Below are 55782 nucleotides of genomic sequence, written 5' to 3'. Positions count from 1 at the left end.
GCCGATCACCCAGGTCAGCACGCCGAAGGGGTCGGAGTCGTAGACCAGGTAGTCCTGCCGGTCGACCGACACCTCGAAGTCGGATCCCAGGGCGCCGGCCACGTCGCGCTCCACCGCCGCGGCGAGGGGCTCGGCCAGGTCGAGCGGCACCCACATCTCGTAGTTCGGCACGCCCTGCCCGCCGTACTGCGGGTCGGCGTCGCGGGCGACCGCCGGGTAGGCGTCCGCGAGCATCATCATCGACGGATCCGTCTCGAACTGCGAGGAGGGAGTCACGCCGACCACCACGCCCGTGACGTCGCGCTCGGAGCCGAGCAGGGTGACCACCGGGTGGGTGCGCAGATCCGGGCTCCCGATCCGCTCCCAGAAGCGCTCGTTGACGACGAGGGCGGGAGCGAGGCGCTGGGAGTCGCGGGCGGTGAACCAGGAGCCGTCCACGATCTTCAGCCGGTGCATCTCGGCGAAGGGCTGGTCCACCGCCTGCACCGCGACGTCGACGGCGCCGTCGGCGAACTGGACGCGCGCGCTGCCGTAGGTCGAGCGGCTCGCGTAGGTGATGGAGTACCGCTCGAGCGCACCGGTCCACGCGGCCTGGAGTGCGTCGGCATCCACCTCGGAGGTGCCGGTACCGGAGGGGTAGGCGGAGAGGAAGAGGCTCGCCGGGCGCCCGCTGGAGCGCTCGGCCTGCTCGATGCTGGCCTGGCGGGCGATGCCGCCGGCCGCGACGACCGCGGTCAGGGCGGCGACGGCCACCGCGACTCCGATCAGCGAGAGGAGCACGCGTCCGCGGTGGATCCGCAGCTCGGTCCACGCCTCGACGATCGCGCCGGCGATCCCGACGAGCGCGCGCATCAGAGGACCGCCGCCTCGGCGACGGGGCCCGCATCCGCGGTCGAGCCCAGGCGGCCGTGGTCGAGCCGGTAGTGGCGCTCGGCCCGCGCCGCGATGGCCGGGTCGTGGGTGATGGTGACCAGCGCGGAGCCGGACTCGCGGGCGATCTCGTCGAGCAGGCCCATCACGCTCTCGCCGGTGTCGGTGTCGAGGGCGCCCGTCGGCTCGTCGGCGAGGATCAGCCGCGGTCGGCGCACCAGGGCGCGGGCGATCGCGATCCGCTGCTGCTCGCCGCCGGACATGCGCCCGGGCATCGAGTCCACGCGGTGCCCGAGGCCGACCCGCTCCAGCATCTCGGCCGCGAGGTCGCGGCGGCGCCAGAACTCCGATCCGGTCGCGTAGAGCAGCGGCGTCATCACGTTCTCGCGGGCGGTCCGCCCCTCCAGCAGGTTGAACTGCTGGAAGATGAAGCCGATGCTGCCGCCGCGGATGCGCGCGCGGGCCCGCGAGGACAGGGTCTCGGTGGGAGCGCCCTCGAGCAGCATCCGCCCCTCGGTGGGCTCGTCGATGAGTCCGAGGATGTTGAGCAGCGTCGACTTGCCGGAGCCGCTGCGCCCCACGACCGAGACGTGGTCGCCCTCGCCCACCTCGAGATCGACGCCGTCGAGGATCGTCAGCGGCGGTGCGTCGGGCAGCGGGACGACCTTGCGGATCCCCTCGAGCCGGAGGATCGTCACGAGCAGAAGACCGAGCCGTCGGGCTGCGCGATGCAGTCGCCGCCCAGCTGGACGTCGGGAGCAGCCTCCTCCGCGCCCGGCACGAACTGCAGGAGCTCGGCGCCCTCCTCCACTCCGCCGGTGATCTCGACGGAGCTGCCGTCGGTGAGTCCCAGCGTCACCGGGACCTCCTCGGTGCTGCCGTCGTCCGCCCGGCGGAACACGACGCCGGACTGGGCGGTGCCCTCGACCGCGGTGGTCGGCACGACGAGGACGTCCTCCGCCTTGCCTCCCGCGAGCGTCACCGAGGCGGCGAGCCCGGGGAACACGGTGACCTCCGTCGGCACCTGGCAGGTGAAGCTCGTGCCGGAGCCGCCGGTGGAGGTCCCGCCGCCGCCGTCCGTCGCGCCGCCGGTCGTGCCGCCCTCGCCGGCTCCGGCGAGAGGGGTGCTGATGGTGAGGTCGGTGCAGGTGAAGCCCGCGGGCCCGCCGGTGATCGCGACCTGCGCCTCCGTCGGCCGGTTCTGGATGCGGTAGAGCTGCTGCGCGTCGATCGTGCCGGTGACGGCGTAGCTCGGCGGCGCGACCTGTCCGGTCACCTCGCCGACCGTGACGGCCTGGTCGTGGATGACGCCGAGGGCGCTGAGGGTGCCGCCGGTCGCGGCGTAGACCCGCTCGAAGCGCACGGAGGGCTCCTGCTGGGTGAGGGTGACGGCGCCGTCCGGGCCGGTCGTCTCGACCGGGTCGCGCGGAGTCTCGACGCGGATGTCGTAGATGAGATCGCCCGACGCGACGGCCGCGCCCTGCTGCACGTAGACGTCGTCGACCGTTCCGGCCGCCGTCGCCTTCAGCGGCACGGCGGGGTCGGCGGCGACGGTGCCCTGGAGGGTGAGGTCGTTGGTGACCGTGCCGCGGGCGACCGTGACGGTCGGCTCGGTGATCTCACCGGTCGGCTGCGTCGGATCGGCCTCGGCCGCGCCGTCCGGGAAGAACGCGATCTTCACCAGGGCGATGCTCGCCGCTCCGATGATGACCATCCATACGATCGGGAACACCCAACGCCGAACCGCACCCATCAAGTCCCCCGACTCCGCTTCCAGGGCGCTCCGCCGTGGGGCGCCGGAGGCAGCCTATCCGGCGGGGAGGTCGCGTCACGGACCGTGGCGCGCCCGTCAGCCGGCGAGCGCCGCGACGATCGAGGCGACGCGGCGCGCCCTCGTCTCGGCGGCCTTCGCGCCCTCGACAGACGTGACGTGGGCCTTCCGCGCGCTGGGCGAGAGCGCGGCGAAGCGCTCCGCAGCGCCCGCCGAGGCCAGCGCGGACGCCAGGTCCTCCGGCACGACGACCTCGCGCGGCGCGGTGTCGAGCTCGATCACGACGTCGATCGCGTCACCGCCGGCGAGCTGCGTCTCGCGGCGCTTCTCGGCCGAGAACGGGATGAGCGCGCGTCCGCCCATCGCTCCGACCGTGCTGGTGAAGCGGTAGCCGTTCACCGTCACCGCGACGGCGGGACGCTTGCCGCCGCCGAGTGCCTCGAGGACCTCGGGCGGCACCTCGATGCCGGTGTTGTTGCCGATCTGGAAGAGCGTCGCGGTGAACTGCACGAGGCGATGATGGCACGGACTCCCGCGTGTCGCGCGGCCGATCGCCGTACGGACGCGGAGGGCCGTCGACTCGATCCTCGTCGACCTTCCGTTCACGGATCCGGAGCGCTCGAGGGCGTTCTCCCCGGCGCTCGGCCGGACCCTGGATCTCCTTTTCAGCCCTGAATCCTCTGTTCAGCGGCGACGCCGCCTGCTCCGTCGCCTCCGAGCACGTGTCCGCGATGCTCCTCCCGCACCCCTCCTTCTCGACCTCCAGGTCGAAGGAGATCGTCGACGCGCGCTCCCAGGTGCAGGGCCTCTTCGCGGTGAGCGTCGGCAGTCGGGAGGAGGTCGGGAACGGGCCGGCCTCCGGCGGCGCCGAGCCGGTCGCGGTGCAGGACCTCGGCTCCATGCGGGCGCGCGGCCTCGAGGACCCTGACGGCCACGTCCGGGAGTCCCTGTACACGGATCCGGCCGCGGCCGAGGCCGGTCCGCCCCGGGAGTGAGGGGTCGGCGCGCTCAGCAGGAGCGGGTGTCGGGGTCTCCGAGCGAGGAGCGCACGGCGTCGACCGTCATCCTGCCCTCGGGGTCGAGCCGGGCGAGCATGCGCGACATGATGTCGGCCAGCTGCGGGATCTGGTCGGCGTCGAGCGGATCGATGACGTCGGCCAGCACGGTCGCGACGTGACCGGGCGCCGTGTCGACGATCTTCTGGAGGCCGGCGTCGGTGAGCACCGCGTTCGTGGCGCGGCCGTCGGAGGCGCAGGGGCGGCGCTCGAGGTAGCCGCGGGCGACGAGGCGGGTCACCACGTGCGAGAGCCGGGGCAGGGTCGCGTTGGTGCGGGCGGCGAGCGTGGTCATCCGGAGGGCGCGGTCGGGCGCCTCGGACAGCATCGCCAGCGTCAGGTACTCGAAGTGCGTGAGTCCCGCGTCGCGCTGCAGCTGCGTGTCGAGGGCGCCAGGCAGCAGTTCCACGACCGCGATGAAGCGCAGCCAGGCGTCGAGCTGATCGGGCGTCAGCCAGCGTGTCTCGGGCGCACTCATCCCCCCACCCTACCCACTACTTGCCGCGACAAGTAAGTCCCTCCGTCGGCCCTCGCGACCCGCGTTCCGAACCAGTCGCGAGCACCACCCCCGAGGCGAACCAGCGATCCGCATACCAGCGGATCGCTGCAGCCGTACGCACCCCGCTCCTCAGAACGCACCCCGTCGCGAAGCCGACCGCGCCACACTCGATCCACACCATCCCCGCGAGCACCGCCCACGAGGCGAACCAGCGATCCGCGTACCAGCGGATCGCTGCAGCCGAACGCACCCCGCCCTGCAGAACGCGCCCCGTCACGAAGCCGACCGCGCCACACACGATCCACACCATCCCCGCGAGCACCGCCACCGAGGCGAACCAGCGATCCGCGTACCAGCGGATCGCTGTAGCCGAACGCCCCCCGCTCCTCAGAACGCACCCCGTCGAGAAGCCGACCGCGCCACGCCCGTCAGGGACGGGCGTGGAATCGACTACAGCACGTCGTCGCTCAGATCGATCGGGTTGCCGAAGCGGTGGTTCGTGATCGAGATCGCCTGCTCGCGGAGGAAGGGCAGCAGTTCGACGCGGCCGGCGGGGGTGACCGGGTCGGCGTAGACGGCGGTGTCGAGGGCGCCGCCGAGGGCTTCGGCGAGGGCGGTCGCGAGGGGGACGCGGGATCCGTCGGCGCGGGTGAGCGGGACCGGCGTGCCCGTGCTGCCGCGGGTCATGCCGGCGACGACGTCGGTGAAGGAGCCGGTCGAGTCGGACGATCGGCGGACGACGGCCTGCTGTCCGTGCGTCGGGCTGCCGGGGGCCTGCGGGCCCGCATAGCCGTCGACGCGGTCGGAGACGATGTCGCCGATGATGCGGATGCGCGGCGCCGTGATGCGGCCGGCCGCGGCGCGCTCGAGCCACTGGGCGTCGGTCTCGACGACGATGCGCGGGACGAGGCCCGCCATCTCGGCGAGCTCGTCGCCGCCGAGCATCTCCTGGACCCGCGGCGGGAGCGGGAGGGACGTGGAGATGTCCATCCGGGAGCGGGTCAGCAGGCCCGCGGCGATGACGCGGAGGAGCTCTCCGAGGTCGCCGCCGTCGGCCAGGCGCAGCGCGATCGGCACGCGGAGGTAGCGGAACAGGTTCCGCTCGACGCCGACCTTCGAGATGTCGGTGACGACGCCGAACTCGGTCGCCCAGGCGAGCTGGTCGGAGAGGGCGGAGCGGCGGAGCAGGTCGAACTGCTCGAACCGGAGCGAGGACTGGGCCGCCTCGATGAACTGGCGCGCGCGGTCGTCGAGGCCGCGCAGGTGCAGCGTCGAGGAGGAGCGCGCGGGCGAGGGCTTCCAGGAGCCGAGGCCGATGAGGTGGTTGGGTCCGCCCGCCTTCGCGCCGCCGCCGACGGACGAGCGCTTCCAGCCGCCGAAGGGCTGGCGCCGGACGATGGCTCCGGTGATGCCCCGGTTGACGTAGAGGTTGCCCGCCTCGACCGAGTCGATCCAGAGGGCGAGCTCGTCGGCGTGCAGGGAGTGGAGCCCGGCCGTGAGCCCGTACTCGGTGCCGTTCTGCATCCGGACGGCGTCCTCGAGGGTCGCCGCGTGCATGATCCCGAGCACCGGGCCGAAGAACTCGGTGAGGTGGACGTAGCTGTCCTCGGTGACGCCCTCGCGGATCCCGGGCGACCAGAGCGTGCCGCTCTCGTCGAGCCGCTGCGGCTCGACGAGCCACGACTCGCCTCCGCCCAGCGTGGTGAGCGCGTGCAGGAGCTTGCCGGTGGGCTCCTCGATGAGCGGCCCCATCACCGCCGACGGGTCGTCGGGCCGGCCGACGCGGAGCGACGTGACGGCGTCGACCAGCTGGGCGCGGAAGCGCTTGGAGCGGGCGACCGAGCCGACCAAGATCACCAGGGAGGCGGCGGAGCACTTCTGGCCGGCGTGCCCGAAGGCGCTGCGGACGATGTCGGCGACGGCGAGGTCGTAGTCGGCGTGGGGAGTGACGATGATCGCGTTCTTGCCGCTGGTCTCGGCCTGCAGTGCGAGGCCGGGCCGCCAGGAGCGGAAGAGGCGGGCGGTCTCGTAGGAGCCGGTGAGCAGCACGCGGTCCACGAGGGGGTCGGTGATCAGCGCCCGTCCCAGCTCCTCCTCGTCGAGGTCGACCAGGGCGAGGAGCTCCTGCGGGACGCCCGCGTCCCAGAGCGCCTCGACGAGCACAGCCGCCGAGCGGCGGGCCTGGGGCGCCGGCTTCACCACGACTCCGGAGCCGGCGGCGAGCGCCGCGAGGATCGATCCGGCCGGGATGGCGACCGGGAAGTTCCACGGCGGAGCGACGACGGTGACCCGCGCGGGGACGAAGGTGGCCCCGGTGACGGCGTCGAGCTCGCGGGCGCGGGTGGCGTAGTAGTGGGCGAAGTCGATGGCCTCGGAGACCTCGGGGTCGGCCTCGGCGATCGTCTTGCCGGTCTCGGAGGCCATCACCTCGATCAGGCGGTCGCGGTTCGCGGCGAGGACGAGGCCGGCGCGGTCGAGCACGGCCGCTCGGTCGTAGCCCAGGCGCTCGCCCCAGCGCTCCGCGCGGCGGGACACCGCGCGCAGCACCTCCTGGAGCTCCGCCTCGGTGCTCACGCGCGCGGCGTCGGCCGTGCCCGCTCCGATGGTCGAGCCGGCGATGCGCTCGGTGATCAGGCGCGCCCAGCGGCGGTTGCCGGGGAGGGCGGGGTCGGTGTCGGGCTCGTTGTGGAAGCCCGCGGTCGCGGCGGCGGCACCGGAGCCGCGGCTGAGGCCGAGGACGGCCTGCGTCAGGCCCGCGGCGGCCGGGTCCTGCGCCCGCTCGCCGGCGCGGGCGTGCTCCTGCACGAGGCGGCGGCCGGAGCCGGAGGACCACTCCCGCAGGCGGTCCTGCGTGCGGTTCGGCGGCGGGACGGAGTCGTCGAGGGCCTCGAGCGAGGCGCGGAAGCGGCCGAGCTCCCGCTGCAGCACCTCCTCGTCGTCGAGGCGGAACGCGGCCGAGAGGAAGTTCTCGGGGCTGCTGTTCTCCTCGAGCCGGCGGATGAGGTACGAGATGGCCACGTCGAACTCGTGCGGGTGCACGACGGGCGTGTAGAGGAGGAGGCGTCCCACGTCCTCGCGGACGGCGCGCGCCTGCCCGGTCGCCATCCCGAGCAGCATCTCGATCTCGACCGCGCCGGTCACCCCGCGCTCGGTCGCCGTGAGCCACGCCCAGGCGAGGTCGAAGAGGTTGTGCCCGGCGACGCCCACGCGCACCGCGTCGACGCGCTCCGGCCGCAGTGCCCGGTCGAGCAGGCGCTTGTAGTTCGTGTCGGCCTCCACCTTGCTGCCGACCGTCGCGAGCGGCCAGTCGTGCAGGGCCGCGTCGACCCGCTCCATCGCGAGGTTCGCGCCCTTCACGACGCGCACCTTGATCGGGGCTCCGCCGCGGGCCCGGCGCTCCTGCGCCCACCCGGTCAGCTCGTCGAGCACGCGGACGGAGTCGGGCAGGTAGGCCTGCAGGACGATGCCCGCCTCGAGGTCGAGCATGCCCGGCTGCTCGAGGAGGCGCCGGAACACGGCGACCGTCAGGTCGAGGTCGCGGTACTCCTCCATGTCGAGGTTGATGAAGGTGGGGTCGGCTCCGGACGCGGCGGCCTGGTAGAGCGGGGTGAGACGCTCCACGACGCGGTCGACCTCCTCCTCGAAGGCCCACATCGACAGCTGGCTGACGACGCTCGAGACCTTGACGCTGACGTAGTCGACGTCCGGCCGCTCGAGCAGGCGGAGGGTCCCCTCGAGGCGGCGGCGGGCCTCGCGCTCGCCGAGCACGGCCTCGCCGAGGAGGTTGAGGTTGAGCCGGTCGCCGCCCTCGCGCAGCGCGGCGACGGCCGCACCGAGACGCGCCTCCGAGGCGTCGACCACGAGGTGCCCGACGAGGCGGCGGAGGACCCGGCGGGCCGCGGGCACGACCACCCAGGGCAGCACGGGGCCGACGGCGCCGCCGGTGCTGATCGCGGCGCGCAGGTAGGAGGGGAGGAAGGCGGGCGTCTTCGCGGTGAGCGCCGCGAGGTTCTCGGCCGCGACCGAGAGGTCCTCGGGCCGGGCGACGCCGTCGACGAACCCGACGGTGAAGTCGAGTCCGTTCGGGTCCTGGAGCACGCCCGCGAGCCGCTGGGCGGCGGGCTCGACCGGGAACTCGCCGCTGCGCGCGATCCAGCGGCGGACCAGGGACTCGACGCGCTCGATCATCGGGCGGTCGTCGACCTCGGGCTCGGCGGCGGCGGGCGCGGCGTGCTCCGACTCCGACGCGGCGTCGGGCCCGCGCAGGACCTCGTCCTCAGCGTCGCGCACGACCTCGTCCTCGGCATCGGGCTCGCTCACGGCCTCGTCCTGAGCGTCGCGCACGACCTCGTCCTCGTCCTGGATCTCGGACTCGCGCACGGGCTCGTCCTCAGCGTCGGACTCCTGCGCGTCCTGAGGCTCGGCCACGTCCTCGGACGCGGACTCCGGCGCCGGCACGACCTCGGCCCCGCTCACGGAGTCGCGCGCCTCACCTGCCTCGACCTCGTCGTCCGACCCCGTGCCGCCCTCCGGCGTCCGACCACCGATCGTCGCGTCGACCCCGCTCCGCACGGCCGCGTCGTCGGGCTCGCGCTCCGGGTCGCTGCCGGGCACACCTGGGGTCGTCGACTGCTGCATCCTCCGAGGCTAAGCCCGACCCGCCGCCCGGACGCGGCGTGACGCGGTGGTCGCGCCGACTCGCCCGCGAGCCGCCCCTGTGGAGGAGCGGATCAGTGCCGGCGGTGGTCCTGGATGGTCATCCGCGGGCCGTGCCGCGGCTTCCTCGCTCCGCTGCAGCCGATCAGCCGGATGACCCGCTGCCGGTGCCCGCGCCACGGCTCGAGGAGCTCGAGCATGCCGTCGTCGTCGACCCCGAGCCGGCCCGTGAGCGCGAAGCCGACGGCCGCGGCCAGGTGGTAGTCGCCCACGCTGACCGCGTCCGGATCTCCGTGGGCGCGCATCATCACCTCGGACGCCGTCCACGGCCCGATCCCCGGCACCGACTGCAGCCGGCGGGCGACCTCGTCGCCGCCCCGCCCGAGCGCGAGGGTCCGCTCGAGGCCGGAGGCGACAAGCGCGGCGGTGAGGACGGTCCGCGAGCGCCGCGGATCCACTCCCGCGCGGTGCCAGTCCCACGAGGGCACGCGCCGCCACTGCTGCGCGCTCGGAGCCACGTGCAGAGCGACCGGCCCCGGGGCGGGCTCCCCGTGGAGGCGCACCAGCACCCGGTAGGCGCGCCACGCCTCCGTGCTCGTGACCTTCTGCTCGAGGACCGACGGCGCGAGCATCTCGAACACCAGGTTCGCGCGCGTGAGGCGCAGGCCCGACGAGCGGCGGAGCACCTCGGCGAGCGGCGCGTGGGCCGACAGGTCGAGCCCGCTCCAGTCGTCGCCGTGGCCGAGGAGCTCGGGGACCGCGTCGATCAGCCACTCCGCTCCCCCGCCCCAGGCGCGCGCGTGGACCGCGCCGTCCACCGCCTGCCGCAGATGCAGGGTGCCCGGGCCGAGCGGCGTGCGGAACGCCCGCCAGAAGCCGGACGCGTCGAGGAGCATGGTCGGGTCGCCCGAGCCCCGCAGCAGCGTGCGGAGGGTGAGCGCGAGGCTCACCGGCTCCGCCGGCGCGTAGACCGTCGCCCAGGCGGGCTCCGGAGCAGGGGCGGGGATCGACACGCAGTGATGGTAACCGGCGGCTCCGACACCGGATCGGACGCTCCTCCACAGAACCCCCATCCACGACGTGTTCGGAGCGACACGCCCGGCGGATTGGTTCAGACGGCGTGAACACATGCGCGGATCCGATCGCCCGTTTCCACTGGTCAGCAGGTCGATCCCGGGCGTAGCTTCGCGCTGTCGCGGCGGCGCTCCAGCCGCCCGGCACCCGCCTATCACTGGAGATGCGCACATGTTCGACACGACCTTCATCCGCAACGCGATCGTCAAGAGCTCTGAGACCGCTCTCGACCGTCGCCGCTTCTTCGAGGCCACCGGCGTCGCCGGCCTCGGCATCGGAGCCGCGGCCCTCGCCGCGCCCACCGCCTCCGCCGAGGAGGTCGCTGCCAGCGGCCCCAGCGACGCCTCGATCCTCAACTTCGCCCTCAACCTCGAGTACCTCGAGGCCGAGTTCTACCTCCGCGCCGTCTACGGCACCGGCCTCGGCGGCTCGGACGTGACCGGCAAGGGCACGCCCGGCGGCGTCATCGGCGGCCGCCCCGTCGACTTCAAGACCCCGTGGCTGAAGAGCTTCGCCACCGAGGTCGCGAACGACGAGAAGGCCCACGTGCAGTTCCTGCGGGCCGCGCTGGGCACCGCGAAGGTGGCCCGCCCGGCGATCAACCTGAAGGACAGCTTCAACTCCGCCGCCGTTGCGGCGGGGCTGATCAAGGCCGGTCAGTCGTTCGACCCGTTCGCGAGCGAGTCGAACTTCCTGCTCGGCGCCTTCGTCTTCGAGGACGTGGGAGTGACCGCCTACAAGGGCGCCGCCCCGCTCATCCAGTCGAAGACCTACCTCGACGCGGCCGCCGGCATCCTCGCGGTGGAGGCGTACCACGCGGGCGCGATCCGCTCGGCGATCTACGCCGCCGACCTGTCCGACTCGGCGAACAAGCTCTCCGACGCGCGCGACAGCCTCGACGGCAAGACCGACCTCGACCAGGGCGTCAAGGTCAACGGCCAGGCGAACATCGTCCCGACCGACGGCAGCTCCATCGCGTTCAGCCGCACCCCGGGCCAGGTCCTCAACATCGTGTACCTGAACCCCGCGGCCGGCACGCGCACCGGCGGATTCTTCCCCCGCGGCGTCAACGGCGAGCTCGTCACGACCTAGTCCCACCAGCACAGAGCACGACGACGGGCCCTTCCTCGAGGCGGCGAGGAGGGGCCCGTCGTCGTCCGCGTGCACATCCGTTCACCGGGTCCTCTAACCTGAGCGGGTGAAGATCGGGATCCTGACCTCCGGTGGCGACTGCCCCGGCCTCAACGCCGTCATCCGCGGTGCCGTCTACAAGGGCATCAAGGTCTACGACCAGGAGTTCGTGGGCTTCCGGAACGGCTGGCGCGGAGTGGTCGACGGCGACCTCCTGCCCCTGGGCCGCCCCGAGATCCAGGGCATCGCCAAGCAGGGCGGCACGATCATCGGCACCAGCCGGACGAACCCCTTCGAGGGCGAGAACGGCGGCCCCGAGAAGATCGCCGAGATGATGGACCGCAACGGCATCGACTCGATCATCGCGATCGGCGGCGAGGGCACCCTGGCCGCGGCCAAGCGCCTCACGGACGCGGGCCTCAAGATCGTCGGCGTCCCGAAGACCATCGACAACGACCTCGGCGCCACCGACTACACCTTCGGCTTCGACACGGCCGTCGGCATCGCGACCGACGCGATGGACCGCCTCCGCACCACCGGCGACTCGCACGGCCGCTGCATGGTCGCCGAGGTCATGGGCCGCCACGTCGGCTGGATCGCCCTGCACTCCGGCATGGCCGCGGGCGCCCACGTCATCCTCATCCCGGAGAAGCGCACCTCCCTCGACCAGATCGTCGAGTGGGTGCAGAGCGCGCAGGACCGCGGGCGCGCACCGCTCGTCGTGGTCGCCGAGGGCTTCTCGCTCGACACGATGGACGACGCCCACTCCGAGCGCGGCCTCGACGCCTTCGGCCGGCCCCGCCTCGGCGGCATCGGCGAGCTGCTGGCTCCGCTCATCGAGGAGCGCACCGGCATCGAGACCCGCGCCACCACGCTCGGCCACATCCAGCGCGGAGGCACGCCCACCGCGTTCGACCGCGTCCTCGCAACCCGCCTGGGCATGGCCGCCATCGACTCCGTCGTCGCCGAGCACTGGGGCCGCATGGTCGCCCTGCGCGGCACCGACATCTACCACGTGGCCTTCGCCGAGGCGCTCGGCACCCTCAAGACGGTGCCGGACGCCCGCTACGAGGAGGCGCGCACCCTCTTCGGGTAGCGCGCGCTCCCCGCGGAGCGGTCAGTCCTTCGCGCCGTCCGGCGTCGCCGTGGCGACGATCTGCGCCCGCGCTAGGGTGTGGAAGTGCGCGTTGAAGCCGAGGATCGCCGGCGTCGACTCCGGGTCGAGGTCGAGCGACTCGACATCGAGGGCGTGCACCACGAAGAAGTAGCGGTGCTCGCGGTCCGGCGGCGCCGCTCCGACGAACTGGCGCAGCCGCATCTCGTTGGGCAGCGTCTGCGCGCCCGCCGGGAGCAGCTCGAAGCCGGCGGCTCCGGCTCCCGTCGGGAGCTCCGTGGTGTCGGCCGGGAGGTTGTAGACGGCCCAGTGCCAGAAGCCGGAGCCGGTGGGCGCGTCGGGGTCGAACACCGTCACGGCGAAGCTCTTCGTCTCGGCGGGGGCTCCCGACCAGCGCAGGTGCGGCGAGACGTCCTCGCCGCCGGAGCCCTCGCCGTAGTGGCGGGCGGACAGGGGCGCACCGTCGGCGATGTCGTCGCTCTCGAGCGCGAAGGTCGGCACCTCGCCGAGGCGGGCGTAGGGGTCGTAGGTCCAGTCGGACATCCGGTTTCTCCGTTCGGGAAGGGCGGGCGGGGGCCCGCGCCCTCAGCCTAGGAACCCGGCGGTGCGCGCCGAAGGGCTTGCGGAGGGGGTCAGGACCCGAGATAGCGCCCGGGCCGGTGGTTGAACGCCAGGACCAGGTTGAGCACCACCACTCCCGCCGCCGAGATCAGCACGTTCAGCGGAGGCACCACCAGCAGCGCGGCCGCGACCACGCACGCGTCGAGCGCCATCATCACGTAGCCCGCCCGCCAGCCGAGCCGCTCCTGCGCGATCAGGGCGACGATGCTGAATCCGCCCAGGCTCGACCCGTGCCGGAAGAGGATCAGGAGGCCGATCCCCGCGAGCACGTCGCCCGTGAGGACGCCGTAGACGGGCTCGATCCGCAGCTCGCCGAACGCCAGCGGGTGCAGGCCCGCCAGGACCGAGACCAGCACGATCGAGAACATGGTCCGCAGCGTGAAGCGCCAGCCCTTCTTCCACAGCGAGAGGGCGAGGAACGGCACGTTGACCGTGACGAGGATCACGCCGAACGGGATGTCGAGCGGGTACCCCAGCAGCAGTGCGAGACCCGCGGTGCCGCCCGTGACCGCCTGGCTCGCGCGCAGCAGGTAGAGGCCGAGCGACACGACGAACGCACCGGTGACGAGACCGAAGACGTCCTCGAGGCGGGAGTGCGGCACGGGGGCGGAGGCGTCGGGCACCCGACGATGCTGCCACACGCCGCGCCCCGGTCCGGACGTCCTCGTAGGATGTGCCGGTGCTGCCGAAGATCCTGCTGTTCTACCGCTTCGTGCCGCTGGCCGACCCCGAGTCCGTGCGGCTGTGGCAGCGCGAGCTGTGCGAGTCGCTGGGCCTGCGCGGGCGCCTGCTGATCTCGGAGCACGGGGTGAACGGCACGCTGGGCGGCGGGATGGACGCCCTGAAGCGCTACGTCCGCCGCACCCGTGAGCACTCGGCATTCCACGGACTCGAGGTGAAGTGGAGCGACGGCTCCGGCCTCGACGACGACGGCCGCAGCCTCGACTTCCCCGGTCTCTCGGTGAAGGTGCGCGACGAGATCGTCTCGTTCGGCGCGCCCGACGAGCTGCGGGTCGACGCCGACGGGGTCGTCGGGACGGCTCCGCGGCTCGACCCGGACCAGCTGGACGCCCTCGTCGCCGAGCGCGACGACGTGGTGCTCTTCGACGGCCGCAACGCCTTCGAAGCCGAGATCGGCAGGTTCGAGGGGGCGATCGTGCCGGGGGTCTCCAGCACCCGCGAGTTCGTCGAGCAGCTCGACGCCGGCGTCTACGACCACCTCAAGGGCCGGCCCGTGGTCACGTACTGCACCGGCGGCATCCGCTGCGAGGTGCTGTCGAGCCTGATGACGGCGCGCGGCTTCGGCGAGGTGTACCAGCTCGACGGAGGCGTCGTCCGCTACGCCGAGGCGCGGCGCGACCGCGGTCTGTGGAAGGGGGCCCTGTACGTCTTCGACGGCCGCGGCTCCGTCTCCTTCTCCCCCGACGCCGAGGTGCTGGGCCGCTGCACCTCGTGCGCCGCGCCGACCAGCCGGATGCGCAACTGCACCGACCTCTCCTGCCGCGCCCAGCTCGTGGTCTGCGCCGACTGCGATGCGGCGGCCTGCGCCGCGCACGCGGGCCCTACGCTCGTGCCATGAGCATCGAAGCGCGCGGGCGCACCCTCGTCGACCTCCACACCGCCCCCGAGCTGCTGCAGGTGGTGAACGTCTGGGACGTGATCAGCGCGACCACGGTCGCCGCGCTCCCGGAGACCCGGGCGCTCGCGACCGCCAGCCACTCCATCGCGGCGGCGTTCGGCTACGAGGACGGCGAGCGGATCCCGCTGGAGCTGCACCTGGGCATGATCGAGCGCATCGTCGCCGCCGTCGAGGTCCCGGTCTCGGCCGACCTCGAGGCGGGCTACGGCGACGCCGGCGAGACGGTCCGCCGCGCGATCGGGATCGGCGTCGTGGGCGCGAACCTCGAGGACCAGGCGAAGCCGCTCCCGGAGGCGCTGCGAGCGGTCGAGAAGGCCGTCGCCGCGGCCGAGGAGGAGGCGGTGCCCTTCGCGCTCAACGCCCGCACGGATGTGCTCCTCCGCCACGGCGACCGCGACCGCGGCGAGGTCCTGGCCGACGCCGTCGAGCGCGGCCGCGCCTACCTCGACGCCGGCGCCACCTGCTTCTTCGTCCCCGGGCTGCTCCAGGACGCCGAGCTGGAGTCCCTCGTCGCCGCCCTCGGGCGGCAGCGCGTCAGCGTCATCGGCGTCTCCGGATCGCAGTCCCCCGCCCGCTTCGAGGAGCTCGGGCTGGCCCGCGTCTCCTACGGTCCGTGGACGCAGCGCGTCGCCCTGACGGCGCTCCAGGACGCGGCCTCCGCCCTCTACTCCGGCGGATCGCTCCCCGAGGGCACCCGGCCCCTGAACTGACCGCCCGGCCGCGGGCCCGCGGGCGTAGCGTGGGCCCATGTACCGAGCCATCGTCGTCGAGCGGCACTCCGACTCCGACACCGACACCCCCAACCGAGCCCGCCTCCTCGAGCGGGACGATCCCGACCGCTCGCACGGCGACGTGTCGATCGCCGTCGAGTACTCGAGCGTCAACTACAAGGACGCCCTGGCGCTGGCGGGGCGGCCCGGGATCGTTCGCCGCACCCCGCTCGTCGCCGGCATCGACCTGGTCGGCACCGTGGAGTACGCGGACGGCGAGGCGGGCGAGCGCTTCGACTCCGGCGACCGGGTGGTGCTCAACGGCGCCGGCCTCGGCGAGCGCCACGACGGCGGGCTCGCCGAGCGGGCGCGTGTCGACTCCGCGTCGCTGCTCCGGCTGCCCGGCGCCATCTCGGCGGCACGGGCCGGAGCGATCGGCACCGCGGGCTTCACGGCGATGCTGGCCGTGCTGGCGCTCGAGCGGCACGGCGTGCGGCCGGGCAGCGGTCCCGTCCTGGTGACGGGGGCCTCGGGAGGCGTGGGGTCGCTCGCCGTCGCGCTCCTGGCGCGCCTCGGCCACGAGGTCGTCGCCTCGACCGGCCGGCTCGGCGAGCACGGCGCTCTGCTCCAGCGCTTGGGCGCCTCCGACGTCATCGACCGCGCCGAGCTGCAGGAGGGCGGGAAGCCGCTGCAGTCCGAGCGCTGGGCGGGAGCGGTGGACTCCGCCGGCTCGCACACGCTCGCGAACGCCCTCGCGCAGACGCGGTGGGGCGGCACCGTGGCGGCGTGCGGTCTCGCGCAGGGCCCGGACCTGCCTGTGAGCGTGATGCCGTTCATCCTGCGCGGAGTGACGCTGGCCGGCATCAACTCGGTGGAGGCGCCGCGCAAGCTCCGCGAGGAGGCCTGGCGCCGCCTCGCCCACGACCTCGACCTGGAGCTGCTCGACGAGCTGACGACGACGGTGCCGCTCGGCGGGGCGGTCGACGCGGCCGAGGACGTGCTCGCCGGCCGCTCGCACGGTCGGACGCTGGTGGACGTCCGCGCCTGAGTGCACGGCGTCGCCGGAGGGCGTCCGCCCGCCTCGAGCGTGGAGGAGGGGGCGCCCCGGCCGGCGCTGCGGGGCGGCTGCTCGTGCGGCGGTGCGCTACTCCGCAGCCTCGGTGGCGCCGCTCGGCTCGGCCGACGCGTGACCGACGGAGGAGTCGGGGCGCGCGGCGCGGGGCTTCGCCGGCGTGCGGGGCTTCGGCGCGGGCTTCGCGGCCGGAGCCGGCTTCGCGGGGGCGGGCTCGGCGGACTCGGATCCGGCGGGCTTCGGCTCGGCGGGCTTCGATCCCGCGGACTTCGGCTCCGCGGGCTTCGGCTCCGCGGGCTTCGGCTCGGCGGGCTTCGGCTCCGCGGGCTTCGGCTCCGCGGGCTTCACCGGGGCTGCGGAATCGATCGGCTCGGAGCCGATGACGTCCACGGGCGCGGAACCCCCGGACCCGGCCGGCGTGCTCGCGGCGGTCCGAGCACTCGTCTTCGGAGCGGCCTTCGGCGTGGCCTTCGGGCTCTTCGGAGCGGCCCCCGCTGCTGACTCCGTCGGCGCCGCGACGTCCTCCGCGGCGCCGTCCGCCTCCGGAGCCGCGGTCGCCGCGGCCGCCGCGCTCCCGCCGCTCGCCGCCTCCTGACCCTCGACCACCGTCGCCGGACCCGCCGCTTCCGCGGCCACGGCCACGGCCGCGGCCTCCGCCGCCTTCGCCTTCGTCTTCGCGCGCTTCTCCGCGGCGGCCGCCTGTGCCCGCTCCGCCTGCTCGGCGACCTCGGGGACGATCACGAGGTCGTCGGTCTCGATCACGGGGATCGCCGCGGTCGTCGTCCCCAGCTGGAGGGCCGCGATCAGCTCGGGAGCGTGCTTGGTGCTCACGATCAGGCGGGAGTAGTCCTCGTCGACCAGGTCGATCACGACGGCCGAGGCGGTGCGCTTGATCAGCAGGAAGTCCTTGCCGCCGTGGAACTTCCACGTGCCGGCCGCGAGCGTGAGCGGCACCGCGGTGCCCGGCGCGCGGATGCCCCGGACCCAGATCCAGGGGTCCTCGGTGACCGTCGCCGAGCGGATGCTCGACCGGTCGACGACGACGTCGCTGCGGTGGAACGCGAGCAGTCGCTCGGCCGCGGTGAGGCGGAGTTCGAGGCGGTCGGGGAGCACGGTCACGACGGGCATGCCTCTAGTCTGCCCCGCCGCCCGCCGCCGGGTCAGCGCCGGATCGCACAACGATGCCCCGCCGCTCGCGTGGGTGGCAGCATGGTCGGATGCCGATGGGTCCGGACGAGGCGCGCCTCCTCGACGCGCTGCTGGCCGAGCGGCAGGCCGAGACGCGCGACGAGGCGGCCCGGCTCGAGGCCTCGCTGGCCGAGCTCCTGCGCGACCGTGCCGACGGCACCGCCGATGACGAGCACGACCCGGAGGGCACGCCGCTCTCGGCCGAGTGGTCGCGGATGGCCGGAGTCCGCGACGCTCTCGCCCGCACGGCGCGCGAGCTCGACGCCGCTCGCGCCCGCCTCGGCACCGGCGGCTACGGGGACTGCGCCTCGTGCGGCCGCCCGATCGGGGCCGCCCGCCTCGCCGCCCGGCCCACGGCCGAGCTCTGCATCGACTGCGCCCGTCTGGCGGAGTCGCGCATCCGCTGACGCCCCGCGAGGCGAGCCTGCGGCGCGCCCTCCGCCTGAAGGCCCCCACAGATCCCGGCGTGCGGAAACCCGGTTTCTCCTGCGAGCATTCACACCCGGTCGCGTCCCTCGAACAGGTCTGACGGACCACCCCCTCCCCCCCCTGCTCGAAAGGCACTCCTGCGATGACCGAGACGTCGACCGCCCGATCGACCGGCGCCCCTCCCACCCCCGACAAGCGCGCCTGGCGCTCGCTGATCGTCCTGCTCGCGGGCATGTTCATCGCCCTGCTCGACACGACGATCGTGAACGTGGCGCTGCCCACCATCCGCACCACGCTCGACGCCTCCGAGTCGACGCTCTCCTGGATCATCTCCGGCTACGCCCTCGCGTTCGGCCTCGCCCTCATCCCCGCCGGCCGCCTCGGCGACCGCTTCGGGCACAAGTGGGTCTTCGTCAGCGGCATCGCCCTCTTCACCGTCGCCAGCTTCGCGTGCGGACTGGCCGCGGACGACACCCAGCTCGTCATCGCCCGCATCGTGCAGGGCCTGGCGGGCGGCGTCTTCGTCCCGGCGGTCAACGCCTACATCCAGCTCCTCTTCCGCGGCCCCTCGCGCGGCAAGGCCTTCGCGGTGATGGGCGCGGTCCTCGGCGTCTCGTCGGCGCTCGGCCCGATCATCGGCGGCCTGATCATCCAGGCCTTCGGCGACGAGAACGGCTGGCGCCTGGTCTTCTGGGTGAACCTGCCCATCGGCGTCGCGACCCTGATCGCCGCCGCGGTCCTCCTCCCCGCCCGCCGCGACCTCGAGGCCGGCGACCGCGCCCCGAGCGGAGGCGTCGACTGGCTCGGCCTCGTGCTCGTCTCCGGCGGCCTGGTCGCCCTGCTCGTCCCGCTCATCCAGGGCGAGGACGAGGGGTGGCCGCTGTGGACCTTCCTCTCGATCGCCGGCGGAGTCCTGCTCCTCGCCGCGTTCGGCGCCTGGGAGGTCCTCCACGTCCGCCGCGGCCGCGCTCCCCTGGTGCCGCCGTCGCTGTTCCGCCACCCGGCCTTCACCGGAGGCGTGATCCTCGCGCTGGTCTACTTCGCGGCCTTCACGAGCATCTTCTTCACCATCTCGCTGCTCTGGCAGTCGGGCCTCGGCCACACCGCGCTCGAGTCGGGCCTGGTGTCGATCCCCTTCGCGATCGGCAGCATCATCAGCTCCTCGCAGAGCAACCGGATGACCGCGCGCCTGGGGCGCAACGTCCTGGTGATGGGCAGCGGACTGCTCGCCGTCGGGCTCGGCTGGGTCTGGCTGGTGCTGCTGACCGCGACCCCGGACTCGATCAGCAACTGGCAGCTCCTGCCGCCGCTGCTGATCGCGGGCCTCGGCAACGGCTTCTTCATCGCCCCGAACGTGCAGTTCATCGTCTCGACCGTCGACCCGCAGGACGCGGGCGCGGCGAGCGGCGTGATCTCGGCGATCCAGCGCATCGGCTCGGCCGTGGGCATCGCGGTCATCGGCAGCGTGCTGTTCGGGAGCCTCGTCATCACGGGTCCGGACACGGTCGCCTCGGGCTTCCTCGACGCCGCGGCTCCCGCGATGCTCCTGAGCACCCTGATGGCGGTCGCCGCTTTCGCGCTGGTGTTCGTTCTGCCGAAGTCGGTCTCGCGCCGGGGCTGAGGGCCCCTGCCCGGTCGCCGCACGCCGGCGGCCGGGCGCGCGGGACGTCCGCCGCCCGGAGATCCGGTGCGGCGGGCCCCCCGCCTGATCCGCGGGTGGCCCCGGAGCCTACGCCCGGGCGGCCGCCGCGGCCTTCGCCGCCGCCGGCAGCGCGTCCACGATGCGCCCGATCGCCGCGTCGTCGTGCGCGGCCGAGACGAACCAGGCCTCGTACACCGACGGCGGCAGCGAGACGCCCGCATCGAGCATCGCGTGGAAGAACGCCGGGTAGCGGAACGACTCCTGCGCCTGGACCTCGGCGTAGTCGCGCACCGGCCGGCCCAGGTCCGTGAACATGAAGCTGAAGAGGCTCCCGGCCGTCTGCACCGTGTGCGCGACGCCCTCGGCCGTCAGCGCCGCCGACACCTCGCGCTGGAGAGTCAGCGCCGTGGCGTCCAGCGAGGCGTAGACCGCGTCGTCGGCCAGCTGCAGCGTCCGGATGCCCGCGGCCACCGCGACCGGGTTCCCGGAGAGGGTGCCCGCCTGGTACACCGGCCCGAGCGGCGCCAGGTGATCCATGACGTCCGCACGGCCGCCGAGAGCCGCGACCGGCATCCCTCCGCCGATGACCTTGCCGAAGGTGTAGAGGTCGGCCCGGTACGGAGCCTCGGCGCCGCGGTTCTCGAGCCCCCACCAGCCGCCGGCGCTCACGCGGAAGCCGGTCAGCACCTCGTCCATGATCAGCAGCGATCCGTTCGCGTGCACGAGCTCGGCGAGGGCCGCGTTGAAGCCCGGGTCCGGAGCGACCACGCCCATGTTGGCGGCCGCGGCCTCGGTGATGACCGCCGCGATGTCGGCGCCACGCTCGGCCAGGACCGCGCGCACCGCCTCGAGGTCGTTGTACGGCAGCACGATCGTCTGGGCCGCGGTCGCGGCCGTGACGCCGGCGGAGGCGGGCAGCGAGAGGGTCGCGAGACCGGAGCCGGCATCGGCGAGCAGCCCGTCGGAGTGGCCGTGGTAGTGGCCGGAGAACTTGATCAGCAGGTCGCGGCCGGTGACGCCGCGGGCGAGGCGGATCGCCGTCATCGTCGCCTCGGTGCCGGTGGAGACCAGGCGGAGCTTCTCGATCGGCGAGACTCCCCCGGCCGTGATCCGCGCCTCGACCAGCTCGGCGAGATCCGTCTCGGCGGGAGTGGACGCGCCGAACGAGAGACCGCGGGCGGCCGCCTCCTGCACGGCCGCGACGACCTCGGGGTGCGCGTGCCCGAGGACGGCAGGGCCCCAGGAGCAGACGAGGTCGACGTACTCGCGCCCGTCCGCGTCCGTGATGTACGGGCCGGCGGCCGAGACCATGAAGCGCGGGGTCCCGCCGACCGAGCGGAACGCTCTGACGGGCGAGTTGACGCCTCCGGGGATCGCGTGCCGGGCACGCTCGTACAGGGTGTCGTTCGCCGAGGTGGTCACCCCTCCAGGGTACGCGCGCCGCCCGGCGCCCTCGCGCCGGAGAGGCGCTTTCGGACGAGATGCCGAGGCTCGCTCCCGGGAGGAGGAGGCGGTTATCTCAGCAGGTCGCGAGCGATCTCGACGGCCCAGTAGGTGAGAACCGCGTCGGCCCCCGCGCGGAGGATCCCCGTGACCGACTCCAGGATCGCCGGCTCGCGCGAGATCCAGCCGTTCGCGGCGGCGGCCTCGATCATCGCGTACTCCCCCGACACCTGGTACGCCCAGACCGGCACGTCCGAGACGGAGGCGACGTCCGAGAGCACGTCGAGGTAGCTCATGGCCGGCTTCACCATCACCACGTCGGCGCCCTCGGCGAGGTCGAGGGTCGCCTCGCGCAGGCCCTCGCGGCGGTTCGCCGGGTCCTGCTGGTAGGTGCGGCGATCGCCCTCGAGCGTGGACTGCACGGCCTCGCGGAACGGACCGTAGAAGCTGGAGGCGTACTTCGCCGAGTACGCGAGGATCGCGGTGTCCAGGTGCCCGGCGCCGTCGAGAGCGGCGCGGATCGCTCCGACCTGGCCGTCCATCATCCCCGAGAGCCCGAGCAGGTGGGAGCCGGCCTCGGCCTGGGCGAGCGCCATCTCCTCGTAGCGGAGGAGCGTGGCGTCGTTGTCGACGCGCCCGCGGTCGTCGAGGACACCGCAGTGGCCGTGGTCGGTGAACTCGTCCAGGCACAGGTCGGTCTGCACGACCAGCGCGTCGCCGACCTCCTCCACGACGACCCGCGTCGCGGCGTTGAGCACGCCGTCGGGGTCGGTCGCACCGGAGCCGACCGCGTCGCGCGTGGTCGGCACGCCGAACAGCATCACACCGCCGATCCCCGCCTCGGCCGCCTCCGTCACCGCTCCGCGGACGCTGTCCAGCGAGTGGTGCATCACCCCCGGCATCGACCCGATCGGCCGGGCCTCGGTGGTCCCCTCGGCCACGAAGAGGGGCAGGATCAGCTGCGCCGGGTGGATGCGCGTCTCCTGGACGAGACGGCGGAGTGCGGGGGTCGTGCGGAGGCGGCGCGGGCGGATGGCAGTCATGTCCTCCAGCGTAATCCCGCCCCGCCGAGCACCTCCCGGGAGCGCGGACGCCTCACCCCGTGGAGGTGCTCCGGACGCACGACATCAGCCGAGAGGCGGATCCCTGGCCTGCGGGGCGAGGCCCGCCCCTCCCGGCCGACGTCGCGCCGGGGAGGCGGCTCAGCGGGGAGCGCGCTCCGTGGCGACGGCGGCGACCGCGTCGATGAGGGAGGAGGCCGAGCGCTCGTCGGCGACGACGTCGACGCGCAGGCCGAAGGCGCGGGCGTCCTTCGCGGTCTGCGGGCCGATCGCGGCGACGAGGATCGACTCGGGCACCGGGCCGAGCTGCTTCTGGACCTGCTCCGCCACGCTGCCCGAGGTGACGAGGATCGCGTGCACGGCTCCGCCGGCGACATCCGCCACGACGCGCTCCTCCACCGGGACGCCGACCGTGCGGTAGGCGACCACGGAGCGCACGTCGTGCCCGATGCGGGTGAGGCCCTCGGTGAGCAGCGGCTTGGCGATCTCGGACCGCAGCGTCAGCACGCGCAGGGGGTGTCGGCCGCCGGTGGCCTCCTCCCACTCGGCCAGGAGGCCGCGGGCGGAGTTGTCCTCGGAGGGGACGAGGTCGACGGAGTACCCGGCGGCGACGAGCGCGGCCGCCGTGGTCTCGCCGACCGCCGCCACCTTGGTGCTCGCGGGCACGGTGGTGCGCAGGAGGGAGAGGACATCGACCGTGGTGGCGCTCGTGACGGTCATCCAGTCGAAGGCGCCGGCCTCGAGGTCGGCGAGGGCCTGCTCGAGCGCGGGGAAGTCGTCGGTCGGCGCGAAGTTGATCATCGGAGCGACGACGGGCGAGGCTCCCTTGGCTCGGAGAGCGGCGGCGACACCGTCCCCCCACGGGCCTCCGCGGGGGACGAGGATGCGCCACCCCTGCAACGGCTTCTCCCACTGGGAGTAGGCGGCGGGGACGATCACGAAGGGGCTCCCAGGGGTGCGAGTTCGGCGGCACCCGCACCGAGAAGCGCGTCAGCGAGCAGAGAGCCGCAACGGAACGCGGCTTCGACGACGGGCAGTTCGCGACCACCATACTGCGGATCCGCCCGGTGTCGACCACCGCCGACCGAACCGTTATCGACCGGCTCCGCGACCTCCCGTGCGAGGGACGCCGCGCCGTCGACGGCGAAGACCACGCCGTGCAGGACGACGCGGTCCTCCTCGACGACCGCGGAGGCCCCGATCGGAGCGGCGCACCCGGCCTCGAGGGAGGCGAGGAGCGACCGCTCGGCCGTGATCGCCGCGCGGGTCGGCACGTGCTCGACCGCTGCGAGAGCGGCGCGAAGCTCCTCCGACGGCTCCTCGTCGCGCACCTCGATGGCCAGCGCTCCCTGACCGGGGGCGTGCGGGGAGACGTCGAAGCCGAGCACCTCGGTGATGGCGTCGACCCGGCCGAGGCGGCGCAGGCCGGACAGGGCGAGCACGATCGCGTCCAGCGGCGAGTCGCTGCCGGGCAGCACCCTCCGGAGCCGGGTGTCGATGTTGCCGCGGATGTCCACGATCTCGAGGTCCGGACGGGCGGCCAGCAGCGCCGCGCGCCGGCGGGGCGAGCCCGTGCCCACGCGGGCTCCGACCGGCAGGGTCGCCAGGGTGAGCCCGTCGCGGGCGCAGAGCGCGTCGCGCGGGTCCTCCCGCTCGGGGACCGCTCCGAGCAGCAGGCCCTCCACCGGAGCGGTGGGCAGGTCCTTCAGCGAGTGCACGATCGCATCGCAGCGCCCGGCGAGCAGCGCGTCGCGCAGGGCGCTGACGAACACGCCGGTGCCGCCGAGGGAGGCGAGCGAGCCGCGCATGCGGTCGCCGTCCGACTCGATGCGCACCAGCTCCACGGGGACCCCCGCGGCGGCCGACATCAGATCGGCCGTCATCCGGGTCTGCGCCACCGCGAGCGCGCTCGCGCGGGTGCCGACTCTGATGCTCACGACAGACGACTCCTCATCACGGTGCGACTCCCGCCAGGGCGGGCTTGAACCCCGCTCGCACGTTCTCGCAGCAACCGGGGCGGCAGACGTCGTACCAGGGGCCGAGCGCCGTCATCGAGGGCCGGTCCTCGGTCGGCACGCCGTTGACGCGCTCGAGGACCAGGTCGATCAGGCCGGAGACGTAGACCGGGTCCGTGCCGGGGGTCGCGACGCGGAGCGCGACGAGTCCGTGCTCCTCCGAGGTCTCGAGGGCCTCGTTGTCGAGGTCCCACATGACCTCCATGTGGTCGGACACGAAGCCGAGCGGGACGATCAGCAGCGCGCGGCGGCCGCGGGCCGGCAGCTCCGCGATGGCGTCGTTGATGTCCGGCTCGAGCCAGGGCTGGGTGGGCGGGCCGGAGCGCGACTGGTAGACCAGCTGCCAGGGCACGTCCTCGTCCGTGGCGGCGGCCATGACGACCTCGGCGACGGCGAGGTGCTGCGCCTCGTAGGCACCGCCCGGTCCGAACTCGTGCACGTCGACGACGGTGCCGTCGTCGTGGCGTTCGTGGGGTCCGCTGCGCTCGGCGTCTGCCATGGGGATCGAGTGCGTCGAGAACAGCACCTCCACCTCGGACGTGACATCGAGGTCGGGCATCCGCTCGCGCAGCTCGTCGAGCCCGTCGTGGACGGCCTTGACGAACGGCATGACGAAGCCGGGGTGGTCGAAGAACTGGCGCACCTTGTCGATCCGCAGCTCGCCCTCGAGGCCGGTCGCGTCGAGCGCCGCCGCGTAGTCCTCGCGGTACTGCCTGCAGGACGAGAAGGAGGAGTACGCGCTGGTGGCGATGGCGAGCAGGTTGGTGAACCCGCGCTCCTTCGCCTCGGCGACGGCCTCGCTCATGTAGGGCGCCCAGTTGCGGTTGCCCCAGAGCACGGGGAGGTCGATGCCGCGGTTCGCGAGCTCGGCCTCGAGCGCCTTCTTCAACGCGCGGTTCTGCGCGTTGATCGGGCTGACGCCGCCGAAGTGGCGGTAGTGGTGGGCGACCTCCTCGAGGCGCTCCTCCGGGATGCCGCGGCCGCGGGTGACGTTGCGGAGGAACGGGATGACGTCGTCCTGCCCCTCGGGCCCGCCGAAGCCGGCGAGGAGGATCGCGTCGTACGCCACGGGGACCTCGACGTGCTCGGGGCCGGACGCCGCCGCGGGGGTGGCCCCGCGGACGAGGATCGGCTCGCTGGTCGTGTCGCTCATCGGAGCACCTCGGCGATCTGGTCGGCGTCGATGCGCCGTCCTGTGTAGAAGGGGACTTCCTCGCGCACGTGGCGGCGGGCCTCGGTGGCGCGCAGGTCGCGCATGAGGTCGACGAGGTTGACGAGCTCCTCGTCCTCGAGGGCGAGGATCCACTCGTAGTCGCCGAGCGAGAACGAGGCGACCGTGTTGGTCAGGACGGAGCGGAACCGCGAGCCCTGGCGCCCGTGCTGGGCGAGCATCGCGCGGCGCTCCTCCTCCGGGAGGATGTACCACTCGTAGGAGCGGACGAAGGGGTAGACCGTGAGCCAGCGGGCCGGCGCCTTCCCGCGCATGTAGGCGGGGAGGTGGTTCGAGCTGAACTCGGCGTCGCGGTGCACGCCCATCGCGTTCCACGTCGGCAGGAGGCCGACCAGCAGCTCCGTGCGCCGCAGCTCGCGGTAGGCCCGCTGCAGCTCCTCGGGCGCCGGGCCCGTGAGCCACAGCATGATGTCGGCGTCGGCGCGCAGGGCCGAGACGTCGTAGGTGCCGCGGACGGTCACGCCCTCGCCCTCGAGCTGGGCGACGAGGTGCTCGTACTGCTTCACCGCGGGATCCACGGCGTCGCTGGAGAGGGTGAACGGACGTGCGGGATCCCTGCGGAGAACCGCCCAGAGCGTGTATCCCAGGGCCTGATCGGAGTGATCCTGATCGGCGGGGGGCTGCGGCGCCGGAGCGGCGGCGCTCGTGTCGGGGGCGGACTGAACGGGACCCGCCGTGCCGGCGGTCTGATCGGTCATTGATCCATCATCCCTCCGCTCGTGCCGATGCACAAAAGCGGCGGGGGCTCTGGCGCCGGAGGGCCCGGGACGCTAGCACCCCGGGCCCTCCGGCACTCAGTCCTCGATGATCTGCTTCGCGACGCCCCAGACGACGAGGCCCACGGCGGCGGCGGCGCCGACCGCTCCGGCGATCAGCGCGGAGGGGTTCTGGCGGCGCACGACCTGGAGCTTGCGCTCGATCGTCCGCTGGGCGGTACGCACCTTGCGCGGCACGTTGACCTTGTACTCGATCGCGTCGAGGGTCGCGGCGAGCTCGGAGCGGGCGCGCTCGATGTCGGCCTTCAGCTGGCCGGGCTTCAGCTCCGCCGGGTCGACGAAGCGGGGCGTGGTGCTGCTGACGGATCGCTCAGTTGTCATAGCTGCCCACTCCCTTGAACGCCTGGACGTCCTTCTTGATGCTGTCGATCGAGTCCTGCGGCACCGGCGGCACGGCCTTCTTGATGGTGCGCACGCCGACGAGGGCGAGGATCACGGCCACCAGGAGGAAGAAGACCGTCACGATCAGCGCCGACAGCCAGGCCGGAAGCCAGGAGGCGATGCCGATGATCGCGAAGGCGACCAGCGTCGCCCACGCGGTCAGGAGGAGGAAGGCCGCAACCGCGAACAGGCCGACGGCCAGACCCGCGCTCTTCGCCTTGCCCGCCAGCTCGTTCTTCAGCGAGGCGACCTCGGCCTTGACGAGCTCGATCACGAGGCCGGGCAGGTCGCTGACCAGCTCTCCCAGTGATCGGGCGTTCTTGGGATTGCGTTCGTTCACCACGGGAGCTCCTCGAGGGTGGGACGTGCCGGCCGGCGCGCGCCTGGCACGGCCGGGGGGATGAGCACTAGGCCCTGCTGGTGGAGGTGGACGTCGTCGACCCGCCGGAGCCGGCCGACGCCGCGGCCTCATCGACCTTCGAGGCCGCCTTGCGGGCGGCGGCCGACGCCTCCGCGTCGCTCGCTCCCTGGGCCTTCCTGCCGCCGGACACGGCCTTGACGACCACCGAGCGCACGACCTCGTACGCCTTGTCCGAGACGCTGCTCAGCTGGGTCTTCGCAGCACCGCCGACGGCGCCCGCGACGTCCTGCACCGGCTGGGTCCGCCAGAAGCGGCCTGCCGCCGAGGCGATCTGCTCGTACCGCTTGCGGCCGGCGCGTGCTCCCAGCACGTACCCGGCTGCGGCTCCTGCCACGAAAAGAATCTTGCCCTTCACGCCTACTCCTCGTCCTGGGTCGCTCTCGCGATCGTCCACGCGGTCGGTGACCACTCGTGCCGGGGCACGCCGCGCGCTCGCGCGGATGCCTGGGCCTAAGAGTAGCCGTCGGCGTCGCGGGCGTCGCTCGGCAGCCCGACTCCTTGACGCACCAGTCGGCGCCGGATAAGGGCGGCCGTCTCGGCGGCGTGCGGGAGCACCGAGGCGAGGCCCGTGCCCGCGATCCAGGTGCCGGTCACGGCGACTCCCTCGATCGGGAGGAGCGCCTCGCGGAACGCCTCCAGGTGCGCACGGCGGCCCAGCGCCGCGGCGGGCCGGACGTTGGCCCAGCTCACCCGGGCGGAGTCGACGAGCGACGCCGGATCGAGGGCGAGTCCGAGCAGCGTCGAGGCGTCGAGCAGGGCGATCGCCGCCGCCTCGGCATCGGTGCGCCCCTCGAGCGGCGGGCGCTCGCCCGGGCGCCCGTAGGAGAGGCGCAGCACGTGGCGCCCGGGAGGGAGGGAGGCGGCCAGCCAGTCCCACTTCGCGGTCGCGTGCGTGATCGCCTTGGCCGTGACGTCGGTGGCGGTGGGCGCCACGAGCACACCGGAGCCGCGGGGGGCTGCGTCCAGGCGGGCGTCGTCGAGGACGAGGGTCACCAGCTCGACGGAGTCGTGGGGCGCCTCGTCGGCGCGCTCCGCGACGGCGGGGGCGAGGCCGGCCAGCAGCGCCCGGGCGTCGCGCTCCGGCGTCGAGACGATCACCGCTCGGGCGCTCAGAGTGCCGTCGGCGAGGGTCAGGACGAAGTCCCCGTCGGAGCCCTCGAGCCGCTGCACGGAGGCTCCGGTGCGGATCTCGCCGGAGAGGTAGTCGATCCGCTGGACCAGCGCGGCGACCAGGCGGTGCATCCCGCCCTCGAGCCCGCGGACCGCGACTCCGGCCGGGAGGTTCGCGCGGAGGGCGGCCACTGCCCGGGCGAGGGAGCCCGCGCGGGTGAGCGCGCCGTTCAGTCCGGGTGCGGCGAGGTCGACGTCGATGTCGTCCGGCCGGCTCGAGTAGACGCCGGAGACGACCGGCGCGACCAGGTCCTCGAGCACGCGCTCGCCCATCCGGGTGCGCACCAGCTCGGCGAGGGAGTGGGCGCGGCCGATGCGCAGCACCGGCATCAGGGTGTCGAGCCAGGCGCGCCAGGCGCCGCGGCGGCCGATTGCCCGCACGACGTCGGGGGCGAGCGGCGTGCCGGGGATGCCGAGGATGCCGGCCCGGGGCGACGGCACGGAGCGGCCGCCCGAGAGGTGCAGCCACGAGCCGTGCGTCCGCGGCTCGACGATCGACTCGGCGAGCGGGACGCCGTCGAGGGTCAGCGCGGCGAGCGCCCGCTCGACGTGGCCGCCCCGGGTGGCGAAGCTTTCGGCGCCCGCGTCGAGCAAAGCGCCGGCCAGCGCGAGCGGGGAGACCGAGCCCCCGACCCGCTCCCCCGCCTCGAGCACCACGACGCGCAGGCCGATGCGCAGGCACTCCGCGGCGGCGGCGAGCCCCGCCACTCCGCCGCCGACGACGGCGACGTCGTACGACGCCGCGTCGCGGGGGCGCTCCTCGCTCACGGCCGCCAGGCGTGCACGAACGCGACGAGGCGCGTGAGCACGTCGGGGTCGGTCTCGGGCGGCACGCCGTGGCCGAGGTTGAGCACGTGCGCGGGGGCGCTCAGGCCCCGGCGGAGCACGTCGTCGACGTGGGACTCGAGGACCTCCCACGGCGCGGTCAGCAGCGCCGGGTCGACGTTGCCCTGCACCGGCACGAAGCCGCCGAGGCGGTGGTTGGCCTCGTCGAGCGGGATCCGGTAGTCGACGCCGACCACGTCGGCGCCGATGCCGTGCATCGCTCCGAGCAGCTCGCCGGTGCCGACGCCGAAGTGCACGATCGGGACGTTGCGGCGCGTCTCCCCGTGGTCGAACGCCAGGTCGCGCACGTGGACGAGGGCGCGCGCGGAGGCGGGAGCGACGTGGGTCGTGTAGTCCGAGAGCGAGAGCGCCCCGGCCCAGGAGTCGAAGAGCTGCGCGGCGCTGGCCCCGGCGAGCACCTGCGCGCGGAGGAAGCGGCCGGTGACCTCGGCGGTCCACTCCATCAGCTGGGCCCAGGCGGCGGGGTCGGCGTGCATCATCGTCCGCGCGCGCAGGTGGTCCTTGGACGGGCCGCCCTCCACCAGGTAGGCGGCCAGGGTGAAGGGAGCGCCGGCGAAGCCGATGAGCGGGGTGTCGCCGAGGCCCGCGACGGTGCGGCGCACGCCCTCGCGGATGGGCTCGAGCGTCTCGTCGAGGACGGACGGGTCGATCGAGGCGAGCTCGGCGACGTCGGCGGCCGTGCGCACCGGCTTCTCGAGCACCGGACCGCGCCCGGGGACGATGTCGACGCCGACGCCCGCGAGCCGCAGCGGGATCACGATGTCGCTGAAGAAGATGGCCGCGTCCACTCCGTGGCGCCGCACCGGCTGCAGGGTGATCTCGCTCGCCAGCGCCGGGTCGAGGCAGGCGTCGAGCATCTTCGTGTCGGTGCGCAGGGCCCGGTACTCCGGGAGGCTGCGGCCGGCCTGGCGCATGAACCAGACGGGCGTCCTCTCGCCCCGCTCGGAGCGGTAGGCGCGCAGGAGCAGCGAGTCGGCCGTGCGGCCGGCGGAGAGGGGATGCAGCGGATCGAGCAGGCCTTCGGTGGGGGAGGTCACCGCGGCATTATTCCAGGCGCATCCGTGCATTCCTCCCCAGTCCGGGGACCCCGCCCCGCAGAGCGCGCGTAGACTGACGTGGTGCTTCTGTGTCTGACGGCGTCGCACAAGAACGCCAGCTTCGATCTCCTCGAGAAGCTCTCCGTCGACTCCTCCGCCGTGACCGCGGCCCTCTCCGAGGGGATCGACTTCGTCTCCGGAGCCGTCGTCGTCGCGACCTGCAACCGCTTCGAGGCCTACCTCGACATCGAGGAGCCGCTGACCGCCGCGCAGGCCGTCGCCGTCGAGGCCGCCACCGCCGCCGTCAGCGCCGCGACCGGCGTCGAGCAGGACGAGCTGCGCGGGAGCGTCGACGTCGTCTCGGGCGACCGGGTGGCCGAGCACCTCTTCGCCGTCTCCAGCGGGCTCGAGTCCGTCGTGGTCGGCGAGGGCGAGATCGCGGGCCAGGTCCGCCGGTCCCTCGAGGAGGCGCGCCGCCTCGGCACCACCTCCTCCGAGCTCGAGCGGCTGTTCCAGCGCGCCTCGCAGACCTCGCGCGGCATCAAGAACCGCACCGGCCTCGGCAGCGCCGGCCGCTCGATCGTGCGCCTCGCGCTCGACCTGGCCGCGAGCCGCGTCACCGACTGGCGGGCCGCCCGCGTCCTCCTCGTCGGCACCGGCAGCTACGCGCGGGCGACCGTCGCGGCCCTGCGCGACCGCGGAGTGGTCGACATCGCCGTGCACTCCCCCTCCGGCCGCGCCGAGGGCTTCGCCGCCCGCCGCTCGCTCCGGCCCATCGCCGCCTCCGATCTCGCGCTCGAGGCGGTCTCGGCCGACATCGTCATCACCTGCACCACGACCCAGGAGCCGGTGCTCGACGCCGCCCTGCTCGCCGCCGGGCGCCTCCAGGGCTTCTCCCGCGAGCGCCAGCTCGTGATCGACCTGGGCCTGCCGCGCAACGTCGCCTCCGACGTCACCTCGGTCGCCGGCGTCGAGCTCCTCGACCTCGAGACGATCAGCCTGCACGCACCTCTCGACGTGCTCGATGCGTCGCAGCAGGCGCGCGCGCTCGTCGACAAGGCGGCCCGGAAGTTCTCGGACGTCGCCGACGAGAAGAGCCTCACTCCGGCCGTCGTCGCCCTGCGCGCCCACGTGTTCGACGCGCTCGACGCCGAGATCGAGCGGGCCCGCTCGCGCGGCGACGAGGACGGCCGCACCGAGCAGGCGCTCCGCCACCTCGCCGGCGTGCTGCTGCACACCCCGAGCGTCCGCGCCCGCGACTACGCGCGCGCCGGAGCGCAGGAGGCGTACCTCACCGGGCTCGAGGCGCTCTTCGGCATCGAGGTCCCGGCCGAGCCCGCCGCCGCCGCCCGCCCCGACGCGGACGCCGCCACCGCGTGAGCCTCCGGCTCCCCTTCGACGCGGAGCCGCTGCGCTCCGCGCCGCTGCTCACCGAGCGCCTGCTCCTGCGTCCCCTCGGACCGGAGGACGCCGAGGACCACGCGCGCTACCAGGGCGACGCCGACGCCGTCCGGTTCCTCCGCTGGCCGGTGCGCACCCCCGAGGAGTCGCGGGCGCACCTGCAGCGCCGCCTCCCCTCGACACGGCTCGCCGCTGACGGCGACGTGGCCGTGCTGGCGATCGTCCCCCGGGAGGGCGTCCTCGCCGGGCGGATGATCGGCGACCTCACGCTCATCGCGACGTCCGTCGAGCAGGAGGCGGTCGAGATCGGCTGGGTGCTGCACCCGGAGGCGCAGGGGCGCGGCTACGCGACCGAGGCCGCCCGGGCGCTGCTCGACCTCGCGTTCGACACCCTCGGCGCCCACCGCGTGGTCGCGCAGCTCGACGCTCGGAACACCGCGTCCGCCCGCCTCTGCGAGCGCCTCGGGATGCGCCTCGAGGCGCATCACCGGGAGGACGAGTTCTGCAAGGGCGAGTGGACCTCGACCCTCGTCTTCGCCCTGCTCGCCCGCGAGCGCTGACCGCAGGGCCGGCTGGTCCGCGTTCGGCGGGACGCCGCCGGCCCGTCCGGTCGGCGGCGTCCCGGAGGAGCGTCAGGCCCCGCGGAGCCCGGTGAAGAGGTACGACTCGAGCTGCTCGAGCGGGATGCGCTCCTGCTTCATCGTGTCGCGGTCGCGGACGGTCACGGCGTCGTCCTCGAGCGAGTCGAAGTCGACGGTCACGCAGTACGGGGTGCCGATCTCGTCCTGGCGGCGGTAGCGGCGGCCGATCGCTCCGGAGTCGTCGAAGTCGACGTTCCAGAGCTGGCGCAGCTGGTCGGCGACGCGGCGCGCGAGCGGCGAGAGTGCCTCGTTGCGCGAGAGCGGCAGCACGGCCACCTTCACCGGCGCCAGGCGCGGGTCGAGGTGCAGCACGGTCCGCGTCTCGACCTTGCCCTTGGCGTTCGGCGGCAGCTCCTGCTCCTCGTAGGCGTCGACGAGGAACGCCATGAGCGCGCGGGTGAGACCGAACGACGGCTCGATCACGAACGGCACGTAGCGCTCGTTCTTGTTCTGGTCGAAGAACGAGAGGTCCTTGCCCGAGTGCTCGATGTGCGTCTTGAGGTCGTAGTCGGTGCGGTTCGCGACTCCCATCAGCTCGCCCCACTCGCCCGAGGCGAAGCTGAAGCGGTACTCGATGTCGACGGTGCGCTTCGAGTAGTGGGAGAGCTTGTCCTTCGGGTGCTCGTACTGCCGGATGTTCTCGGGGTTCATCCCGAGCCCGACGAACCAGTCCCAGGCGAGCTGCATCCAGGTCTCCTGCCACTCCTCGTCCGTGCCGGGCTCGACGAAGAACTCGAGCTCCATCTGCTCGAACTCGCGGGTGCGGAAGATGAAGTTGCCGGGGGTGATCTCGTTGCGGAACGCCTTGCCGATCTGGCCGATGCCGAAGGGCGGCTTGCGACGGGCGCTCTGCAGCACGTTCGCGAAGTTGGTGAAGATGCCCTGGGCGGTCTCGGGACGCAGGTAGTGCAGCCCCGACTCGTCGTCGACGACGCCGAGGTAGGTCTTCATCAGGCCCGAGAACTGCTTGATCTCGGTCCACTGGCCGACCTTGTCGGGGTGCTCCGGGTCCGGGATGTCGGCGAGGCCGTTCACGGGCGGGTGGCCGTTGACCTCCTCGTACTTCTCGAAGAGGTGGTCGGCGCGGTAGCGCTTGTGGGTGATCAGCGACTCGGTCAGCGGGTCCGAGAAGACGCCGACGTGTCCCGAGGCGTGCCAGATCGCCGTGGGCAGGATGACCGCGGAGTCCAGGCCGACGACGTCGCCCCGGCCCTGCACGAAGGTCTTCCACCACTGGCGCTTGATGTTCTCCTTGAACTCCACGCCGAGCGGCCCGTAGTCCCACGCGGAGCGGGTGCCCCCGTAGATCTCACCCGAGGGGAAGACGAATCCCCTGTGCTGCGCGAGGGTGATGACTTTGTCGAGGGTGGTGGGTTCTGCCACGGGTTGCTCCTCAGCTGTTCGGGCGCACGGGGCCCCGGCGCGCGCCGGCTGCGCGCGTCGTTCTGGTGTGCCCCCATGGTAGCCGCGGGGGCGCCGCGACGGTCCGCCCGCGGCGGGCATGATGAGCGGATGAGCACCCTCCCGCCGATCGTCGTGTCCGCCGTCGCCGTCCTCCGCGACCGGCAGGTCCTGATGGTCACGGCGCGGGGCCGCGACGTCCTCTACCTCCCCGGCGGCAAGGTCGACGAGGGCGAGAGCGGGATCGAGGCGGCGGCCCGCGAGGCCCGCGAGGAGCTCGGCGCCGTCGCGCTCGGCCTCGTGCCCCTGTTCACCGTCCGGACCCAGGCGCACGGCGAGCCGGAGGGGCGGGAGGTCCACATGAGCGTCTTCGCCGCCGAGCTCGACCGGGAGGCGCGCCCGAGCGGCGAGATCGACTCGCTGCACTGGGTCGACGGCTCCGATGCGGGCCGCTGCCCGCCCGCCGGGGTCGAGACCCTCCGGCTGCTGCGCGGTCTCGATCTCGTCGACTGACCCTCCGGCGCCGGGCCGGCCGCGGGGCGGCTAGCCTCGTGGCGTGGAGACGAGACGGCGTGCACGGGACCGGTCGAGCGCGGAGGAGCCGGACCGGCTCGAGCCGGTGCGACTGGAGGCGGCCGTGCCGATCCTGCGGATCTTCTCGGTCGCCAAGGCGGGCGAGTTCTACGTCGACTACCTCGGCTTCGAGGTGGACTGGGAGCACCGCGCCGCGCTCGACGCCCCCCTCTACCTGCAGGTGTCGCGCTCGGGGCTCCGCCTGCACCTCAGCGAGCACCACCGCGACGGCAGTCCCGGCGCCGCGGTGCACGTCGCCCTCCGCGGTGTCCGCGAGCTGCACGCCGAGCTCGACGCGAAGGCGTACCCCTACCTCAACCCGCGGATCACCCGCACGCCGTTCGGCTTCGCGCTCGACGTGATCGATCCGTTCGGCAACCAGCTGCGCTTCGCGGAGCCGGCCCCGGTGCCGCGCCTGCCCTGATCGGTGCGCGTGCGGGTGCTTGTACAACCTGAGCGCCGACTGATCAACCGTTCACCGGCCGTCCATGCACTTCGGAGTCCCATCCTTTAGCGTGGCTCCGATGGCTTCACGGGGGACGATCGAGCGGCCGGACACGGCCCGGGCAACGGGACGGCAGCGCCGACCGCGGCTCCGCTTCATGGAGGCCGCACCGCTGGCGACGGGCCTGCTGGGCTCGATCGCGATCCTCCTCGGCTCGCTCGGCGTGGGCTACCTGCCCGCCGGCTCGCCCATCCGCGACTGGCCTCTCGTCGCCTCGATCCGCGCCACGGGCTGGCTCACCGAGTCCAGCGGCGCCCTCGTCGTGGGCGGCGGGATGCTGCTGCTGATCGCGTGGCTCCGCCTGCGCACGGTCGCTCTCGCGGCGGGCCCCGGCTCCGTCCGCACCATCGTGGTGGCGGCCCTCGCCTGGACCGCTCCGCTCCTCGTGACGGTGCCGCTGTTCAGCCACGACATGTTCTCCTACGTGGCGCAGGGTCGCCTGATGACCCAGGGCATCGACCCCTACACCCACGGCGTCGCGACGCTCCCGGGCTGGTTCGACCTCGGCGTCGACCCGCTCTGGGCCGACACGCCCACGCCCTACGGGCCCCTCTACCTCCTGATCGAGCGCACCGCCGTGCAGTTCGCGGGCTACGGCGCACCGGAGCTCTCGATCGCGATGCTCCGCGCCGTGTCGGTCGCGGGCGTGGCCGTCATGGCCGTCTACGCGCTCCGCCTGGCGCGCCTGCGCGGCCTCTCGGTCCCGCTCACCGCCTGGACGATCGTCGCCAACCCGCTGACCCTCGTGCTCTTCGTCGTCGCCGGCCACAACGACTCCGTGATGCTGGCGCTCATCCTCGCGTCGCTCTACTACGCCCAGACCGACCGGCGCATCGCCGCCGTCGTGCTGATGGCCGGAGCGATCGCGATCAAGCCGATCGCCGTGATCGCGCTCCCCGTGCTCGCGCTCCTGTGGCTGCGCCACGACGCGACGTGGCGTGAGCGCACCCGCGGCTGGCTCTGGACGGGCGCCGGAGCGCTCGGCCTCGTGGTCGCCGTCGGGCTGCTCGCGGGCGTCGGGGTCGGCTGGGTCGCGGCGATGGTCGTGCCCGGCTCGATCCTGCACTGGTACGCGCCGATGTCGTTCGTCACGGTCTCGGTCTCCCGCGCCGTCGAGTTCACCGGTCACGACCCCGCCGCGGCGATCGCCGTGGTCAAGATCCTCGCGCTCGGGCTCGCCGGCCTGATCGCTGCGCGCCTCATGCTGTCGCGGCGCTCCATCGATCCGCTCGCCCGCCTGTCCGGTGCGCTGCTCGCGTTCGTGACGGCGTCGACCGCCATCCACCCCTGGTACGCCCTCTGGATCCTGCCGATCGCCGCGCTCGCGCGCCCGTGGAGCCGCTCCCACGTGCACCTGGCGGTCTACGCGTCGATCTTCCTCATGTGCGTCACGCTCGCCGAGCCGATCGACGGCGGAGGCGGCACGATGGACCAGATCCCGGCGCGGGTCGCGACGATCGCCGCGATCGCCGTGGTCGGGATGTACGTCCTCCTCGGCTACACGGACGAGGAGCGGGTCGAGGGCCTGCCCCTCGTGCGCGCGCTGCCGTTCGGCTCCGTGATCCTCGCCCGCCTCAGCGGCGGCCGCCTGGTCGACGCCCGGATGGCCGCCACTCGCCTGCGCGACTAGCCGGGGCCGCGGCTCAGGAGTCGGACTCGTCGCTCCGACGGCGGGTGCGGCGGTCGAGCGCGGCCTGCGCCGTCTCGGCGGCCGAGTCCGGGGAGCCGACCGGCCCGGTGGGACCGGCGAGGGTGCTCGAGAGCGACGACAGCCAGCCGGAGTCGTCGCGGCCGGCGTTCAGCGCATCCGAGAAGAGGGGGAGGTCGCTGCGGGCGGCGTGGATCGCGTAGGACTCGCGGGAGAACCCGTTGTCGGGGACGACGGGCGTCCTGCGGGACGCACGCGTGGAGTCCGGGGCCTGCTCCTGTCGAGCAGCGTTCGACACCTGCTCCTGGGTGGACTGCTCCTGGGCGGCCTGCTCCCGGCGGGCGTCGCGCTCGTCGCGCGGGGTGCTGCTGTCGTGGTCCACGGCGGTCCTCCTGCTCTCCGCCCCGAGCGGAGGGACGGGCGCCGCGATGACGGGGCGGCGCCCGGTCAGGCTACCCCTCGTTCAGGGTGTGGCGTCGTCGGCGGCCCCTGATCGTGGCGCGGGGCGCCAGACGACCAGCTCGGTCCGGCGCTGCGCGCGCGTGCCGTGGCGCAGAGTGACCACGTCCCCCTCGAGTCCGGCGGCGAACACGCGGCGGCCTGGTCGGTTCAGGAGCTCGTCGGCGAGGGCCGACTCCAGCTCGCGCACCCGCTGCGAGAGCGACTGCACCTGGTTCTCGAGCTGCAGGATGCGCGCGATGCCCTCGAGAGAGACGCCCTCGGAGGAGAGCCGGGCGACCTCGCGCAGCTGCACCACGTCGCGCATCGAGTAGCGGCGCGACTTGCCCGCGGTGCGGGTCGGGCTCACGAGCCCGAGCCGGTCGTACTGCCGGAGCGTCTGCGGGTGCATCCCCGCCAGCTCGGCGGCGACGGCGATCGCGAAGACGGGCGTGTTCTCGTCCATGTCTCCTCCTCCGACCGGTCGCGCCGATCCGGTGCTAGTAGCGGGCCTTCTCCAGGATGTCCTCGCGCGGGTCCTCGTCCGGCTCGGCGGCGGCGTAGGCCTCGAGGGCCTCACGGGCGGCGGCGGACAGGTGGCTCGGGACGGCGACCTGCAGGACGGCGAGCAGGTCGCCCGTGCCCTTGGGGGTCGTGACGCCGCGGCCCTTGACGCGCAGGACGCGGCCGCTCGGGGTGCCTGCGGCGACCCGGAGCCTGACGGGCTCGCCGCCGAGGGTCGGCACCTCGATCGTCGCGCCGAAGACGGCCTCGACGAAGGTCACGGGGACCGTCACGCGCAGGTTCAGCCCGTCGCGCTCGAACACCGGATGCTTGCGGACCGAGACGGTGAGCACCAGGTCGCCGGGATCGCCGCCGTCCGGGCTGGGGCGGCCCTTGCCGCGGACGCGGATCTTCTGGTCGTCGGCCACGCCGGCCGGGATGCGCACCGAGAGGGTGCGCCCGTCGCCGGTCTGCAGCTGGACGGTGTCGCCCCGGGTCGCGGTGCGGAAGTCGATGGTGGTGCTGGCGGTGACGTCGGCGCCCTTCTGCGGGCCGCCGAAGCCGCGGTAGCCGCCACTGGGCTGGCCGAAGCGGCTGCCTCCGCCGCCGAACATGCCGCCGAGGATGTCCTCGAAGCCGGGCGGCGGGCCCTGCTGGGTGCTGTAGGAGGTGCGCCCGCCCTGGCCGAACATGCCGCCGAAGACGTCGTCGAACCCTCCGGGCTGGCCTCCCGCGGTGAAGCGCGCTCCGCCGCCCATGGCGCGGATCTGGTCGTACTCCTTGCGCTGCTCGGCGTCCGAGAGCACGGTGTACGCCTCGCTGATCTCCTTGAAGCGCGCCTCGGCCTTCGCGTCCCCCGGGTTGGAGTCGGGGTGGAACTGGCGGGCGAGCTTGCGGTAGGTCTTCTTCAGGTCCGCGGCGGAGACGTCCTTGGACACGCCGAGGACCTTGTAGAAGTCCTTGTCGAACCAATCCTGGCTGGCCATGTGCCTCTTCCTGTGTCGAATGCGGCGAGGGACCCCGCCCCGGTCCGGCAGCGTGCTGCCGAGCGGGGCGGGGTCCTCCGCGGTGGTGGTGCCGGTGGCGGGGTCAGTCGGCGGGGACTGCCACGACCACCTTGGCGGCCCGCAGCAGCGAGCCTCCGAGGTAGTAGCCCGCCTCGACGACGTCCGCGACCGTGGAGGTCTCGGCGCCGGGGGTGGGCTGCTGGAAGATCGCCTCGTGGATGTTCGGGTCGAACAGGTCGCCCACGGCGCCGGTCTTCACCAGGCCGAGCTTCTCCACTCCGCCGCGCAGCTTCTGCGCGATGGCCGTGAAGGGCCCGCCCTCGGCGAGGTCGCCGTGCTTCTCGGCGCGGTCGAGGTCGTCGAGCACGGGGAGGATGACCTTCACCGCGTCGCCGATCGCCCGCTCCTTGTCGACCTGGCGGTTCGCCTCGGTGCGCTTGCGGTAGTTCGCGTACTCCGCGGTCACCCGCTGGAGGTCGGCGAGGTGCTCGGCTGCGAGCGTCTCGGCGCTGGACTGTCCCGAGAGGAACGAGAGGTCGGCGTCCGAGAGGCTGGTCTCGACGTCGGGCCCCTCGGCCTCGATGAGGCCCTCCTGGTCCTGGGCGTCCTGCGCCGCCTCGGCTCCCGCCTCGCCGCCGGTGGCCGGCTGCTCCTCGGGGAGGTTCTGGGGCTCGTTCTCGGCTGCCATGGCTACTTCGTGTCCTTCGGCTCGTCCTCGTCGATGACCTCGGCGTCGACGATGTCCTCGTCGTCCTTCTTGTCACCGTCGGCCGGAGCGTCCGCGGGGGCGCTCTGCGCGGCCTGGTCCTGGGAGTAGATCGCCTGGCCGATCTTGGTCTGCGAGGCGTTGAGGGCGTCGAACGCGGTCTTGACGGCCGCGTCGTCGTCGCCGGCGAGCGCGGTCTTCAGCGCGTCGACGTCTCCCTGCACCTCGGACTTGACGTCCTCGGGCAGCTTGTCCTCGTTGTCCTTGATCAGCTTGTCGATCGAGTACGCCAGGGTCTCGGCGTTGTTGCGGATCTCGGCGGCCTCGCGGCGGGCCTTGTCCTCGGCGGCGTGCTCCTCGGCCTCGCGGACCATGCGGTCGATGTCGTCCTTGGGCAGCGACGAGCCGCCCGTGATCGTCATCGACTGCTCCTTGCCGGTGCCCTTGTCCTTCGCGGACACGTGGACGATGCCGTTGGCGTCGATGTCGAAGGTGACCTCGACCTGCGGGATGCCGCGCGGGGCCGGCGCGATGCCGGTCAGCTCGAACGTGCCCAGGTTCTTGTTGTCGCGGGTGAACTCGCGCTCGCCCTGGAAGACCTGGATCGCAACGGACGGCTGGTTGTCGTCGGCCGTGGTGAAGGTCTCGGACCTCTTGGTCGGGATCGCGGTGTTGCGCTCGATGAGCTTCGTCATGATCCCGCCCTTGGTCTCGATGCCCAGCGAGAGCGGGGTCACGTCGATCAGGAGGACGTCCTTGCGCTCGCCCTTGAGGACGCCGGCCTGCAGCGCGGCGCCGACGGCGACGACCTCGTCCGGGTTGACGCCCTTGTTGGGCTCCTTGCCCCCGGTGAGCTTCTTGACGAGCTCGGCGACGGCCGGCATGCGGGTCGAGCCGCCGACGAGGACCACGTGAGCGATGTCCTCGACCTTGACGCCCGCCTCGGCGATGACGTCGGTGAAGGGCTTGCGGGTGCGCTCGATCAGGTCGCTGGTGAGCTCCTCGAACTTGGCGCGGGTGAGCGTCTCGTCGAGGTTCGCCGGACCGTTCTCGGTGAGCGAGAGGTAGGGCAGCTGGATGCTGGTCGAGGTGCTCGAGGAGAGCTCCTTCTTCGCCTGCTCCGCGGCCTCCTTGAGGCGCTGGCGAGCGATCTTGTCCTTCGAGACGTCGACGCCGGTCGAGTCCTTGAAGCGCTTGACCAGGTGGTCGACGACGCGCTGGTCCCAGTCGTCGCCGCCGAGGCGGTTGTCGCCCGAGGTCGCACGGACCTGGATGGTCGAGAAGTCGTCGTCCTTGCCCACCTCGAGGAGGGAGACGTCGAACGTTCCGCCGCCGAGGTCGAAGACGAGGATGAGCTCGTCCTCCTTGCCCTTGTCGAGGCCGTAGGCCAGCGCGGCCGCGGTGGGCTCGTTGATGATGCGCAGGACGTTGAGTCCGGCGATCTCGCCGGCGTCCTTGGTCGCCTGGCGCTCGGCGTCGTTGAAGTAGGCCGGGACGGTGATGACCGCGTCGGTCACCTTGTCGCCCAGGTACTGCTCCGCGTCGCGCTTGAGCTTGCCCAGGATGCGGGCCGAGATCTCCTGCGGGGTGTACTTCTTGTCCTCGACGCCGAAGGTCCAGTCGGTGCCCATGTGGCGCTTGACCGACGCGATGGTGCGGTCGACGTTGGTGACGGCCTGGCGCTTCGCGGTCTCGCCGACGAGCACCTCCCCGTCCTTGGTGAACGCCACGACGGACGGCGTGGTGCGGAAGCCCTCGGCGTTGGCGATGACGGTGGGCTCGCCTCCCTCGAGGACGGCCACGACAGAGTTGGTGGTTCCCAGGTCGATGCCTACGGCACGGGACATATGCGTTGTTCTCCTTCGCGATCGGCGTCGCGCGGGCGGCTGCCGGTCAGTTGACGGGTGGTGCGGAATCCTCTGCGGGAGTTGAGCCCCGCACGCTCAAGTTTACGCATCCGTCGTCTCGCGTCAAGTCCGGAGGCGAGAAGTTGAGTCGCATCGGCTCAACTCTCAGACTCGCGGGTCCCGCCGCTTCCGGCCGTTCACCTCCTCCCCCTACGGTGGGCCCATGACGACGCGCACCGGCCGCTGGCCCGTCCTCGCCTGGGGCCTGTGGGACTGGGGCGGATCGGCCTTCAACGCGGTGGTGACCACCTTCGTCTTCACCGTCTACCTGACCACCGACGGGCTCTTCGGCACCTCGAGCGGAGTCTCGGCCGCGCTCGGCTGGTCCCTCGCCGCCGCCGGCGTGGTCGTCGCCGTCATCGCGCCGATCACCGGCCGCCGGGCCGACCTCGGCGGGCACCGCCGGCTCTGGCTCGGGATCCACTCCGCCGTCGTCGTCCTCTGCATCCTGCTGATGTTCCTCGTGCGCCCCGACCCGGCCCTCCTCTGGCTGGGACTCGGACTGCTCGCGGTCGGCACGGTCTTCTTCGAGTTCGCGAGCGTCAACTACAACGCGATGCTCCTCCAGGTCTCGACCCGGGCGACCATCGGCCGCGTCTCCGGCTTCGGGTGGGGCATGGGCTACGTCGGCGGGATCGTCCTGCTGCTGATCGTGTACTTCGGCTTCATCTCGCCCGAGGTCGGGCTCTTCGGAGTGACGGGGGACGACGGCCTCGACGTGCGCGTCTCGATCCTGGTCGCCGGCGTGTGGTTCGCCGTCTTCGCCCTCCCTGTGCTGGTCGCGGTGCCGGAGACGCCGGCGCGCGCGAGCCGGGCGGAGCGCGTCGGCGTGATCGCCTCCTACCGCGCGCTCTTCGCGCAGGTCGCCGGCCTCTGGCGCGGGAGCCGCAGCACCGTGGCCTTCCTCATCGCCAGCGCGGTGTTCCGCGACGGGCTCACCGGGGTCTTCACCTTCGGCGGCGTGCTGGCGCAGGGCACCTTCGGCTTCGACGCCGGCGAGGTGATCCTCTTCGCCATCGCCGCGAACGTCGTGGCCGGAGTGGCGACCATCTCGGTCGGCGCGCTCGACGACCGCATCGGCCCCAAGGCCGTGATCGTCGCCTCGCTCATCGGCCTGGTCGTCTGCGGCACCGCCGTCTTCGTCCTGCACGACGGGGGGAGCACGGTGTTCTGGATCTTCGGCCTGCTGCTGTGCCTGTTCGTCGGCCCGGCGCAGTCGGCGAGCCGCAGCTACCTCGCCCGCCTCATCCCGGAGGGACGCGAGGGCGAGATCTTCGGCCTCTACGCGACCACCGGGCGGGCGGCCTCGTTCCTCGCGCCCGCCGCCTTCGCAGCCGCCGTCTCGATCGCCGCGGCCGTCTCGGGCAGCGGCGAGGCGAACGTGCAGTACTGGGGCATCCTCGGGCTCGTCCTCGTCCTCGCCGTGGGGCTGGTGCTGCTCCTGCCGGTGCGCCGTCCGCCGGCCACCGCCCCCGTCGTGCCGGAGCCGCGGCTCGCTCCGCCCGCCCGCCGGGACTGACGAGGCCCGTCCCGCGGGAGACGCGGGCGAGGCCCCTCCCCGCGCGCCGCCGGCCGCGGATCAGACCGTGGCGATCCAGAACACGATCAGCAGGAGCGTGACGAGGAAGCCGGTCAGGAAGTTCAGCGCGAGGAAGCGCTTCCAGCCCGCATTCGCCCGCTCCGCCTCGGCGTCCTCGAGCGACCGGTACGGCCAGATGCTCATCGCGTACGGCACCGCGAGGATCGCCGCGAGGGTCCCCGGCCAGGGCAGCAGGAGCAGGAGCAGGCCGCTCGCGACGTAGGCGGCGATGGCGAAGCGCGTGGTCGCCTTCGCTCCGATCACGGTCGCGATCGAGCCGATGCCGCCCGCGCGGTCGGCCAGGATGTCCTGCACCGCGCCGAAGGCGTGGCTCGCGATCCCCCAGAGGAAGAACGCCACGAGCAGCGCCACCAGAGGTCCGGTGACCACGGTGCCCGCGAGGGCGATCCCGTAGACGGCCGGGCTGACGAAGTGGGTCGCCGAGGTCAGCGAGTCGACGAACGGGCGCTCCTTGAAGCGGAGCCCCGGCGCACTGTAGGCGATCACGGCGAAGCCGCTGATCGCGAGGACCAGCCACGAGACCGGTGACCCGAGCACCACGAGCGCCACCAGGAACGGCACGTTCGTGGCCACCGCCGCGATCAGCGTCGCGCGGTGCTCGCTCCGGTCGAGCACGGCGCCCTCGACGCCGCCCTTGCGGGGGTTCCGCAGGTCGGACTCGTAGTCGAAGACGTCGTTGATCCCGTACATCGCGAGGTTGTAGGGGATGAGGAAGTAGATCGTGCCGAGCACGAAGGCGAGGTCGATCTCGCGGGTGGTCAGCAGGTACGCCGCCGCGAACGGGTAGGCGGTGTTGACCCAGCTCAGCGGGCGGCTCGAGACGAACAGCGCGCGCAGCCGGTTCACGGCTCGCTCCGACGACGCGAGGGCAGGAGCACCCAGAGCGCCGGGAGGGCGAGGGCCGCGGCGATCGCGTAGGCGAAGTCCTCGATCGGAGCGACGCCGATCCGGATCCCCGAGATCAGGTCGTCGTCGTAGGCGACCAGCAGGCCCACTCCGATCATGATGTTGTCGAAGACGGCGGTCATCACCAGCAGCACGGCGAGCGTGCCGAGGACGGCGGGCAGGCGCAGGACGCGTCGGCGCAGCGCGAGCAGCAGCAGCACCAGCACCACCGCGAGGAACACGGCGTTGAGGAGGAGGTAGGTCACGCGCGCGCCTCCGCCCGCCGGGAGACGCGCTGCGAGAGGAAGCCGTGCACGTCCATCGTCAGGTAGCAGAGCAGGGTGAGGAAGAGGACCTCCTCGACCGGGAGCTCCGGCGCGATCTGCAGGCCGGTCATGTAGGAGGTCTCGCCGCGGAAGAAGACGCCCAGGCCGATCCCCACGAGGTCCCAGACCAGGAAGAACGCGACTCCCACGGGCAGCACGATCGCCGCGCGTCGCGCGTCCGCCCAGAAGAACAGCCGGAAGCGGCGGTCGAGCACGATCATCCCGGTGATCGAGACGAGGAGCGCGAGCAGGTAGAGGATCCCCACGCCTACTCCCCCACGGCGACGGGCGCGACCGGAGCGGACGGCGCCTCCCGCACGGGCAGCGGCTCGGTCGACACGTCGCCGCGCACGCGCTTGAGCATGACCTCGGCGCTGATGATGCACATCGGCAGGCCGATGCCGGGGATCGTGGAGCTGCCGGCGAAGAGCAGGCCGTCGACGTGCCGGCTGACGTTCCCGGCGCGGAAGAAGGCGCTCTGCGAGAGGACGTGGGCCGGTCCGAGCATCGAGCCGCGCCAGGCGCCGAGGTCGCTCTCGAAGTCGGCCGGGCCGATGGTGCGGCGGACGACGATCCGCTCGGCCAGGTCGGTCGCGCCGGTCCAGGACGCGATCTGCGCGATGGCCTGGTCGGCGATGGCCTCGACGCGCGCGTCGCCCGCGCCGTCGACTCCGCCGTGGCCGATCGAGGTGTCGGCGGGGATCGGCACGAGCACGAACAGGTTCTCGTGCCCCTCCGGAGCCGTGCTCGCGTCGGTCGCGCTCGGGCGGCAGACGTAGATCGACGCGGGATCGGGGACGGTCGGGTGCTCGCCGAAGATCTTGTCGAAGTTGTCGCGCCAGTCCTTCGTGAAGAGCAGGGTGTGGTGCTCGAGCTCGGGCAGCTCCCCGCGCACGCCCAGGAGGACGAGGACGGCGCTCGGGCCGGGCTCGCGCTTCTCCCAGTAGGCGGGCGGGTAGGTCCGCAGCTCCTCGGGGAGGAGCGACTGCTCGGTGGTGAAGAGGTCGGAGGCGTTGACGACCAGGTCGGCGGGGATCCGCTCCGTGCCGTCGGGGCCCGTGAACTCGACTCCGACGACCTCGGCGCCGCGGCGTCGGCCGCGGGGCGAGCGGGCGGTGAGGATCCGCGTCGCGGGCGAGGACGTGCGGACGGTGACGCCGGCCTCCTCGGCGACGTCGGCGACCGCCTCGATCAGCTTCGTGAATCCGCCCATCGGATAGAGCACGCCGTCGGCGAGGTCGAGGTGGCTCATCAGGTGGTACATGCTCGGCGCGGCGAACGGCGAGGAGCCGAGGAAGACGGCCGGGTAGCCGAGGATCTGGCGCAGCCGGTTGTCGGTGACCGCCGTCGCCGCGAACGTGTCGAGCGGAGTGAGCAGCAGGCGGCCGAGCCTCCCGGTCCGGCTGAGCACGTCGCGGCGCAGCAGCGGGAGGAAGGACGAGAAGCTCGTGTAGAGGAAGCGGCGCTTGGCCATCTCGTAGGTGTCGCGCGCGGAGTCGAGGTATGCGCGCATCCGCTCACCCGCTCCGGGCTCGATGCTCTCGAAGAGCGCGAGGTTCGACTCGAGGTCGGCGAGCACGTCGATCGGCTCGTCGACGCCCTCGCTGTAGACCCGGTAGCCGGGGTCGAGCGTGACGAGGTCGAGGCGCTCCTCGGCGCTGGTGCCCATGAGGCGGAAGAAGTGGTCGAACACCTCGGGCATCAGGTACCAGGAGGGACCGGTGTCGAAGCGGAAGCCCTCGTGCTCCCACGAGCCGGCGCGGCCGCCGACGGCCTCGCGCGCCTCCAGGAGGGTCACGTCGTAGCCGTCGCGCGCGAGCAGCGCGGCGGAGGCGAGTCCGCCGATCCCCCCGCCGATGACGACGGCGCGGTGCGGGCCGGTCCTCGAGCGGGTCGCGCGGACGGGGCCGGGGCCCAGGCGCGGGCCGAGCGTCGACACGGCCGCCTTAGCCGCGAGCGCCGCCTTGGCGGCCGTGGGCACGCTGACGCGGGCGCGGAGGAGCTCCTCGGCGGGCGTCGCGCGGATCCGGTCGGCCAGGGCGGCGAAGAGGGAGTGGGCCAGCAGGACCGCGCGCCGACTCGAGCGCGGGAGCTCGGCCACGATGGCTGCGGCCTCGGCGAGGTCGTCGTCGAGGTCGGCGAGCAGCGAGGCCTTGTCGCGCTCGGAGAACGCCCGCGGGTCGACTCCGGGGAAGTAGCTGCGGCCGAGGCCGTCGACGTCGGCGGCGAGATCGCGGAGGAAGTTGACCTTCTGGAACGCGGCGCCCAGGCGGCGCGCTCCGGCCACGAGCCGCTCGCGGGCGGCCTCGGAGACGAGCCCCGCGTCCGGCGCCGCGAGGAACACGTGCAGGCACATCAGCCCGACGACCTCGGCGGAGCCGTAGACGTAGGCCTCGAAGGACTCGGGGGTGTGCTCGGTCTCGCGGAGGTCGGCGCGCATCGACGCGAAGAACGGCCGGGTGAGCTCGGTGCCGAATCCGGTCGCCCGCGCGGTCCGAGCGAAGGCGTGGATCACGAGGTTGGAGCTGTAGCCGGAGGCGAGCGCGCGCTCGGTCTCGGCCTCGAAGGCGTCGAGAGACTCCTCCACCGCGGCCCGATCGAGACGGGCCTCCTCGGCGACGCCGTCGACGATCTCGTCGGCGACGCGCACGAGGGCGTAGACGTCCTCCACCCGCTCGCGGACACCCGGGGCTAGCAGACGCGTGGCCAGCCCGAAGGAGGTGGAGTAGCGGCGGATCACCTGCGCGGACGACTCGTGCGCGACGCGGTCGTACAGTTCGCTCTGGCGGCTCATCGTGCCACCGTACGGGGGCTCGGCCGGGCGGAGCGCATCGTCGCGCGCATCCGCGCGTGGCGGACAGCGCTCATCGGGTGCGCCCGACCACGCTGGCCACCAGCGGGCGGACCTCGTTGCGGAACGCCTCCGACACCGCGGGCGTCTCCAGAGCCGCCCAGGCGCGATCGGCGAACTGGTTCGCGAGCCCCTCGGCGTAGCTGCGGGCGCCGCACTCCTCGAGGATGCCGCGCACCTTCTCCGCGGTCTCGGGCGCGAGGTGCTCGTCGCCGATCAGCGCCTCGATGTCGGGCCAGCAGTCCGTGCCGGCCGCGTGGGCGATGAGGACGGTGCGCTTGCCCTCGCGGAGGTCGCCCAGCGTGGTCTTGCCGGTCTGCCCCTCCGAGCCGAAGACCCCGAGCAGGTCGTCGACGATCTGATAGGCGATGCCGATCCAGCGGCCGAACTCGCCGAGGGCGTCCACCGCGGCGTCCGAGGCCCCGGCGAGGATCGCTCCGGCCTGCAGCGGCGCCTCGAACGAGTAGACGGCCGTCTTGAGGCGCTCCATCTCGAGCACCTCGTCGACCGAGGGCATGCCCGGCATGAGGGAGAAGTCCACATCGGCCAGCTCACCCGCGGCGGAGGCGAAGACGGCCTCGTCGAGCAGGGTGAGCAGGCGGGCCCGCACGCCGTCGGAGGCGCCGACGCCCTCGACGAGGCGGTGGGCGCCGGTGAGGGCGAGGTCCCCGGCGATCACGGCCACCGAGGTGCCCCGGTGCTCGGCGATCGGGATGGAGAGGCCCGCGGTCGTCGCCTCGTCGCGGTAGCTGCCCGAGACGTTCGGGCCGCCGCGGCGCACGAAGTCGCGGTCGATCACGTCGTCATGCACGATCAGCGCGGTGTGCAGCAGCTCGAACGCCGCGCCGAGATGGGCGGCGGCCTCCGGATCCTGGCCGCCGTGGGCCTCGTACGCGGAGATCACCATCAGCGGGCGGAAGCGCTTACCGCCGCGGGTGTTGGCCTCCAGCGTCTGCCAGAGGGTCAGGTAGCGGGGTCCGAGACGCACCGCCCGGGACCTCGCCAACGAGAAGAACCTGTCCAGGACGGCATCGACGTGCTCCTGCCTCAACCGGGACAGAACCACGGGGTCGCGCGTATCCACGTGGGAAGGCTAACAAAGGGGAGAACCAGGACGATAAGCCGGCTGATGTGTTGCGGCGTGCTTGACTTGCGGGTATGACTTCGCCAGCCGCCACTGTGCAGACGGACCGGATCGAGCAGGTGGTCCTCCTCGACGAGGCCGGGAACGCCGTGGGGGTCGCCGACAAGGCGACCGTGCACGACACGGCCACTCCCCTGCACCTCGCGTTCTCCTGCCACGTCTTCTCCCCGGACGGCGCGCTTCTGGTGACCCGCCGCGCACTCGAGAAGCGCACCTGGCCGGGCGTCTGGACCAACTCCTTCTGCGGGCACCCCGCCCCGGGCGAGCGGATCGAGGACGCCGTCGTCCGCCGGGCCGAGCGCGAGCTCGGCGCCCGGCTGGCCACGCTGGAGGTCGCCCTGCCGGACTTCCGCTACCGCGCGGTCGACGCGTCCGGCGTCGTCGAGAACGAGATCTGCCCCGTCTACACGGCGACGCTGTCGAGCCGCGACGCCCTCGATCCGCGCCTCGACGAGGTCATGGACTACGAGTGGGTCGACGCCGAGGCGACGCTCGCCGCCGTCCGCTCGACCCCCTGGGCGTTCTCCCCCTGGCTCGTGCTGCAGCTCCCCCGCCTGCTGGGCTGACCCCCGCGCCCTGATCCCTGCGCCGGAGTCAGTCGGTGTAGACGTCCGTGCGGTGGAAGTTGAGCGCCGACCGCGACGCGGTCGGACCGCGCTGGCCCTGGTACCGCGAGCTGTACTCCGCCGAGCCGTAGGGCTTCTCGGCGGGCGAGCTGAGGCGGAAGAAGCACATCTGGCCGATCTTCATCCCCGGCCAGAGCGTGATGGGGAGCGTCGCGACGTTGCTGAGCTCGAGGGTGACGTGGCCGGTGAAGCCCGGATCGATGAACCCGGCGGTCGAGTGGGTCAGCAGTCCGAGCCGTCCGAGCGAGCTCTTGCCCTCGAGGCGCGCCGCGATGTCGTCCGGCAGCGACACCTCCTCGTAGGTCGAGCCGAGCACGAACTCTCCCGGGTGGAGGATGAACGGCTCGCCCTGCGGCGTCTCGACCAGGCGGGTCAGCTCGGGCTGGTCCTCGGCCGGATCGATGTACGGGTAGCGGTGGTTGTCGAACAGCCGGAAGAAGCGGTCGAGGCGCACATCGACGGACGACGGCTGCAGCATCGACGGATCGTGCGGGGCGAGCCCCACGCGGCCGGAGGCGAGTTCGAGCGAGATGTCGCGGTCGGAGAGGAGCACGCTGCGATCCTAGGGCGTGGCGCGACCCCGGGGCGTGGGCCGGCTCCGGGCCTTGCTACGATGTCCTGGTGCGCCCGAGCGGCGCCGCGCGAGTGTAGTTCAATGGTAGAACTTCTGCTTCCCAAGCAGATGGCGCGGGTTCGATTCCCGTCACTCGCTCTCCTCCTCCCCTCGTCTGCGGCCGATCCTCCGGCCCGATGCGGGCGGCTCCTCCTCCGGCGCTGCAGCGGCAACCGGCAGACCAGCGGCGTCCGTCAGCCCAGCGGCGTCCGGCAGCGCAGCGGCGTCCGTCATCCCAGCAGCGGCAGCCGCCCGACGATCCTGTCGATCCGGTTCCTCGGCCCCACCAGGCTGACCGCGAGGTACTGCAGCTCGTCGGAGCCGCTCGCCGCCACCGCCTCCCGGTACTCGTCGTACACCCGGGTGGCCTGCGCGGACGCGGGCATGTCGGCGACGAACGTCCCCTCGTGCGCCTCGGCCTTCGCGCGGATCGCGAGCAGGGTGGCCGCGTCGGCGGCGAGGACCGTGCAGCCGGCCCACGGCAGACCGGGATGCAGCGATCCGGACGCGTCGGCGGGGCTCGGTCCGAGCAGTCCCGCGACGTGCGCGGCCGTCGCGGCGCCCACGCAGATCGCGGCGTTCACGGCGCGGCCGGCGGGGAGGGACTCGTCGACGACGACCACCCACTTGAGGCGGGCCGAGCGGGTGGGCGCGGCGGTGTCGATCTCGTCGGGGTGGAAGCCGACGGCGTCGGGGGCGGGGATGGTCATGATGCTCCTCGGTTCGTGCGCAGTGACGTCACGAAGAGTAGGCAGGAGGGGTCCCCTGCGGCAGGATCTCCGTATGAACGACCAGCAGAACGGCCCAGGAGCGGCACTCGACGAACTCGACGTCCGGATCCTGCAGGTCCTGCAGTCGGATGCACGGATCACGAACCGGGACCTTGCAGCCGCCGTGCACGTCTCGCCCACCACCGCCCTCGACCGCACGAGGAGCCTCCGGCGCCGCGGCGTCATCACCGGCGCGACGCTCACCCTCGACTTCGCGGCCCTCGGGCGCGGCGTGCAGGCGCTGATCGCGGTCCGCATCCGTCCGCCGTCGCGCGAGATCATCGAGGCCTTCCGCGACTGGGTCGCCGGCCTCGACGAGACGGTCGGCGTGTTCGTCACCTCCGGCTCGGAGGACTTCATCATCCACGTCGCCGTCCGCGACAACCAGGACCTCTACGCCTTCGTCATCGACGAGCTGACGCAGCGCCGCGAGGTCGCCGACGTGCGCACCTCGGTCGTCTACGAGCACTTGCGCGAGCAGGTCGTCCTGCCGCTGAAGCCGCACGGCCGCGCGGAGCGGTGAGGCGCCCGCGCGGCGTTTCGACGCGACACGCCGGGCGGATCCGCGGCAGCGCGCGGGATCGCGGGACGCAGAGGGCAGGGTGGAGGGGTGACAGAGCTCGTCCAGATCCCGTCGCCGGGCGTCGCCCTCGAGTACGGGCACCCCGGCCGGCCCGTGGTGGTCGTGCTGCACGACGTGTTCGGGCGCCTGCCGTGGCTGGAGCCGTTCGCCGAGGCCGTGGCGAAGCACGGCTACCACGTGCTCGTGCCCGACCTCTACGACGGCTGGGCCACGCTCGCCCCGGAGGACGCGCGCGACCTCGCCGCGATGGCCGCGCAGGACCGCACCCTCGCCGCCGTCGCCGAGGCGGTCGGCACCGGAGTCGCGGCCGGGGCGCCGCGCAGCGCCGTCATCGGCTTCGGCTTCGGCGGCCGCCTCGGGCTGCTCGCCGCGGGCACCGGGCTCGTGGACGCGGTGGTCGCGTACTACGCCACCCTCGGTGGGGAGGAGCACGTGCTGGTCCCGTGCCCCACCCTCCTGCACTACGCGCAGAGCGACGAGTGGCCCGCGGGCGACGATCCGGAGTCGTTCGTCGGGCGGCTGAAGGAGTCGGGGACGCCGGTCACGGCGCACACCTACCCGGACACGCAGCGTCACTTCGCGAACGGCAACCTGCGCGACGCGGTCAGCCCCGCCTCCGCGGCGCTCGCCTACGCGCGGACGCTCTCGTTCCTCAATCCCCAGCTCATCGACACCTGAGCTCAGCCCTGCACGTCGTGCAGGTGGTGCTGGACGTCGTGCAGGTAGTAGCGGGCGATCGTGTCGACCGTGAACGCCGCGCCGTCGCTGCGGCGGCCTCGGCGCTGCCACTGGGCACCGGCGACGGAGTCGAACACCTCGGCGATGCGCTCAGCCGCCTCGACCAGCTCGCGGCCGACCGTCGCGGGGTCCTGCTGGTCGTAGCGCTCCTCCACGGCGGTGACGTCCTGGTCCCAGTTGGGGTAGAGCGGGTCGTCGCCGGCGAGCATCAGCTGCACACGGGTGCGGTAGATGCGGTGCACGTCGCGCACGTGCGCGGCGTACTCGAGCGGCGACCAGGTCTCGTCGTCGGGCCGGCCCGCCGCGTCGTCGCGGTCGAGCACGTAGGGCCAGGCGGCGGCGTTCTCGCGGATGAGCTCGGCGACCTCGTCGGCGTCGACGAGCGAGGCGTCGAAACCGCATTCGAGGCACGGGCGCTCGAGGACCCAGGTCCAGTCCTTGGTGTCGGGAGTGATCGGCATGGCACCAGAGTAGGGCGCCGCCGGATCAGCAGCGCGTCGGGGTCCCCTGCACGGCGCCGCGCTCGCCGTCGGCCGTCCACGGGAGCCGGGGCAGGCCCTCGGCTCCCGCCGCGGCTCCCTGCTCGACCGCGATGGCGGCCAGGGTGCGGGCGACCGTCGCGGCGAAGTCCCCGCCGGGCGTCGAGCTGTTGATCGAGACGGCCACGGTCAGGCCCGAGACCGGGTCGGAGTACGCCGCGGTGACGAAGCCGGGCGCGAGGCCCGAGAAGCCGCGGAGGGGTCCCGCCTCGTGCCCGCCGAGCCCGGCGCGGAGGTAGTCGGCGCGGCCCTGGCCCTGGACGACCGGGTCCCGCCACATGGCGTCGTCCGCGGGATCGGCCGCGAGACCCGTCGCCAGCCGCCGGAGGTCCTCCAGATCGGTCAGTGCTCCGCCGGCGGCGCCGAGGGCGGACGGGGACGCGGCGGTGACGTCGAGGCGCACGTCGCAGCGCTTCTCCCCGGTCGCCGGGTCGAGCGCGACCGCATAGCCGCGGGGGGACGGAGCGGGCAGGTCGACCTCGGAGGCGCCGGGCAGCTCCGTGCTCCGCAGCCCGTACCGCGGCACCACGTACTGGTCGTAGAGCTCCCCGATGCTCCGACCGGTCACCTGCGCGGCGACGATGCCGGCGAGCAGCGGACCGGTGGCGGAGTCGGACCACGCCGCTCCGGGCTCGGCCGAGGCACCGCGCACCTGGGCCGCGGCGAGCAGCTCGAGCGTCGGCCACTGCCGCGGGGGGTTCTGGAGCACGGTCGGCCAGAGCGCCGAGCGGAAGTCGGCCAGGCCGGAGGTGTGCGCGCAGAGCTCGCGCAGGGTGAGGCCGTCGATGCCGGGCAGGGAGCGCAGCGTCTCGCCGACGTCGGCGTCGAGGTCGACCCGGCCGGAGTCGGCGAGGGCGAGGACCACGTCGCAGGTCATCGCCTCGGTGCCGCCGGTGCCGAGCCGCAGGTGCGCGTCGGTGGTGAGGGCGGTGGTGCGCTCGTCCGATTCCCAGCCGACCGCGCCCTCCCAGCTGCCGCCCCACGGCGACCAGACCCCGGCGACCGCTCCGGTCGCGCCGGCGACGCCGACCGTCTCGTCGAGGAACCCCGACAGGGCGGAGGCGAGCTCCTCCGACGCCGCCTGCGCGGGAGCCTCCGCCACGCGCGAGGCGGCGGCGGGCGTGCAGCCGGCCAGTGCGAGCACGAGGACCGGGACGACGAGCAGCCCCGTCCGCGTCCGTCTGCGAGATCCCATGCCGTGCGACTCCCCCGTCGTCTGCGAACGGCACCACTGTACGGGGGCTCCGTCGGGCCGGAGAGGGCCGCTGAGCGCCCGATCGCGATTCGTGTCCTGACCGTGACCGGCGGAGTCCACCCCGTTCCCAAACCGGCAGGCGCCCGGTTACGAAGAGAGGGAGTACAGCGCAGAGGCGCTGCTCGAAGGAGGTAAGAGACCATGCGCAGATCCCCCAATCGACTGCTGGCGACTCTCTTCGGAGCCGTCTACGTCGTCGTCGGGCTGCTCGGCTTCGTCGTGACCGGACGCGTGCAGTTCCTCTCGACCGAAGGCGGGCTCCTGCTCGGCATCTTCGAGGTGAACCCGCTGCACAACATCGCCCACCTGCTCATCGGAGGCGCGCTGCTGATCGCGGGCCTGTCGACCGTCGCCGCGGCGAAGACCGTCAACGTGACCGTCGGAGCGGTGTACCTGCTGCTCGGCATCGTCGGCTTCTTCCTGGTCGACACCGCTCTGAACGTGCTGGCGCTGAACACCGCCGACCACTTCCTGCACCTGGCCAGCGCGCTGGTGCTCCTGGGAGTCGGACTCGGCACCGAGAAGACGGCGAGGACGCGCACCACCGCGACCGCCTGACCCGGGCGGCACCCGCCGCCCCCCCTCTACTCCGTCCGCCGTGGGCCCGCCGTTTTCCGCGGCGGACGGACTGAACGGCCCCGGACGACACGATGCGGTGTGTCGATCCGGGGCCTCCTCTTCTTCCTCGATTCAGCGAAGGAGCCGCTATGACCACCGTGGCCCGCTGCAACGCCGCTTTCGCCGGACTCGGCGCCGGGCTCGTCCACCTCTCGCTCGCCGCCGGCGGCGAGGGCGTGCAGGCTCCGGTGATCGGAGCGCTCGGTGCTGTCGAAATCCTCTGGGCGGTCCTCGTCCTGGCACGCGGCCGGATCGTCGTGCCGCGCTCCGCGCTGGTCGTCGCGGTCGCCTCCCTGGCGGCGTTCGCCCTCGCTCTGGCCCTCGGCGCACTCGCCGAGCCCCTCCCCGCGCTGGCCGCCGCGGTCCTCCAGCTGATCGCGGTCGCCGTGGTGGCCGTCTCGCTCCGCTCTCCGCGCGTCGAGGAGAAGGCCGTCTCGCCGTCGCGAGCTCTCGTCGGACTCCTGGCCGGCGCGCTCACCGTCTCCGCCCTCGCCACCCCCGCCATGGCCGCCTCCTCGGGCGGCTCGGGCGACATGGGCGGGATGATGCACTCCGTCGTCGACCGCGGACACGGGCACTGACGCCCTCTGGTCCCAGCGGCTCCGCTCGGCTAAGGTAAGGCAGTCCTCAGTCGCCGAGGGAGGCCACCGTGTCGAACGTCATCCCGTTCTCCGAGGCCCTACGCCTGCGCATCGGGCAGTCCGGCGCGGACGACGAGGGCGCCGCCTTCATGACCTCGCTGATGACCGGCTCCGGCAGCCGCGACGACTACATCGCGCTCATCTCGCAGCACTACTTCGTCTACGAGGCCCTCGAGGCCGTGGCGGAGGACATGGCCGGCGATCCGGTCGCGGAGCCCTTCCTCTCGGCCAAGCTCACCCGGCTCCCCGCGATCGCGGAGGACCTGCGCTTCCTCGTCGGCGAGGACTGGCGCGAGCGCATCCGCCCGCTGCCCTCGACCAGCGCCTACGTCGACCGGATCCGCACCGTGGCCTCGGGCTGGAGCGGCGGCTTCGTCGCCCACCACTACACGCGCTACCTCGGTGACCTCTCCGGCTGCGCGATCGTCCGCGGGCTGCTGCAGCGGCGGTTCGGCTTCGAGACCAACGGCGTCGGCTTCTTCCTCTTCGGCGAGATCGCCGCACCGTCGGCCTTCCGCGCCACCTATCGCGAGCAGCTCGACGCCGCGGGCTGGGACGAGGAGGAGCGCGAGCGGGTCATCGCGGAGGTCGCGGAGGCGTACCGGCTGACGACGGAGCTGTTCCGCGATCTCGCCCGGACCTGCGCGGCGGCCTGAGGCCCCTGCTCCCACGTCCTCCGCGGGGCGTCAGTCCGCGGACGCCTCCGCGACGGCGGCCGGCTCGGCTCGCCGTTCGGACATGAAGCGCAGCACGTCCTTGTCGACGATGATGTCGCTCGGCCGGAGCGGCCGCGTCAGGTAGAGCCCCTCGAGGCTCGTGATGCGGCTGAGCGCCACGTAGGTCTGCCCGGGGGCGAAGGCGCGCTGCCCGAGGTCGACCACGGCGGAGTCGTAGGTCTTGCCCTGCGACTTGTGGATCGTGACCGCCCACGCCAGGCGGAGCGGGAACTGCGCGAACTCGGCGACGATCTCGCGGGTGAGCTTCTTCGTCGCGGCGGAGTAGGAGTAGCGGTAGCGCTCCCAGGTCGCGGGCTCGACCTCGTGGACCTCGCCGTCCACCTCGACCCACACCGTCCCCGCGACCTTCGTCACACGGCCGATCGTGCCGTTCACCCAGCGCTGCTCGGAGTCGTTGCGCAGGAACATCACGTGCGCGCCGATCTTGAGCTCGAGGTTCTGGTCCGCTGGATAGGCACGCCCTCCGAAGTCGCCGCTGATCTCGGCCGACGCGGTCTTCAGCGGGCCCTTCAGCCGCGCGAGCGCCGCCTGGTTGATGCGGTTGACCGTGTCGTTGCGGGTCGCGAGCGTGATCGCGTCGTCGGCCGGAGGCGTCCGCGCGCCCGCCGCGTTCAGCACGTCGGCGATCTCCTTCGTCACCATGCCGAAGCGGACCGCGTTGAGCATCCACTTGAAGCGCTCGTCGCTCTGCCGGTGGATCCGGCCGAGCTCGACGATCCGCAGCGGCGCCTCCTGCCAGACGAGGGCGTCGAAGAACCACAGCGAGCGGTAGCGGTCGGCGAAGTAGGCGCGCTCCTCCGGATCGCCGGGAACGGGTGCGAGCTGGAACGGGTCGCCGAAGAGGACGACCTGCACGCCCCCGAACGGCTCGGAGCGCCGCTGCCGCGCCTGCCGGAGGCTGCGGTCGATCCCGTCGAGCAGGTCGGCGTTGACCATGGAGATCTCGTCGATGACGAGCGTGTCGATGGTGTTGAGGAGCTTGCGCAGCTCGGGCGGCTGGTCGAGGTCGGAGTCGGCGATGACGCCGATCGGCAGTCGGAAGAGCGAGTGGATGGTCTGGCCGCCGACGTTCAGCGCCGCGACGCCGGTGGGGGCGCAGATGACGATCTGCTTGTCGGTGTTCCAGCTCAGGTGGTTGAGCAGGGTGGACTTGCCCGTGCCCGCGCGACCCGTGACGAACAGGTGCTCGCGCGTGTTCTCGATGAGGTCGAAGACCCGCTGCTGCTCGTCGGAGAGGGTCGGCTGAGTCACCGCTCCACTGTACCCGCGGGCC

57 protein-coding genes and 1 tRNA gene (1 of these 58 running past the window's edge) are annotated in these 55782 nt (G+C 73.1%); 21 read left to right on the top strand and 37 right to left on the bottom strand.

Annotated features, from left to right (window positions below; all coding sequences use genetic code 11):
• The 4 genes from C5C36_RS05070 to C5C36_RS05055 form a co-directional block, all read right to left on the bottom strand.
• Positions 1-852 carry the 5' portion of an ABC transporter permease gene (locus C5C36_RS05070; RefSeq protein ID WP_104260405.1) on the bottom strand. 384 nt of this gene lie to the left of the window's left edge, so 852 of the gene's 1236 nt are visible here — the first part of the coding sequence; the start codon lies at positions 850-852; the stop codon falls past the left edge of the window.
• Positions 852-1568, bottom strand: coding sequence for an ABC transporter ATP-binding protein (locus tag C5C36_RS05065; protein ID WP_104222861.1), 717 nt, complete (start codon positions 1566-1568; stop codon positions 852-854). The genes C5C36_RS05070 and C5C36_RS05065 overlap by 1 nt, the downstream gene beginning before the upstream one ends.
• Complete coding sequence (locus C5C36_RS05060) at positions 1565-2584, bottom strand: efflux RND transporter periplasmic adaptor subunit (RefSeq protein WP_104222862.1); 1020 nt, start codon at positions 2582-2584, stop codon at positions 1565-1567. Before C5C36_RS05060 ends, C5C36_RS05065 begins: the two co-directional genes overlap by 4 nt.
• Before the next feature lie 135 nt (positions 2585-2719).
• Positions 2720-3151, bottom strand: coding sequence for a YdeI/OmpD-associated family protein (locus C5C36_RS05055; protein ID WP_104246913.1), 432 nt, complete (start codon positions 3149-3151; stop codon positions 2720-2722).
• A 212-nt stretch (positions 3152-3363) separates the two neighbouring features.
• On the opposite strand from C5C36_RS05055, the gene C5C36_RS05050 reads away from it, so the two are divergent.
• On the top strand, positions 3364-3636 hold the full coding sequence (locus tag C5C36_RS05050; RefSeq protein WP_219814883.1) for a VOC family protein: 273 nt from the start codon (positions 3364-3366) through the stop codon (positions 3634-3636).
• Positions 3637-3649: 13 nt separating this feature from the next.
• Here C5C36_RS05050 and C5C36_RS05045 read toward each other — a convergent pair whose 3' ends face one another.
• The 3 genes from C5C36_RS05045 to C5C36_RS05030 form a co-directional block, all read right to left on the bottom strand.
• Entirely contained in the window at positions 3650-4174 is a 525-nt protein-coding gene (locus tag C5C36_RS05045) for a MarR family winged helix-turn-helix transcriptional regulator (protein ID WP_104246915.1), read from the bottom strand.
• A gap of 471 nt (positions 4175-4645) precedes the next feature.
• Positions 4646-8383: a proline dehydrogenase family protein gene (locus C5C36_RS05035; protein WP_104260431.1), complete on the bottom strand. Its 3738-nt coding sequence runs from the start codon at positions 8381-8383 to the stop codon at positions 4646-4648.
• 542 nt (positions 8384-8925) lie between these two features.
• Positions 8926-9864, bottom strand: coding sequence for a DNA-3-methyladenine glycosylase (locus tag C5C36_RS05030; protein WP_258063215.1), 939 nt, complete (start codon positions 9862-9864; stop codon positions 8926-8928).
• 232 nt (positions 9865-10096) lie between these two features.
• Between C5C36_RS05030 and C5C36_RS05025 the strand changes: the two genes are divergently transcribed.
• Both C5C36_RS05025 and C5C36_RS05020 read left to right on the top strand, forming a co-directional pair.
• The gene (locus C5C36_RS05025) at positions 10097-11017 is read left to right on the top strand and encodes a ferritin-like domain-containing protein (RefSeq protein WP_104222865.1); all 921 of its coding nucleotides are present in this window, start codon (positions 10097-10099) and stop codon (positions 11015-11017) included.
• 106 nt (positions 11018-11123) lie between these two features.
• The gene (locus tag C5C36_RS05020; protein WP_104246916.1) at positions 11124-12152 is read left to right on the top strand and encodes a 6-phosphofructokinase; all 1029 of its coding nucleotides are present in this window, start codon (positions 11124-11126) and stop codon (positions 12150-12152) included.
• Between the two features lie 21 nt (positions 12153-12173).
• On the opposite strand, the gene C5C36_RS05015 is transcribed toward C5C36_RS05020, so the two are convergent.
• On the bottom strand, positions 12174-12713 hold the full coding sequence (locus tag C5C36_RS05015; protein WP_104249897.1) for a YbhB/YbcL family Raf kinase inhibitor-like protein: 540 nt from the start codon (positions 12711-12713) through the stop codon (positions 12174-12176).
• Positions 12714-12802: 89 nt separating this feature from the next.
• Complete coding sequence (locus C5C36_RS05010) at positions 12803-13414, bottom strand: YitT family protein (RefSeq protein WP_244230588.1); 612 nt, start codon at positions 13412-13414, stop codon at positions 12803-12805.
• A 56-nt stretch (positions 13415-13470) separates the two neighbouring features.
• On the opposite strand from C5C36_RS05010, the gene C5C36_RS05005 reads away from it, so the two are divergent.
• From C5C36_RS05005 to C5C36_RS04995, 3 genes are read left to right on the top strand one after another with little or no spacing between them, the layout of a single operon-like run.
• Positions 13471-14370, top strand: coding sequence for a rhodanese-related sulfurtransferase (locus C5C36_RS05005; RefSeq protein WP_104222869.1), 900 nt, complete (start codon positions 13471-13473; stop codon positions 14368-14370).
• The gene (locus tag C5C36_RS05000; protein WP_104309360.1) at positions 14367-15140 is read left to right on the top strand and encodes an isocitrate lyase/phosphoenolpyruvate mutase family protein; all 774 of its coding nucleotides are present in this window, start codon (positions 14367-14369) and stop codon (positions 15138-15140) included. The genes C5C36_RS05005 and C5C36_RS05000 overlap by 4 nt, the downstream gene beginning before the upstream one ends.
• A 37-nt stretch (positions 15141-15177) precedes the next feature.
• Positions 15178-16188 carry an MDR family oxidoreductase gene (locus C5C36_RS04995; protein WP_104249899.1) on the top strand — a complete coding sequence of 337 codons (1011 nt, stop codon included), beginning with the start codon at positions 15178-15180 and terminating at the stop codon, positions 16186-16188.
• A 96-nt stretch (positions 16189-16284) separates the two neighbouring features.
• On the opposite strand, the gene C5C36_RS17995 is transcribed toward C5C36_RS04995, so the two are convergent.
• Positions 16285-17340, bottom strand: coding sequence for a hypothetical protein (locus tag C5C36_RS17995; protein WP_258072198.1), 1056 nt, complete (start codon positions 17338-17340; stop codon positions 16285-16287).
• A gap of 89 nt (positions 17341-17429) precedes the next feature.
• On the opposite strand from C5C36_RS17995, the gene C5C36_RS04985 reads away from it, so the two are divergent.
• Together C5C36_RS04985 and C5C36_RS04980 are read left to right on the top strand one after the other, a co-directional pair.
• Positions 17430-17807, top strand: a complete 378-nt coding sequence (locus C5C36_RS04985; RefSeq protein ID WP_258072197.1) for a TraR/DksA C4-type zinc finger protein — start codon at positions 17430-17432, stop codon at positions 17805-17807.
• A 164-nt stretch (positions 17808-17971) separates the two neighbouring features.
• Complete coding sequence (locus C5C36_RS04980) at positions 17972-19450, top strand: MFS transporter (RefSeq protein ID WP_104309358.1); 1479 nt, start codon at positions 17972-17974, stop codon at positions 19448-19450.
• 108 nt (positions 19451-19558) lie between these two features.
• Here the strand turns inward: C5C36_RS04980 and hemL are convergent, their stop codons facing one another.
• The 11 genes from hemL to hemE form a co-directional block, all read right to left on the bottom strand.
• Entirely contained in the window at positions 19559-20893 is a 1335-nt protein-coding gene (gene hemL / locus C5C36_RS04975) for a glutamate-1-semialdehyde 2,1-aminomutase (protein WP_104246920.1), read from the bottom strand.
• Between the two features lie 92 nt (positions 20894-20985).
• A complete protein-coding gene (gene hemB, locus C5C36_RS04970; RefSeq protein ID WP_104287844.1) occupies positions 20986-21957 on the bottom strand; it encodes a porphobilinogen synthase in 972 nt (323 codons plus the stop codon).
• A 159-nt stretch (positions 21958-22116) separates the two neighbouring features.
• Positions 22117-22911: a uroporphyrinogen-III synthase gene (locus C5C36_RS04965; RefSeq protein ID WP_104222950.1), complete on the bottom strand. Its 795-nt coding sequence runs from the start codon at positions 22909-22911 to the stop codon at positions 22117-22119.
• On the bottom strand, positions 22911-23912 hold the full coding sequence (gene hemC / locus C5C36_RS04960; protein ID WP_104273548.1) for a hydroxymethylbilane synthase: 1002 nt from the start codon (positions 23910-23912) through the stop codon (positions 22911-22913). Before hemC ends, C5C36_RS04965 begins: the two co-directional genes overlap by 1 nt.
• A 16-nt stretch (positions 23913-23928) precedes the next feature.
• Positions 23929-25143 carry a ferrochelatase gene (locus C5C36_RS04955; protein WP_104226143.1) on the bottom strand — a complete coding sequence of 405 codons (1215 nt, stop codon included), beginning with the start codon at positions 25141-25143 and terminating at the stop codon, positions 23929-23931.
• Complete coding sequence (gene hemQ, locus C5C36_RS04950; RefSeq protein WP_104233087.1) at positions 25140-25919, bottom strand: hydrogen peroxide-dependent heme synthase; 780 nt, start codon at positions 25917-25919, stop codon at positions 25140-25142. The genes C5C36_RS04955 and hemQ overlap by 4 nt, the downstream gene beginning before the upstream one ends.
• 96 nt (positions 25920-26015) lie before the next feature.
• Positions 26016-26318, bottom strand: a complete 303-nt coding sequence (locus C5C36_RS04945; RefSeq protein WP_104222879.1) for a DUF3618 domain-containing protein — start codon at positions 26316-26318, stop codon at positions 26016-26018.
• The gene (locus C5C36_RS04940) at positions 26308-26718 is read right to left on the bottom strand and encodes a phage holin family protein (RefSeq protein ID WP_244229489.1); all 411 of its coding nucleotides are present in this window, start codon (positions 26716-26718) and stop codon (positions 26308-26310) included. The genes C5C36_RS04945 and C5C36_RS04940 overlap by 11 nt, the downstream gene beginning before the upstream one ends.
• A gap of 67 nt (positions 26719-26785) precedes the next feature.
• Complete coding sequence (locus C5C36_RS04935; RefSeq protein WP_146076886.1) at positions 26786-27133, bottom strand: YtxH domain-containing protein; 348 nt, start codon at positions 27131-27133, stop codon at positions 26786-26788.
• Positions 27134-27249: 116 nt separating this feature from the next.
• A complete protein-coding gene (locus C5C36_RS04930; protein WP_258065386.1) occupies positions 27250-28737 on the bottom strand; it encodes an NAD(P)/FAD-dependent oxidoreductase in 1488 nt (495 codons plus the stop codon).
• On the bottom strand, positions 28734-29882 hold the full coding sequence (gene hemE, locus C5C36_RS04925) for a uroporphyrinogen decarboxylase (protein WP_104260413.1): 1149 nt from the start codon (positions 29880-29882) through the stop codon (positions 28734-28736). The genes C5C36_RS04930 and hemE overlap by 4 nt, the downstream gene beginning before the upstream one ends.
• A 51-nt stretch (positions 29883-29933) precedes the next feature.
• On the opposite strand from hemE, the gene C5C36_RS04920 reads away from it, so the two are divergent.
• Entirely contained in the window at positions 29934-31232 is a 1299-nt protein-coding gene (locus tag C5C36_RS04920; protein ID WP_104283145.1) for a glutamyl-tRNA reductase, read from the top strand.
• Positions 31229-31813: a GNAT family N-acetyltransferase gene (locus C5C36_RS04915; protein WP_258072196.1), complete on the top strand. Its 585-nt coding sequence runs from the start codon at positions 31229-31231 to the stop codon at positions 31811-31813. The genes C5C36_RS04920 and C5C36_RS04915 overlap by 4 nt, the downstream gene beginning before the upstream one ends.
• Before the next feature lie 72 nt (positions 31814-31885).
• On the opposite strand, the gene C5C36_RS04910 is transcribed toward C5C36_RS04915, so the two are convergent.
• Positions 31886-33277: a glycine--tRNA ligase gene (locus C5C36_RS04910; protein ID WP_104226140.1), complete on the bottom strand. Its 1392-nt coding sequence runs from the start codon at positions 33275-33277 to the stop codon at positions 31886-31888.
• 129 nt (positions 33278-33406) lie between these two features.
• Here C5C36_RS04910 and C5C36_RS04905 point away from each other — a divergent pair, with 129 nt between their 5' ends.
• The 3 genes from C5C36_RS04905 (at position 33407) to mptB (ending at position 36003) form a co-directional block, all read left to right on the top strand.
• Positions 33407-33808 (top strand): NUDIX domain-containing protein, encoded by a 402-nt coding sequence (locus C5C36_RS04905; protein WP_104269437.1) that lies wholly within the window; start codon positions 33407-33409, stop codon positions 33806-33808.
• 43 nt (positions 33809-33851) lie between these two features.
• Positions 33852-34292, top strand: a complete 441-nt coding sequence (locus C5C36_RS04900) for a glyoxalase superfamily protein (RefSeq protein WP_208543318.1) — start codon at positions 33852-33854, stop codon at positions 34290-34292.
• A gap of 100 nt (positions 34293-34392) precedes the next feature.
• Positions 34393-36003, top strand: coding sequence for a polyprenol phosphomannose-dependent alpha 1,6 mannosyltransferase MptB (mptB, locus tag C5C36_RS04895; RefSeq protein WP_146078786.1), 1611 nt, complete (start codon positions 34393-34395; stop codon positions 36001-36003).
• 13 nt (positions 36004-36016) lie between these two features.
• Here the strand turns inward: mptB and C5C36_RS04890 are convergent, their stop codons facing one another.
• The 5 genes from C5C36_RS04890 to dnaK all read right to left on the bottom strand — a co-directional run bounded on the left by C5C36_RS04890 (position 36017) and on the right by dnaK (position 40523).
• Positions 36017-36403 carry a hypothetical protein gene (locus tag C5C36_RS04890; protein ID WP_104287840.1) on the bottom strand — a complete coding sequence of 129 codons (387 nt, stop codon included), beginning with the start codon at positions 36401-36403 and terminating at the stop codon, positions 36017-36019.
• Positions 36404-36484: 81 nt separating this feature from the next.
• Positions 36485-36925, bottom strand: coding sequence for a heat shock protein transcriptional repressor HspR (locus C5C36_RS04885; protein ID WP_104226135.1), 441 nt, complete (start codon positions 36923-36925; stop codon positions 36485-36487).
• A 34-nt stretch (positions 36926-36959) separates the two neighbouring features.
• Entirely contained in the window at positions 36960-37949 is a 990-nt protein-coding gene (locus C5C36_RS04880; protein ID WP_104260417.1) for a DnaJ C-terminal domain-containing protein, read from the bottom strand.
• Between the two features lie 103 nt (positions 37950-38052).
• Positions 38053-38658 (bottom strand): nucleotide exchange factor GrpE, encoded by a 606-nt coding sequence (locus C5C36_RS04875; RefSeq protein WP_104309357.1) that lies wholly within the window; start codon positions 38656-38658, stop codon positions 38053-38055.
• A gap of 2 nt (positions 38659-38660) precedes the next feature.
• Positions 38661-40523 carry a molecular chaperone DnaK gene (dnaK, locus tag C5C36_RS04870; protein WP_104222890.1) on the bottom strand — a complete coding sequence of 621 codons (1863 nt, stop codon included), beginning with the start codon at positions 40521-40523 and terminating at the stop codon, positions 38661-38663.
• Positions 40524-40746: 223 nt separating this feature from the next.
• On the opposite strand from dnaK, the gene C5C36_RS04865 reads away from it, so the two are divergent.
• A complete protein-coding gene (locus tag C5C36_RS04865; RefSeq protein ID WP_104309356.1) occupies positions 40747-42102 on the top strand; it encodes an MFS transporter in 1356 nt (451 codons plus the stop codon).
• 60 nt (positions 42103-42162) lie between these two features.
• On the opposite strand, the gene C5C36_RS04860 is transcribed toward C5C36_RS04865, so the two are convergent.
• The 5 genes from C5C36_RS04860 to C5C36_RS04840 form a co-directional block, all read right to left on the bottom strand.
• Complete coding sequence (locus C5C36_RS04860; RefSeq protein ID WP_104309355.1) at positions 42163-43029, bottom strand: prenyltransferase; 867 nt, start codon at positions 43027-43029, stop codon at positions 42163-42165.
• The gene (locus C5C36_RS04855) at positions 43026-43334 is read right to left on the bottom strand and encodes a lycopene cyclase domain-containing protein (RefSeq protein ID WP_104222893.1); all 309 of its coding nucleotides are present in this window, start codon (positions 43332-43334) and stop codon (positions 43026-43028) included. The genes C5C36_RS04860 and C5C36_RS04855 overlap by 4 nt, the downstream gene beginning before the upstream one ends.
• Complete coding sequence (locus C5C36_RS04850) at positions 43331-43660, bottom strand: lycopene cyclase domain-containing protein (protein ID WP_104255346.1); 330 nt, start codon at positions 43658-43660, stop codon at positions 43331-43333. The genes C5C36_RS04855 and C5C36_RS04850 overlap by 4 nt, the downstream gene beginning before the upstream one ends.
• Before the next feature lie 2 nt (positions 43661-43662).
• Positions 43663-46188, bottom strand: a complete 2526-nt coding sequence (gene crtI, locus C5C36_RS04845; RefSeq protein ID WP_104309354.1) for a phytoene desaturase family protein — start codon at positions 46186-46188, stop codon at positions 43663-43665.
• Between the two features lie 70 nt (positions 46189-46258).
• Positions 46259-47233: a polyprenyl synthetase family protein gene (locus C5C36_RS04840; RefSeq protein WP_244229492.1), complete on the bottom strand. Its 975-nt coding sequence runs from the start codon at positions 47231-47233 to the stop codon at positions 46259-46261.
• 170 nt (positions 47234-47403) lie between these two features.
• Here C5C36_RS04840 and idi point away from each other — a divergent pair, with 170 nt between their 5' ends.
• Positions 47404-47955 carry an isopentenyl-diphosphate Delta-isomerase gene (idi, locus tag C5C36_RS04835; RefSeq protein WP_104222897.1) on the top strand — a complete coding sequence of 184 codons (552 nt, stop codon included), beginning with the start codon at positions 47404-47406 and terminating at the stop codon, positions 47953-47955.
• A gap of 28 nt (positions 47956-47983) precedes the next feature.
• Here the strand turns inward: idi and dcd are convergent, their stop codons facing one another.
• Complete coding sequence (gene dcd, locus C5C36_RS04830; protein WP_104222898.1) at positions 47984-48568, bottom strand: dCTP deaminase; 585 nt, start codon at positions 48566-48568, stop codon at positions 47984-47986.
• 88 nt (positions 48569-48656) lie between these two features.
• On the opposite strand from dcd, the gene C5C36_RS04825 reads away from it, so the two are divergent.
• Positions 48657-48727, top strand: a tRNA-Gly gene (locus tag C5C36_RS04825).
• Positions 48728-48858: 131 nt separating this feature from the next.
• Here the strand turns inward: C5C36_RS04825 and C5C36_RS04820 are convergent.
• Positions 48859-49338, bottom strand: a complete 480-nt coding sequence (locus tag C5C36_RS04820; RefSeq protein ID WP_104249914.1) for a DUF2000 domain-containing protein — start codon at positions 49336-49338, stop codon at positions 48859-48861.
• Positions 49339-49411: 73 nt separating this feature from the next.
• Between C5C36_RS04820 and C5C36_RS04815 the strand changes: the two genes are divergently transcribed.
• Positions 49412-49921, top strand: coding sequence for an Lrp/AsnC family transcriptional regulator (locus C5C36_RS04815; RefSeq protein ID WP_104226130.1), 510 nt, complete (start codon positions 49412-49414; stop codon positions 49919-49921).
• 87 nt (positions 49922-50008) lie between these two features.
• The gene (locus tag C5C36_RS04810) at positions 50009-50659 is read left to right on the top strand and encodes a dienelactone hydrolase family protein (RefSeq protein WP_104233076.1); all 651 of its coding nucleotides are present in this window, start codon (positions 50009-50011) and stop codon (positions 50657-50659) included.
• 2 nt (positions 50660-50661) lie between these two features.
• On the opposite strand, the gene C5C36_RS04805 is transcribed toward C5C36_RS04810, so the two are convergent.
• Positions 50662-51180, bottom strand: coding sequence for a DinB family protein (locus C5C36_RS04805; RefSeq protein ID WP_104222903.1), 519 nt, complete (start codon positions 51178-51180; stop codon positions 50662-50664).
• Positions 51181-51205: 25 nt separating this feature from the next.
• Entirely contained in the window at positions 51206-52453 is a 1248-nt protein-coding gene (locus C5C36_RS04800; RefSeq protein WP_104309353.1) for a serine hydrolase, read from the bottom strand.
• A gap of 201 nt (positions 52454-52654) precedes the next feature.
• On the opposite strand from C5C36_RS04800, the gene C5C36_RS04795 reads away from it, so the two are divergent.
• The 3 genes from C5C36_RS04795 to C5C36_RS04785 all read left to right on the top strand — a co-directional run bounded on the left by C5C36_RS04795 (position 52655) and on the right by C5C36_RS04785 (position 54428).
• Complete coding sequence (locus C5C36_RS04795) at positions 52655-53071, top strand: DUF4383 domain-containing protein (RefSeq protein WP_104309352.1); 417 nt, start codon at positions 52655-52657, stop codon at positions 53069-53071.
• Positions 53072-53220: 149 nt separating this feature from the next.
• Positions 53221-53712 carry a hypothetical protein gene (locus tag C5C36_RS04790; protein ID WP_104309351.1) on the top strand — a complete coding sequence of 164 codons (492 nt, stop codon included), beginning with the start codon at positions 53221-53223 and terminating at the stop codon, positions 53710-53712.
• A gap of 68 nt (positions 53713-53780) precedes the next feature.
• Complete coding sequence (locus C5C36_RS04785; protein WP_104226125.1) at positions 53781-54428, top strand: heme oxygenase (biliverdin-producing); 648 nt, start codon at positions 53781-53783, stop codon at positions 54426-54428.
• A gap of 30 nt (positions 54429-54458) precedes the next feature.
• On the opposite strand, the gene C5C36_RS04780 is transcribed toward C5C36_RS04785, so the two are convergent.
• On the bottom strand, positions 54459-55760 hold the full coding sequence (locus C5C36_RS04780) for an ATP-dependent RecD-like DNA helicase (protein WP_104222908.1): 1302 nt from the start codon (positions 55758-55760) through the stop codon (positions 54459-54461).
• Positions 55761-55782: the final 22 nt, after the last annotated feature.

Origin of the sequence: Rathayibacter sp. AY1G1, from assembly GCF_002932095.1 — a bacterium.
Classification (GTDB): Bacteria; Actinomycetota; Actinomycetes; order Actinomycetales; family Microbacteriaceae; genus Rathayibacter.
The sequence above is the reverse complement of the archived record's forward strand: the minus strand, read 5'-3'. Positions and strand labels throughout refer to the sequence as shown.

Excerpts from the sequence above, each read along its gene's own strand:
- C5C36_RS05000 (WP_104309360.1), top strand. The coding sequence starts at position 14,367 with ATGAGCATCGAAGCGCGCGGGCGCACCCTCGTCGACCTCCACACCGCC.
- C5C36_RS04945 (WP_104222879.1), bottom strand. The coding sequence starts at position 26,318 with ATGACAACTGAGCGATCCGTCAGCAGCACCACGCCCCGCTTCGTCGAC.
- C5C36_RS04820 (WP_104249914.1), bottom strand. The coding sequence starts at position 49,338 with ATGACCATCCCCGCCCCCGACGCCGTCGGCTTCCACCCCGACGAGATC.
- C5C36_RS04790 (WP_104309351.1), top strand. The coding sequence starts at position 53,221 with ATGACCACCGTGGCCCGCTGCAACGCCGCTTTCGCCGGACTCGGCGCC.
- C5C36_RS04880 (WP_104260417.1), bottom strand. The coding sequence starts at position 37,949 with ATGGCCAGCCAGGATTGGTTCGACAAGGACTTCTACAAGGTCCTCGGC.
- mptB (WP_146078786.1), top strand. The coding sequence starts at position 34,393 with ATGGCTTCACGGGGGACGATCGAGCGGCCGGACACGGCCCGGGCAACG.
- C5C36_RS04795 (WP_104309352.1), top strand. The coding sequence starts at position 52,655 with ATGCGCAGATCCCCCAATCGACTGCTGGCGACTCTCTTCGGAGCCGTC.
- crtI (WP_104309354.1), bottom strand. The coding sequence starts at position 46,188 with ATGAGCCGCCAGAGCGAACTGTACGACCGCGTCGCGCACGAGTCGTCC.
- C5C36_RS04815 (WP_104226130.1), top strand. The coding sequence starts at position 49,412 with ATGAACGACCAGCAGAACGGCCCAGGAGCGGCACTCGACGAACTCGAC.
- C5C36_RS04980 (WP_104309358.1), top strand. The coding sequence starts at position 17,972 with ATGACCGAGACGTCGACCGCCCGATCGACCGGCGCCCCTCCCACCCCC.
- C5C36_RS05015 (WP_104249897.1), bottom strand. The coding sequence starts at position 12,713 with ATGTCCGACTGGACCTACGACCCCTACGCCCGCCTCGGCGAGGTGCCG.
- dnaK (WP_104222890.1), bottom strand. The coding sequence starts at position 40,523 with ATGTCCCGTGCCGTAGGCATCGACCTGGGAACCACCAACTCTGTCGTG.
- C5C36_RS05025 (WP_104222865.1), top strand. The coding sequence starts at position 10,097 with ATGTTCGACACGACCTTCATCCGCAACGCGATCGTCAAGAGCTCTGAG.
- C5C36_RS04800 (WP_104309353.1), bottom strand. The coding sequence starts at position 52,453 with ATGGGATCTCGCAGACGGACGCGGACGGGGCTGCTCGTCGTCCCGGTC.
- hemE (WP_104260413.1), bottom strand. The coding sequence starts at position 29,882 with ATGCACGGATGCGCCTGGAATAATGCCGCGGTGACCTCCCCCACCGAA.
- idi (WP_104222897.1), top strand. The coding sequence starts at position 47,404 with ATGACTTCGCCAGCCGCCACTGTGCAGACGGACCGGATCGAGCAGGTG.
- hemQ (WP_104233087.1), bottom strand. The coding sequence starts at position 25,919 with ATGACCGATCAGACCGCCGGCACGGCGGGTCCCGTTCAGTCCGCCCCC.
- C5C36_RS04865 (WP_104309356.1), top strand. The coding sequence starts at position 40,747 with ATGACGACGCGCACCGGCCGCTGGCCCGTCCTCGCCTGGGGCCTGTGG.
- C5C36_RS05060 (WP_104222862.1), bottom strand. The coding sequence starts at position 2,584 with ATGGTCATCATCGGAGCGGCGAGCATCGCCCTGGTGAAGATCGCGTTC.
- C5C36_RS04905 (WP_104269437.1), top strand. The coding sequence starts at position 33,407 with ATGAGCACCCTCCCGCCGATCGTCGTGTCCGCCGTCGCCGTCCTCCGC.
- C5C36_RS04805 (WP_104222903.1), bottom strand. The coding sequence starts at position 51,180 with ATGCCGATCACTCCCGACACCAAGGACTGGACCTGGGTCCTCGAGCGC.
- C5C36_RS17995 (WP_258072198.1), bottom strand. The coding sequence starts at position 17,340 with ATGCCCGTCGTGACCGTGCTCCCCGACCGCCTCGAACTCCGCCTCACC.
- hemB (WP_104287844.1), bottom strand. The coding sequence starts at position 21,957 with ATGACTGCCATCCGCCCGCGCCGCCTCCGCACGACCCCCGCACTCCGC.
- C5C36_RS04955 (WP_104226143.1), bottom strand. The coding sequence starts at position 25,143 with ATGAGCGACACGACCAGCGAGCCGATCCTCGTCCGCGGGGCCACCCCC.
- C5C36_RS04985 (WP_258072197.1), top strand. The coding sequence starts at position 17,430 with ATGCCGATGGGTCCGGACGAGGCGCGCCTCCTCGACGCGCTGCTGGCC.
- C5C36_RS04995 (WP_104249899.1), top strand. The coding sequence starts at position 15,178 with ATGTACCGAGCCATCGTCGTCGAGCGGCACTCCGACTCCGACACCGAC.
- C5C36_RS05035 (WP_104260431.1), bottom strand. The coding sequence starts at position 8,383 with ATGATCGAGCGCGTCGAGTCCCTGGTCCGCCGCTGGATCGCGCGCAGC.
- C5C36_RS05045 (WP_104246915.1), bottom strand. The coding sequence starts at position 4,174 with ATGAGTGCGCCCGAGACACGCTGGCTGACGCCCGATCAGCTCGACGCC.
- C5C36_RS04875 (WP_104309357.1), bottom strand. The coding sequence starts at position 38,658 with ATGGCAGCCGAGAACGAGCCCCAGAACCTCCCCGAGGAGCAGCCGGCC.
- C5C36_RS04885 (WP_104226135.1), bottom strand. The coding sequence starts at position 36,925 with ATGGACGAGAACACGCCCGTCTTCGCGATCGCCGTCGCCGCCGAGCTG.